Origin of the sequence: Streptomyces sp. KLMMK (genome assembly GCF_036961605.1) — a bacterium.
GTDB classification, from domain to species: Bacteria; Actinomycetota; Actinomycetes; order Streptomycetales; family Streptomycetaceae; genus Streptomyces; species Streptomyces telluris.
In genome coordinates this window covers 1-47113 of the sequence record NZ_JBAMDC010000027.1, presented here as the reverse complement: position 1 = coordinate 47113, position 47113 = coordinate 1, and the positions used below count along the sequence as shown (strand labels likewise).

Here is a 47113-nt window from a genome sequence, read left to right as displayed (position 1 = left end):
TGCCGGGCGCGGCGGCGGAGCTCGACACGGTGGCCCGGCTCTGGCAGCGGGAGTCCCGCCTGCTTCCCCTGGCCCTGTGGCTCGACGCCGACGACGAGGCGCGAACCGACGGCGACGTGCACGCCGCAGGGGAAGCGGCCGGCCGGCTCGGCCGCTTCCTGGAGCGCGTCGGCGGACCGTGCCTGGTGGCGACCAGGGAGACCCGGCCCGACGTACCGGCCCCCACCGCGGTGGTGGAGGTCGTCCCGCCGCCGGCGGCGGAGCGGGCCGCGGCGTGGCGCACGCTGCTGCCCCCGGCGGATGCGGACCGGCTGGCCGGGCAGTTCGCCCTGGACCTGCCCTCGATCCACGAGATCGGGGCCGCCGCGGGCGGCGACCCGGACGCCGCCTGGCGGGACTGCCTGGTGCGCACCCGCCCCCGCCTCGGCGGGCTGGCGCAGCGCCTGGAGCCGGGGGCCGGCTGGGAGGACATCGTGCTGCCCGCGCAGGAGGCGGAGCTGCTGCGGCAGATCGCGGCCCAGGTGGCCCAGCGCGACACGGTCTACCGGAGCTGGGGCTTCGCGCAGCGGACCGGCCGCGGGCTGGGGATCAGCGCGCTGTTCACCGGGCCCAGCGGCACGGGCAAGACGATGGCGGCCGAGGTGCTCGCCCGGCACCTGGGCCTCGACCTGTTCCGGGTGGACCTCTCCGCGGCGGTCAGCAAGTACATCGGGGAGACGGAGAAGAACCTGCGCCGGCTCTTCGACGCCGCCGAGCCGGGCGGCACCATCCTCTTCTTCGACGAGGCCGACGCCCTCTTCGGCAAGCGCAGCGAGGTCAAGGACTCCCACGACCGGTACGCCAACATCGAGGTCGGCTACCTGCTGCAGCGCATGGAGTCCTACCGGGGCCTCGCAATCCTGGCCACCAACCAGCGGCGCGCGCTGGACACGGCGTTCCTGCGGCGGCTGCGCTTCATCGTGCCCTTCGAATTCCCCGGCCCCGCCGAGCGCCGCCGGATGTGGGAGCGTGCCTTCCCGGACGCCGCGCCGGTCGACGCCCTCGACACGGGCCGGCTGGCCGAACTCCCGCTCAGCGGCGGGATGATCCGCAACATCGCGCTCAACGCGGCCTTCAGCGCCGCCTCGGCGGGCACCCCCATCGGCATGCCCGCCGTGCTGGCCGCGGCCCGCGCCGAACTGCGCAAGGCCGACATGCCGCTGCCCGCGGCGGACTTCTCCTGGGACGGTCAGCCGGAGGTGACCCCGTGAAGGTCGAACTGTCCATCGGACGGCTGGTGCTGGAAGGCGTCCCCGGCCACCGGGCCGCCGCCCTGAGCCGGGCGCTGGAGACGGAACTCGGCGCCCTGCTCACTGCTGCACCGCCTCGCGGGCAGGGAGACCTCCACCTGCGCCGCGCCGTGACGGCGCCGGTACCCGCCACCGCCGACCCCACCGCCCTCGGCCGGCGCATCGCCCACGCCGTCCACGGGGTCCTCGGGACTCCCGGCACCGCTCCGGTGGCCAGGGCCGCGGCCGCGCACCGGGGGACGCCCCGATGACGCCCCCTCTCGCCCTGCGCGGCGGCTTCGTCTTCCTCGACCCCGAGCAGGGCCGCGTCCTGCGGGTGACGCCTTTCCAGTACAACCCCGACACTCTCACCCGCAGCCTGCAACCGCGCAGCGCCGGAGCCGGGGGCGGCGACCGGCTGGAGGCGCTGCGGCTCAGCGGCCCGCCGCAGGAGACGTTCAAGTTCGACGCGGAGTTCGACGCCGCCGACCGGACCGACAAGGGCGGCCGGCCCGACCCGGCGGCCGGCACCGGGCTCTTCGCGGTGCTCTCCGCGCTGGAGAGCGCCATCCACCCCACGGGGGCCCAGCTGCGCGAGACGGACCGGCTGTCGTCCATGGGGATGATCGAGATCGCCCCGGTGGAGTCGCCGCTGGCCGTCCTCGTGCTCGGACGGCGCAGGGTCGTACCGGTGCGGATCACGGAGATGTCCGTCACGGAGGAGGCGTACGACAGCGCCCTCCAGCCGGTGCGGGCCAAGGTGTCCCTGTCCGTGCGCACCCTGACCACCGACGACGTGGGCTTCGACCACCGGGCCGGGGCGCTCTACCTCCGCTACCACCAGGGCAAGGAGAGCTTCGCCGCCCTCGACGCGTTCGGCTCCGACGCCGTCGGCCTGACCGGGATCTGAGCGCGGGGAGCCGAGGAGACGCCGATGTTCGAGTCCACCAGCCGCTACCACGGCCTCCCGACCGCCACCTGGACCGGCCCGGACGGGCGGGCCGTCGCCTACGTCCGGCGCCGCTTCCCGCCGCACCCCGAGGACTTGGTGACCGTCCGCGAGGAAGCGGTGGGGGTGGGCGAGCGGCTCGACGCGTTCGCCGCGCGACACCTGGGCGACCCCGGGCAGGACTGGCGGATCGCCGACGCCCACCGGGTGCTGCGCCCGGACGACCTCACCGCGGTGCCGGGACGGCGGCTGCGGATCACCCTGCCCGCGGGGATGCCGGGCGCGTACGCGGCAGGGGGCGCCCCGGGATGACCCGCAGTCTGCAACTGATGCTGCTCACGGGGAAGTACGTGCCCACACCGGCGCCTCCGTCGCTCATCGACGCCCTGCGCTCCGTGCAGGTCACGGTCGCGAGCGAGGGGGCGAGCGGCTTCCAGCTGACGTTCGCGCTGGGCAAGCGGTCGGCCGTGACGCGGGAGATGCTTCCCCTGGGGATGCTGGACCCGGAGACCCGCATCATCGTGATGGTCGTCGTCGGCGGCATGCCGCACGTGCTGATGGACGGCCTGATTACCCGTCAGGATCAGGCGTGCGGGGCGACTCCGGGGAGCTCCACGCTCACGGTGACGGGGCAGGACATCTCGATCGTCATGGACCAGAAGACGGAGAAGAGGTCCTACCCGGCCCGGGTGTCCTCCCTGCAGGTCATGGAGCTGTGTGCGGCCTATGCACGGTACGGGATCGTGCCGCTGGCCGTTCCTCCCCTGATCCAGAACATCCCGAACCCGCTCAAGACGTCGCCCTTGCAGCACGCCACGGACCTGGCCTACCTCAAGGAGCTGGCGGAGCGCGTCGGCTACGTCTTCTACATCGATTCCGGCCCGCTCCCGGGGGCCAACATCGCCTACTGGGGTCCGGAAGTACGGGTGGGTGTGCCGCAGCCCGCGCTCACCGTGGACTCGGACGCCGCGACCAACGTCGAGTCACTGAGCTTCGGCTACGACGGCACCGGCCGCACCGCCTACACGATCGGCGTCACGGAGCCCATCAGCAAGCAGGTGATCCCGGTTCCGCTCCCCGACGCCAGCCCGCTCCGGCCGCCCCTCGCCGTACGCCCGGCACCGGCGTTCAAGGAGGAGCCACTGCTAGGCCTGACGGGCCGTTCGCTCCCGGAGATCCTGTTGCTGGGTCTCGGCAAGAGCGCCCGGTCCAGCGACGTCGTCACCGGCCAGGGCCGGCTGGACGTCCTGCGCTACGGGCACGTCCTGAGCGCCCGGCGGCTGGTGGGAGTCCGCGGCGCAGGTCTGACCTACGACGGCCTGTGGTACGTGCGCAGCGTCACGCACGAGATCAAGCGCGGCGAATACAAGCAGAGCTTCAGCCTCGCCCGCGAGGGCCTCGTCTCGAACACACCGGTGGTGATCCCATGACAGCCTCGACCACGAAGCGGTTCCACGGCCTGCACCAGGGCGTGGTCGTCTCCAACGTGGATCCGCTCCAGGAAGGCCGGCTGCTGGTGCGGGTCCCCGAGGTGCTCGGCAACGAGCCCGGCATCTGGGCCTCGCCGCTCTCGCCCGTGGCGGGCGTCGCCAGCGGCATGTACGTCGTACCGCTGGTCAACTCGGGCGTGTGGGTGCAGTTCCTGAACGGCGACCCCCACCGGGCGGTGTGGGTGGGGTTCTGGCGCGGCGGCGCGTCGGACGTGCCCCCGGCGGCCCGCACCACCCCGCCGGGGACCCCGCAGATCGTGCTGGCGACCCCCGGGCAGAAGGCCCTGGTGATCAGCGACGCGCCGCCGCCGATGGGCGGCGTCACCCTGCAGTTCCTGGGCGAGGCCGGGCCCTCCATCAAGATCACCGCACTGGGCATCGAGCTCTCCTGCGGGCCCGGGCTGGCCAGCATCAAGCTGGAGGGGCCGGTCGTGAGCATCAACGGCACCTCGCTGCAGGTCGTGGGGTGAGGGCGGGTCATGCCCGGACTGGTCCTGCACGCCGGAGCCGTCATGATGTGCGCCCACCCGCCGGGCGTCGTGACCCTGCCCGCTCCCACCCAGCTGAAGGTGCTGGTCGGCCTTCAGCCGGTCGCCACCGTCGCGGACGTCTTCGTGGTCGGGGGCTGCGCCCTCACCTCCACGCCTCCGTTCTGCACCACGGTGCGCTGGTTCCAGTTCTCCGCCCGTGTGCTGGCCGGCGGGCGGCCCGTCCTCGTACAGCCGACGCCGCCCCCGAGCCCGGGACCCGCCACCGGGGTGCCCGCCCCCGGCCCGCCGGTGGTCCAGGCCATGCAGATCAAGGTGAGAGCGAGCTGAGCGGCCCGTGGACATCGACTTCCCCTACCGCATCGACGAGCGCGGCCGCACCGCGGAGACCGGCCACCCCGACCACGTCCGCGACATGGTCGAGATCGTGCTCTTCACCACCCCCGGCGAGCGCGTCAACCGCCCCGACTTCGGCTGCGGGCTGCTCGACCTGGTCTTCGCCCCCAACGGCCCCGAGCTCGCGGCCACCGTGGAGCTGACCGCCCAGGCCGCACTGGAGCGCTGGCTCGGCGACCTGCTCTCCGTCGAGACCCTCGCCGTCACCGCCGAGGAGTCGGTCCTCACCGTCTCGCTGAGCTACCGGCTCGCCGCCACGGGACAACGCCACAGCATCGTCGTCGACGGGGGGACCGCGGCATGAACCCCCAGGGCCCGCCGGTCTGCGACGACGAGCGGCGCCGCGCCTCCGTGCGCCGGGCCGGGCTGGCCGGCATCGACGCGGTGACCGTCGACGCCGACCAGCGCGGCCTCACCGTCACGCTGTTCGGCACCGTGCCCCCCGGCATCAACCGGCACAGCTTCCGCATCGAAGGCGGCCGGCGGGTCACCGGCATCCGGGTCGTCGGCGCCACGGTCCACGGCTGCGCCGACGCGGATCCCGCCACCGACGTGCACCTCGCCCTCGACCGGCGCGGCGACACCTCCACCTACCGCCTGCTCGCCCTCGGTGACGCCTTCGACTCCCGTTACGCCGCGTACGAGTTCGGCTTCCGGCAGCACTGCCCCACCGGCCTGGACTGCCGTCCCGCCGGCCCCCCGCCCCCGCCCCCGGCCCGGCCGGCGCCGGCCATCGACTACCTGACCAAGGACTACGCCGGCTTCCGGCGCCTGCTCCTGGACCGGCTCGCCCTGACCATGCCGGACTGGGCCGAGCGGCACGTGCCGGACCTCGGCATCACCCTGGTCGAGATCCTCGCCCACGTCGGGGACCGGCTCAGCTACCAGCAGGACGCCGTCGCCGCCGAGGCGTACCTGGACACCGCCCGGCTGCGGACCTCCGTCCGTCGGCACGCCCGCCTGGTCGACTACCCCATGCACGATGGCTGCGCCGCCAGGACCTTCGTCTGCGTGGAGACCGACACGGACCTGAACGACACCGACCCCGGAGAATTCGCCTTCGCCGTGCTGCCTCCCGGGCGGCTCCCGGACGCGGAGCCGGTGATCACAGGTGACGTCCTGCGGGCCCAGGGCCAGGTCTGCTTCCGGCCGCTGGAGGACCGCAGGATCCGGCTCCGTGCGGCCCATAGCCGCATCGAGCTGTGGGCCTGGGGAAACGAGCAGTGCCACCTGCCCGTAGGGGCGACCGAAGCCACGTTGTGTGACGGAGAGTTGAAGGAAGGGCGCGCCCACAGGGTTCTGGATCTCCACCCCGGTGACGTTCTGATCCTGGAGGAGGAGCGCGGCCCCGCCACCGGCGCCCGGGCCGACGCCGACCCCACCCACCGGCAGGCCGTCCGCCTCACACGCGTCACACCACGCATCGACACCGTCGAAGAGGTTTCCGTCGTCGATGTCGCCTGGGACCCCGAGGACGCCCTGACGTTCCCGCTGTACTTGGCTGTCCGAGGTAGAACCCAATCCCTGGCCGTGGCCCGCGGCAACGCCGTCCTCGTCGAGCACGGCCTGGACAACACCTGGGGAGCGGGCGCGGCGAGCGCAACGGGCGCAAGGGGGACGACGGGCGCAACGGGCTCCGCGGCACCGGTGTTCACCGCGCCCGGCCACTGGGCCGGCGGGAAACCCTTCGCCCCGGCCCTGCCCGACACCGGCATCACCTGGTCCGCCCCCTTCCCCGATCCGGCCCACGTCGCCGCCGCGCAGGCGCGGCAGCTCACGCTCCTGCCGGAACGCGCGCGCGACAGGATCCGCAACCTGCTGGACGCCGAGAACGCCGCGGGGAAGGCCGCGGGGAACGCTGCCGGGGGCAGTGAGGGGGGTTACGAGGAGCCCGGATACGGGAGTGACAGCGGGGACGAGGCCGGTGCAGATTCCACGGGTTACGGCGGGGGCGGCGCCGCTGCCGGGAGCGCCGAGGCAGGTGCCACCGAAGGCGGGGTCACGACCGTCGGCGACGACGCGCACGCACTGAGGATCCTCTTCGGGGAGGAGACCCTACGGGCGGTCGGCTTCTACGGGGACCGCAGGCGTGCCCTGTCCACCCTCCTCTCCCGCTTCGAGTACCTCCTGGACACCAAACTCCGCCGCCTGGGCGCGCTGGTGCAGCAGGCCCGCTCCGGATACGTCCTTCCCGAGGAAGACGTCGACGGGGAACTCGCCCAGAGCTGGGGGCCGGACGCCCGGAACGTCCTCCCCGGCTCCCCGCTCCTCCACGGGCCGGCCGCCCGCGCCCTGCGGACCGACCCGCGCGCCGCGCTGCCCCGACTGCTCCTCCAGCCGGTGGCTCCCGCGGGAGGGAAGGAACCCGGGCACGGCAAGCAGCGGGAGTCCGCGGCGGACCGTACGACGCAGTCCGGCCGAACGACGCAGTCCGACCGCACACAGGCCGCGCACTCCGCCCCTTGGACGCCCTGCCGCGACCTGCTGAGCTGCGGCCCGCGCACCCGGCACGTCGTGGCCGAGACCGACGACCAGGGCATCGTCACCCTGCGGTTCGGCGACGGCCGGGCGGGCTGCCTGCCCGTCCCCGGCACGAAGCTGCGGGCCGAGTACAGCGTCGGTAACGGCCGCACGGGGAACGTCGGCCCCGGGGCGATCAACCGGGTCGCCTTCCGCACCCTCCGGCCCGGCGGCATCACCCGCGTCCGCAACCCCTTGCCCGCCACCGGCGGCACCGACCCCGAACCCGTGACCGACGTCCGCCGCGCCGCGCCCCGCGAACCCTTCCGCAGGCTTCTGCGCGCCATCACCGCCGACGACTACGCCGCCCTGGCCCAGCAGCAGCCCGGCATCCAGCGCGCGGCCGCGGCCCTGCGCTGGAACGGCAGCTGGTACGAGGCCGACGTCGCCCTGGATGCCCAGGGCACCGCGGACGTGCCCCGGGACCTGCTCGACGGCGTCCGGCAGGCCCTGCACCGCTACCGCCGCATCGGCCACGACGTCGTCACCAGTCAGGCCGTACAAGTGCCCCTCGACGTCGCCCTGACGGTGCGGGTGGACCCTCATCACGTCGCCGGACACGTCAAGCAGGCCCTGCTGAGCGCGCTGAGGCCCGGCCCCCTGCCCGGCGGCGGACGGGGCTTCTTCGACCCCGACGCCATGTCGTTCGGCACCCCGGTGCCCGCCAGCCGGCTGATCGCGTCGGTGGTCGCCGTCCCCGGCGTGCGGCACGCCGAAGTGACCCGCCTGCGCCGACTGCACGGCACCGGCCCCGCCGTCCCGGACGACGGGGTGCTGTGGATGCGGCCACTGGAGATCGCCCGGCTCGACGACGACGCCGCCCGGCCGGAGAACGGCCGGCTGGACCTCACCCTCGAAGGAGGACGATGAGCAGCCCGACCTGCCGCTGCGGCTGCCGCACCGCCACCCGCCCGGCCGGTCCGGCGCGCATCTGGAACCGGCCCGGACTGCCCGAACTGTCCTGCCGCGCAGGCACCCACGGACAGTTCCTGGACGCCATGCTCGCCCGGCTGTCGGGCGAGGACCACCGGCAACTCGCCCGCCTCACCCACCGGGAGACCGACGACCCCTCCGTCGCTCTGCTGGACGCCTGGGCCGTCATCGGCGACATCCTCACCTTCTACCAGGAACGCATCACCAACGAGGGCTACCTCGGCACGGCCACCGAACAGGAGTCCCTGACCCGGCTCGGCAGACTCGTCGGCCACTGCCCGCGCCCCGCCCTGGGCGCCGGCACCTTCCTCGCCTACACCCTCGACCCCGGCGGCCGCGCCACGATCCCGGCCGGGTCACAGGTCAAGAGCACGCCTTTGCCGGGCGCTCTCCCACAGACCTTCGAAACCTCGGAGGACCTCCACGCCCGCGCCGAATGGAACCAACTGCCCGTCCGCCGGACGGAGCCGCCCGACCTCAGCGCCGTGCGCCTGAGGACGGTGCGGGCGCTGGATCTCTCCGGGATCCATGCGGGCCTGCGGCCCGGGGACCGGATGTTGTTCTCCTTCCCCACCCTCAACGAGCCGGAGCCCGAAGAGCCCGCAGGCTTCGTCGTCCGCACCATCCACGACAGCAAGGCCGACCCGGAGCACCAGCGCACGACCGTCTACTTCGCTTCGGTCACGCCCGAGGACGAATACGCCGATGCCGCCGAGGCACTCGATAGGGCCGTCGAAGAGGCGATGGGCGAGCAGCCCCCCGGCGACGCGGTCGAGACGTTTCCGCGGACAGTGCTCCGCCCGATCCTGGAAGCGGGCTCCCAACGGGAGTCGCGCTTCTTCGCCGAGCTCTTCGACCCGCTCAACCGGCTCGACGAGCACCTCGCCATCGCCAGGAAGAAGGGCGACCGGGCGATCGTGGAGCTGCTCGACCCGGTGGCGGCCGCGGCAAGAGCGCTCCGGGTCGCGGCGGCCCGGGCGACCGACTCTCCGGAACTGAAGGCCCTGATCCACCTCGGTGAACCGCCGCCAGGGAGGAATGGCGGCGGGACCGGGCTCGTCGGCCCGGGCGAGAACACGGCTGACGCAGGCGGAGGAGAGGACGGCGAAGGAGGAGATCAGGGAGCGACAGCCGGCGAGAGCGAGCGCAAGCGCCTGAGAGGCCAGGTACTGCTCGGCCTCACCCCCGTCCTCGCGGCCCTGGCACGGCCCCCTTCCCGTCCCCCCGCCAGCCGGCGCGACCTGACCACGCCCATCGCCGACCTGTACGGGACAGGCTCCGATGCCCTGCTCAGGCTGCTGGCCGCCACCCGTCCCCAACTCGCCGGACAGCTCTACCAGGCCATGGGGACGGCGTCCGTGACCCCGGTCGAAGAACTCCGGGGGATCCAGTGGCTCCGGGTCAAGGCGACTCCCTACGGCGCGACCATCAGCAAGAAGCTGGACGCCCCGGCGCCCGTCAAGCCCGCCATCGAGGTGGACGACGAACACCGGAACCAGCTCACTCTCGACGCTGTCTACGACGCGATCCTTCCCGGTACGCCGATCGTTCTGGAAAAGGGAGGGGGCGTCCCCCCGCTCGTGCGCACGGTGGAGACCGTGACCCAGTGCGCCATGCGCGAGGCCCCGGACCTGGCTTTGCCGGTAACCCGTCTCACCCTGACGGAGGAGCTGCCCGCAACGGGCTACACGGGCACGGAGCGCGAGCGCATCACCGTATGGGCTGCCGGAGAGCCACTGTCCCCCGCCGAAGTCCCTGTCACCTCCGACGTCAGGGGCAGTGAGATCACCCTGGATGAGACCCGCGAGGGCCTCGCCCCGGGACGCTGGCTCGTCGTCTCCGGCGAACGCACCGACGTCCCCTACACCACCGGCGTGCGCGGCACGGAGCTCGTCATGCTCGGCGGAGTGCGCCAGCAGACCGATCTCGAACGCCCGGGCGACCGGCTGCACACCACGCTCGTCCTGACCACCGAACTCGCCTACAGCTACCGGCGGGAGACCGTCGTCATCCAGGGCAACGTCGTCCCCGCCACGGTCGGCGAGAGTGTGGGGGAGGTGATCGGCAGCGGCGACGCCGCACAGCCCGGGCAGACCTTCGCCCTGCGCCGCACGCCCCTGACCTGGCTGCCCGCGGCGACGCCCACCGGCGCCGGCGGCACGCTGACCGTCCGCGTCGGCGGCGTCACCTGGCACGAGACGGACGACCTCACCGAACTCGGCCCCGCCGACCGCGGATACCGGCTGCGCACCGGCCCGGCAGGTGAGGCCGCAGTCACCTTCGGCGACGGTATGCACGGCGCGCGGCTGCACACCGGGACGGAGAACGTCACCGCCGAGTACCGCGTCGGCGGGGGCAGCGGCGGAAACCTGCCCACCGGCCAGGTCAACCAGGTCGTCAGCAGGCCGCTGGGCGTCAGCGCCGTCACCAACCCGGTCCCGGCGACCGGGGGCACGGACGCGGACGGGCCGGGCGACACCCGCAGCCGCGTGCCCCTGCGGATGCGTGCCCTGGACCGGATCGTGTCGTTGCGCGACCACGAGGACTTCGCCCGCGCCTACGCGGGCATCGGCAAAGCCTCCGCCCAGTACTGCCAGGACATCCGGCGCCGTGTCGTCCAGGTCACCGTCGCGACCGTCGGCGACACCCCCGTCGGGCCCGCCTCGCCGCTTCTCACCTCCCTCGAAGCCGCACTGAACCGTTACGGGGACCCGGCGCTGCCGGTCGTGGTGGCCCTGCGCGAGCGGGTTCTCCTCGTCGTCTCCGCAAACATCCGCGTCCTGCCCGATCACCGGTGGGACGACGTCGAACCCGCCGTCCGACGAGCCCTGCACGACGCCCTCGGCTTCGCGCGCGCCGAACTCGCGCAGCCCGTCCACCTCAGCACCGCCATCGCCGCCGCCCAGGCCGTCCCGGGCGTCGACCACGTCGACGTGGACGTCTTCGGAGGCATCCCGGACGACATCGACACGGTCGGGCTGACGGGGCTCGCCGAACAGCTCACCCGGGCGGCGCCTTGCGTCCCGGCCAGCCGTGCCGAGTACCGGGAGCTCCCCGCCCGCATCTTCCAGGGCGACACCCTCACCTCCGTCGCCCTGCGCTACGGACTGAGCCTCGACCGCCTCGTAGCCCTCAACCCCGGTGCCGTGCCCAGCGACGATCTCGCGCAGAGCGGGACCAAGCTCATCGTCGGCCGTGGCCTGCGCGCCGCCCAGCTCGTCGTCCTCGACCCCGCGGTGCCCGAAACCCTCGTCCTGCGGAGGATCCCGTGAACCCGGACCGGCTCTACGCACTCCTCCCCGCCGTCCACCGCAGGATGGACGAGCGGAACGGCGGGCAACTGCGCGCACTGCTGTCCGTCATCGCCGAACAGGCCGCGGTCGTCGAGGCCGACATCGAGCGCATGTACGACGACTGGTTCGTCGAGACGTGCGCCGAGTGGGTCGTCCCCTACCTCGGAGCCCTCATCGGCTACGCCCTCCCGCCCGGCGCGGCCGCCGCCCTCACCGAGCGGACGGAGGGCCGCGACCAGCTCCTCGCCCACGCCGTGCCGCGCCGCGAAGTCGCCGACACCGTCGCCAACCGCCGCCGCAAGGGAACGCTTGCCCTGCTGGAGGACCTCGCCGCCGACGTCGCCGGCTGGCCCGCGCGCGCCGTCGAACACCGGCGGCTGCTCGCCCTCACCCAGCCGGTCCGCCGCCTGACCGCCGATGACCACGGCACCGCACGCCGGCTGCGCCGCGGCGGGTTGGCCGACCTCCGCCGGACCGAGCCGCTCAACCGGGCCGACGGCCCCTTCGACGAGCTCGCGCACACGGCCGAGATGCCGCGCGCCTGTGGGACCCGCCGGGCCGGGTGGTACAACATCCCCGGACTCGGGCTCCACGTCTGGCGGTTGCGGGCCCACTCCCAGACCCGCGCGCCCGCCTTCTGCCTGGACCGGGCCGCGTACCGCTTCACGTTCAGCGTGCTGGGCAACGACACCCAGCTGTTCACCCTTCCGGTGCCCGAGCCGTCGCCCTGCCACATCGCGGGTGAGCTCAACGTCCCGGCACCCATCGGGCGGCGGTCCCTCACCGAGCGCCTCCACGACTACTACGGGCCCGGCAAGAGCCTGTGCGTGTGGGAGGGAGAGGGTGACGGGCCGCCGGTGGCGCTGGAGCGGATCATCTCCGCCGACCTGTCCGGCTGGGACTACCGGACGCCGGAGGGGAAGGTCGCCGTCGACCCCGTCCTCGGCCGGATCGCCTTCCCTGCCCGGCAGGCCCCCGAGCAGGGCGTCCGGGTCACCTACCACCACGGGGCCGCGAGCGACCTGGGGGGAGGCGAGTACCCGCGCCCGTACGCGGTGGTGCCCGAGGGGGAGGTCCCGCCCTACCGCGTCGGCCCGGGCGAGCCGTTCGCCCGGATCACGGACGCCGTCGAGCAGTGGCGTGCCGACCACGACCAGTGGCGCGCGGACTACGAGCGGTGGCGCTCCGCGTCGGGGCGGAAGCAGGACATCCCGATCGGGAAGCAGCAGGGCGGAGAGCCGCAGCAGCAGGATGACGGACCCCGCCAGGATGACGGACCCCGTCAGGACGCCGGCCCGCACCTGGGCCGCTACCGGATCGTGCAGCGGACCGCCCCGCCGCGCGACCCCGGGCCGCGGCCCTCGGACGTCATCGAGATCAGCGGCAACGACGTGCACCAGGACGTTCTCGACCTCTCCCTCCACCGGGGCGACCGGCTCGTCCTGCGGGCCGCCGACGGCGCGCGCCCCGTCCTCCGTCTCCTCGACTGGTCGGGAGGCCGCCCGGACGCCCTCCGCATCACCGGCACCGGCACGGGGGAGGGGCCCCCGCCCTCCGTCACCCTGGACGGCCTGATGGTCACCGGGCGCTGCATTCAGATCCGCGGCGACGTGGGCGACCTCCTCGTCCGGCACTGCACCCTCGTGCCGGGCTGGGACCTCGACGAGCGGTGCGGCCCGCGGGAGCCCGAGGAGCCGAGCCTGGAGCTCGTCGACACCCCCGCCGACGTCCGTGTCGAGCACAGCGTGCTCGGAACCGTCGTCGTCCGCCGGAACGAGCCGGCCGACGAGCTCCAGCGGATCCACCTCTCCGACAGCGCCCTCGACGCCACGGCGCGGACCTCCGCCGCCCTGACCGGCCCCGAGGACCGTCACGCCCTCGCCGTGCTCACCGCCCACCGCACCACCGTCATCGGCACCGTGCACGTCCACTCCGCCGACCTGGTGGAGAACTGCCTGTTCGACGGGGACGTCCGGGTGACGCACGGGGTGGCCGGCTGTGTCCGCTTCTGCTGGCTGCCGCCCGGCTCCCGCACCCCGCGCCGCTTCCACTGCGAACCCGAGCACTCCGGCACCGCCGAGGCCACGCCGCTGTGCTTCACCAGCACCCGCTACGGCACCCCCGGATACCTCCAGCTCGCCGACCGCTGCCCGGACGCGATCCGCCGCGGCGCGGACGACGGATCCGAACCCGGCGCGTTGCACGACCTCTTCCAGCCGCAGCGAGAGGACAATTTGCGCACGCGCCTCGCCGAGTACGCCCCCGCCGGCTGCGACCCGGCCCTCGTCTTCGTCACCTGACCCTCACCGACCCGACCCCACGCGGTTCACCCAGGGAGCCCGAACACCCATGCAAGGCGACTTCTCCCGCGTCACGTTCGACAAGGACCGGCGGTTCTCCGCCGTCCTGGCCCAGCAAGGACGCGTCCAGCTCGACGCCGACCTCAACGAGCAGACCGCCATCCTGATGCACTACATGCGCACCCTCGTCACCGACCTCTTCGGCCCGGCGGTCTATCCCGCGGGCATCACAGGGAATGAGGCCGGGGGCTTCAAGGTCGCGTTCGAGAACGGCACCTTCTCCGTGACGAGAGGGCGCATGTACGTCGACGGCATCTTGTGCGAGTGCGGGCCGGGGACCAACTACCAGAATCAGCCCGACGGTTTCCCCGACCCGGACCGGACTCCGGACTTTTCGGCGTCGTTCGTGGTCTACCTCAGGGTCTGGGAAAGACTGGTCACCGCGGCCCAGGAGCCGTCCCTGCGGGAGGTCGCCCTGGGCCTGCACGGCCCCGACACGAGTGCGCGATCCCGCGTCGTCTGGCAGCTCGACTGGTTGCCGGCCGAGGAAAGCCTCCTCCGCCACGATACGAACCCTCTCGTCGTGCTCAAAGCCAGGCTCGACGAACGATTGAAGCCCCGCGGGACGCTCGCCGCCAAGGTCGCGCGTCCCGAGGAGGGAACCGACCCGTGCGACCTGCCGCCGGAGTCGGGCTTCCGCGGCCCGGAGAACCAGCTCTACCGGGTGGAGATCCACCAGGGCGGCCCGGCGGGCAAAGCGACCTTCAAATGGTCGAGGGAGAACGCCTCAGTGGTCCTCCCCGTCCGATCGGCCGCCGGCGCCACGCTGGAACTGGAGTCCCTGGGCCGGGACGGGCGGCTCGGTGTGGAGGCGGGGGACATCGTCGAGATCGTCGACGACGCCACGGTCTGCCGCGCCGCCGCGGACGAGATTTCCAAGGAGTCCACCAGCCTGTACCGCGTCGTGGAGGCCGACCACACCGCCCGGCAGGTCGTCCTGCACGACGACCCCTCCCAGGACCGCCACCAGCCGGGCCTCGGCGCCGACCCGGCCCTGCACCCCGTACTGCGCCGGTGGGACCACCGTCCGGAGCCTGCGAAGCCGAAGAAGAAGCAGGAGAAGGCCGAGGACCAGCCGCACGCGGGCCGGTACACGCTCCTCGTCGACCAGGGCCGCTGGATCGACCTCGAGGACGGCGTTCAGGTCCACTTCGGAAAGGACAAAGAAGGCGAGAAGCCGCAGCAGTACCGGACCGGTGACTACTGGTTGATCCCGGCACGGGTGGTCACCGGTGAAACGGAGTGGCCGAAGGACGATCAAGGGGAGTGGAGCCAGAAGGAGCCGCACGGCGTCGACTATCACTACGCCCCGCTGGCACTGGTGATCAGGGACAGGGGCGAGGGCAGGACCAAGGACCGGGTGAACGATCTCCGCACGCCTCTCCGGCAACCGCCCCCGCACCCCATGGGCACCGTCGACCCCGACCAGTAGGCCGCGGCGCCCTGGGCGAGCGAGCCCGGGCCCGTTTCGGCTCACATCCGGATGGCCGCCGGAGGCGGCGGCACGGCATGCTGCCTCCACCGGCACGGACTCACCCCCGCATCCGCCGAGTCGCTCGCCCGCGTTCGCCCTCGGCGGGCACGTGGTGGCCTTCGCGTCGTACGCCGCGAACCTCGTGCCCGGTGATAGCAACGGGGTCACGGACGTCTTCGTACGGCACATGAGCTGAGCCGAACCGAACTGAGCCGAATGGATCCGAGCCGCCGGCTTGCGCAGGCGCCTCACCGCGACCGTCATGGTCAGGTAAAAATGTCATCATTCTATGAGAATCGGAACCCTCCGCATCGCCCACCTCATCTCTTCAGGCGCCACAGAAACGACGAGGGCCCGCGCGAGCCCCCGGCACCGGAGTGAGGTCCGTCCGATGACATACAGCCCGCCGACCACCAACCAGACCCGGCGGGGACGTCCGGCCCGCACCAAGCGCTGGATCGTCGCCGCGGCTTCCGTCGTCACCCTCGGCCTGGTCGCCTGGCCGGTCATGTCCTACTTCGAGATCCCGCCGTTCACGGACAAGGGGGACCCGATCTCCTTCGGCCAGGGGGCGGCGGACGGGAAGAACGGCGACCAGGCGCCGGGCTCGAAGGCCCTGATGCCCCTGGGGCCGGACGCCGGCTTCAAGGTCTCCGGCACCGTCCCCGAGGACGGGTCCAAGGTCGCCGTGACGACGTACGAGGGCAAGAAGTCCGGCTTCAAGGGCAAGGTCTGGGTCTGGGCCCCCAAGGAGTACGACGACCCGAAGTACGCCAAGAGCGGCTTCCCGGTGCTGATAGCCCTGCCCGGCGGGTCGGGCTTCCCCAACAACTACTGGATGGGCTCGGACCTCAAGCTCCAGGCCTCCATATCCAAGTGGGCGAAGGAGGGCAAGAGCCTGCCCTTCATCATCGCGATGCCGGTGCTGAACCCGGAGAACCACGACAAGGACCCCAAGGACCCGAAGCTCGGCCAGTACTGGGACGGCAGTGACATCCCGGGCCAGCCGAAGATGGGCACCTGGCTCACCGAGGACGTCCCGCAGCTGATCAAGGAGAACTTCCGGACCATCAAGTCCCGCGACGGCTGGGCCTTCATGGGCTCGTCCACCGGGGCCTCCGCGGGCCTGAAGTCCGTGCTGCAGAAGCCGGACAAGTTCAAGGCCGTCATCGCCTCCGGCCCCGACATCGTCCCCGATTCGCGCCTGTGGGCCGGCCACGCGAAGGAGAAGGCGGACAACAGCTCCGACGTCCTGGCCCAGCGGCTCATGGCGAGCAAGGGCCCGGACGTCTACCTGGCCTTCCAGGTCGGCTCCAGTGAGCCGGTCAAGCCGCCGATCGACCGCTTTGTCGACAAGTACGGCAACAAGGGACCGGTCAAGACGAAGTACCACGTGATCCAGGGCGGGGAGCACAATGCCGCCAGCTATGTGCCCAACATGGAGACCGGGGGCCTCATCCAGTGGATCAGTGAGCACATGCAGGGCCCCACGTCCTGACGCCCTGGAGACCCTCGGTATCCGTGCCGGCCCGGCTCAGCGGAGAGTCACCTTCAGGATGCGGCCGGAAGCCTCCACCACGAACAGGGCCTTCTGGGCGCTGTGTTCGCCGAAGCCGCGGGCCACCCGGACGCTGCTGGGCATGTGCAGCCCGCTCGCCAGGACGCAGGAGCGGCCGGTGTCCGGGTCCACCCGGATGAGCTGACCGTCGCGGAAGGACGCGACGACCAGGCTCCCGTCGGCGTAGGTGAGGTCGTCGAGGAACTTCATGTCCAGGAGGTTCCTGCTGAGGTGCGTGACCGTCGTACGGCGCGCCGGGTCGTTCAGCGGGATGCGGTAGACCGGGGAGGAGGTGTCGGTGATGGCGCTCGCGTACAGCTGGTCGCCGGCGATCTCCAGGCCGTTGGCGCCGAAGACGTCCGCGGCCCGGGTCCACTCCTCGTCCTTCGTGCCGCCCGGGCCCTCGACGTGATAGGCGGCCGCTGGACCCTGCTGATCGTGCGTGAGCTCCTGCTCGGGCCGAGGCGCTACACCGACCTCGTCGCCGGCCTGCCCGGCATCGGCCCCAATGTGCTGGCCGAGCGGCTGCGCGAGCTGCGCGAGGCGGGCCTCGTGAACCGGTCCCGGATGCCGCCCCCGGCCGCGTCGACGGTGTACGAACTGACCGCGCTCGGCGAGGCGATGCGGCCGGTGGTCGACGAGCTCACCCGCTGGGGCCTGCGGTTCCTCGGTGCGCCGCGGCCCGGCGAGCGCTTTCGGCTCGGCTGGCTGCTCGGCTGCGTGCGTGCCGGCTTCAGGCCCGAACTCGCCCGCGGCCTGCACGAGACGTACGAGTTCCGCGTCGACGGCGATGTGTTCCACCTCCGTGTGGACGACGGCACGCTCGACATCCGGCACGGCTCGGCCGGGGAAGCCGCGTGCGTGGTCAGCACGGATCTGACGACGTTCATCGCCGTCGGCGCCAGGCTGCTGGCCGTCGAGGACGCGCTGGAGCGGGGGATCGCCCAAGTGGAGGGCGGGCTCGACGCCGTCGCCCGCGCGGTCTCGATCCTCGGCGCCCACCTCGAAGCCACCCACGGCCGGTACGGCATCATCGGAGCAGTCGGAGCCGCTTTCCGGCCGGACGCGGCCGGCGGCGTCCACGAGACCTACGAGTTCCGCATCGGCGACTTCCTCTTCCACGCACGGGTCGACGAGGGAACCGTGGAGATGGGCCAGGGCCCCGCCCCCGACGCCGCCGCGACGCTCGTCACCGACCTCGCCACCCTGCTCCAGCTCGGCGCGGGCGCCCTGACCCTGGAGGACGCCTTCGCCGGCGGCTCGGCGACGGCCTCGGGCGACCCGGAGGCGGGCCTGCGCATGGCGGCGGTCTTCGGCGTGACCCCGGCCGGTCACGGATAGAACCAGCAGAGGCCACGATGTCCATCGCGAACACGAGCCCGGCCTTCACCTCCTGCGTGTGAGGACTCGCTGCGGGTGAGACCGGTCGTCCTGCCGCCCGGCGGCAGGACGACGCCCGTCGTCGGCGCGGGGCAGGACCGCGTAGGTCAGGGCCAGGCCGGCCGCGGTCATCAGGGCTCCGGCCAGGCCGGTCCAGCGCAGGGCGCCCGCGGCGACCATCGCCCCGCCCAGGGCGGATCCGGCGGCCGCGCCGAGGTTGAAGGCGCCCGCGTTGACGGCGACGGCCAGGGTGGGCGCGGTCCCCGCGTGCCGCAGGATCAGTCCTTGCAGCGGAGCGATGGTGGCCGTGGCGAGCAGCCCGAGCCCGAGGACCGCGAGCACGGCGGTGGGCTGCCACAGGACGGCGAACGGCACGAGGGCCAGCACGCCGGTCAGGCCGCCGAACACCCCGCGCACGGTCGTGGACAGGGACTTGTCCGTCAGCTTTCCGGCAGCCAGGTTGCCCAGGACGCTGCCCGCGCCGTAGGCGAGGAGGAGCCCGGAGACGGCGGCCGGGGAGAAGTCCGCGATCCGGGAGAGGAGCGGCGTGAGGTAGGTGAAGACGGTGGTCACGCCCGAAAAGCCGACGGCAGTGGCGGCGATGGCCAGCAGCACCGGCTTGCGGGTGACCACGCGCAGCTCGTCCCGTACGCGCGTGGCGGTTGCCGGCTGCTCGGGCAGGACGGCGGCGAGCGCCGCGGTCGCGGCCAGGGCGAGCGCGGTCAACGCCCAGAAGGGGGCGCGCCATCCGGCGCCCTGCCCCAGCAGGGAACCCAGCGGCACGCCGAGCAGGGTGGCCACGGCGAAGCCGGAGGCGACGGTGGCGACGGCCGTTCCGGTCCTCTCCGGAGGGACCATGCCGGTCGTGACCACCATCGCCACCGCCAGGAACGCGGCGTGGCTGAGGGAGGAGAGCACGCGCCCGGTGAGCAGCATGCCGAAGGCGGGCGCCAGGGCGCAGACCGCGCTGCCCGCCGCGAACAGCAGCATCAGTCCCACGGCCAGCCGTTTGCGGGGCACCCGGGACGTCAGCACGGTCACCACGGGTCCGCCGATCACCACGCCCAGGGCGTAGACGGTCACGGACTGCCCGGCCGTCCCCTCCGAGATCCCGAGATCCGCCCCGACCTGCGGCAGCATGCCCGCGACCAGGTATTCCGCCGTGCCGACGACGAAGACGCTCGTGCTCAGGGCGGCGAGGGGGAGGAAGGTCTTGTTCATGCCGCGGACGCTAAACTCTGACATCTGTGTCAGAGTCAAGCTGCCGGGCCCGCCCCGCGCGGCGGTTACGGGGGAACGGCATGAGGATCGGCGAACTGTCCCGGAGGACCGGGGTCCATGAGCGGCTGCTGCGCTACTACGAGGCGCAGGGCCTGCTCCACCCCGACCGCCTCCCCAGCGGCTACCGGGAATACGCCGAAGGGGACGTCGCCGCCGTGCGCCGCATCCGCAGCCTGCTCGCCGCCGGTCTGAACACCGCCACCATCGCCGCGATCCTGCCCTGTCTGCGGGACGAGGGCGAACGGCTCGTTCCCACCTGCTCGGACCTGGTCGCGGACCTCTTCCGGGAGCGCGACAGGATCACGCGCGCCATCACGGACCTGCAGAGCTCCCGGGCCGCGCTCGACGACGTCATCACCGCGGCCCCGGCCGAGGTGGCCGACCGGGCGCTCGCCACGCTGGAGATGCCCGTGCCTGCGTGACGGACCGTCAGCCGGGCGCGGTCGCGCTGCCGGAGGCGAACCGGGCGGGCCCGGCGCATCAGCTGACGTGCCGACCGCCGGCACCCGCTGGGCTGAACGTGTTCCCTGTCCCGCCGGGGCTGGACCGCGCGGGTGAAGGTACCGGCCGTGACGTTCGGCGGGGGTGTCCCGCGCGGTACGGCTGCCGCAATCGGCACGGTCACGGGCCGTGGCGGACGGCGGGGCGACCCGGAGTGGGAACAGGTGGCGCGATGACAGGCTTCACGCGGGGATGGCGGGCACGGGCGGGCGTCGCGGTCGCCGTGATCACCGCGTTGACGGCGGCGTCCGCGGGTCCCGCGGCGGCGGTGCGCGAGCGCGGGCCCGGAGCCGCCATCGAGGCGGTGATGAGGAAGCCCGGGTACGAGCACGCGCGGTGGGGCCTGCTGGAGGTCGACGAGAAGGGGCGCACCGTCCGGTCGGAGAACGCCGGAGAATTCTTCATCCCCGGCTCCGCGGCCAAGCTGTTCAGCGTCTCGGCCACCTGGCGGACCATCGGCGGCGACCACCGGTTCACCACGCCCGTGCTGGCCGTCGGGCACCGCAACCATGCGGCGCTGGACGGCCACCTCGTGCTCGTCGGCCAGGGCGACCTCAGCCTGGGCGGCCGGACGGGCCCGGGCGGCACCATGGAGTACACCGACATCGACCACACGTACGCCAACGACGTCCCCGGCGCGACGCTGACCCCGCAGAACCCGCTGGCGGGGATCGACGAACTGGCCCGTCAGGTACGGCACTCGGGCATCACGGAGGTCAAGGGGGACGTCGTCGTCGACTCCCGGCTCTTCACCTCGTCCGAGAACCTGGACCCGGGGCCGGCCCCGCTCATCGTCAACGACAACCTGATCGACCTGCTCACCACCCCGACGTCCGCCGGTCAGCCCGCCCGGCTGGACTGGCGCCCGCACGTCGCGCCGTACCAGGTCGACTCGCAGGTGCGCACCGTCGCGGCGGGCGGCACCACCGACATCTCCGTCACCGCCTCGCCGGACGGCACGCACATCACCCTGACCGGGACGATCGCCGCCGGGGCGAAGCCCGTCCTGAGGGTGTCCCCGGTGCGCAACCCCGACGCCTTCGGACGGACCGCCCTCATCGAGGCGCTCGGCCGTGCGGGCGTCACCGTCCACGCGCACGCGACCGGCCCCAACCCGGTCGCCCTCCTGCGACAGGACCGGCACGCCGCGGAGCGCGTGGCGGCATACGTGTCGCCTCCGTACGCCGAGTACGCCAAGGTCATCCTCAAGGTCAGCCACAACCTCGGGGCGAACCTGGGCATCTGCCTGATGGCCGTGCACACCGGGAGCCGCAGCTGCGACGACGGCTTCCGGCCGCTCGCCGAGTTCGTCCGCAAGGCCGGGGTCGACCCGCGGCAGCTGCAGCTGCTGGACGGGCGCGGCGGCAACCCCGTGGACCGCATCGTCCCGACGGCCTTCCCGCGCCTGCTGAGGTACTGGGAGCGCACCCCCGAGGCGGCCCGGTTCCGCAAGGCCCTGCCGATCCTGGGCGTCGACGGCTCGCTCGCCGGCTCCTGCACCCGCGCGGCCACCTGCCCGGCCCACGGCAAGGTCTTCGCCAAGCCCGGCACGGTCGCGGGCTTCGACGCCGTCAACAACCGGCTGGCCGTGGCCGGCGAGACCCTGGCCGGATACTTCGACGCCGGCCACGGCCGGCGCCACACCTTCTTCATCGGCGTCAACGGCGCCTCCGCACCGGACATCAAGGGTCTCCTCGCCGTCATGGACGACATCAACCACATCGCGGCCCTCCTCCAGCAACAGGCGGCCGCCCGCGAGCACGGGCCGCGGCACGGTCAGCGGCACGGGCACTGAGGGCCGGGTACCTCCGCGAGCGGGCGGCGTGTCCCGGGCGAGGCGTGAGAAATCGTCAGCCCCGGCCGTCGCCCGGCTCGGATGTCGATCTCCGAGACTCCTTCAGAATTCTCTCCTGCATCAGGAGTCACAGCCCAAAGCCGGACCAACCGGAGTGGAGCTTCTGAAAGACGCCACTTGTTTGACTCGTGTTTGACCCGTGAACTCTGGCGCATTTATGCAAGGTTCAGGGGACGGGCATTGGCTAGTGTGGGCGGTGGTGCTCGGGGTGGGAGTGATTCGCGTAACTGTCCCTGTGATGCGGTCGGACGGGGCAGGTGCGGCGGTCACGTATCAGGAGGGGCATGATGGCGTCAGAGAGACCGGGGCATTTCCCTGATGAACGCGGCGGAGCCACTGTTCGCCGGACCGTGGTCGTCCCGCTGGACATAGGGACCGGCCGGCCCGTGGAAGCGACCGTCACCTCTTTCGACGCTCTTTCCCACAACGGCGAGCACGTACTGATCAGCATGGGGACACCGGGCGACATCCCCTTGGTCCGCGTCCATTCCGAGTGCCTGACCGGCGACGTCTTCGGCTCGTTGCGCTGCGACTGCGGCCCGCAGTTGCGCGAGGCCCAGCGCCGCATACACGAACGCGGCGGAGCGCTCGTCTATCTCCGGCAGGAGGGGCGCGGTATCGGTCTCTACAACAAGATCGACACCTATGCGTTGCAGGACACCGGCATGGACACCTTCGAGGCGAACACCGCGCTCGGGTTCGCTCCCGACGCCCGCGACTATGCGGTGGCGGCGCAAATGCTCCAGGCGGCCGGCATCCATCGGATCGATCTCTTGACGAACAACTCCGACAAGTCGGAACAGCTGCGCCGGAACGGCATCGAAGTCGTCCACGAAATACCCACCGAGACCTATGCCAACCCCCACAACATCCGGTATCTCGCGGCGAAATCCACGATCACCCGGCACGGGCTCACCCTCGATGCCGACCGGGACGTCAAGGAAGCGCTGTCGTGACCGGAACCACGGAGGGGGCGCAGGAATGATCAGCCAGGACCTGGTCGAGCAGCTGATGCGGTACGGGACGTCCACGGTCGGCATCATCACCGCGACCGGGCCGAGCGGCGTGAACCTCATGTCCGCGGAGTGGACCTACCTCGTGGCCCGGCGGCCACCGCACTTCGCCGTCGGCTGCCAGATCAAGAACCACACCACGGGACTCATCCTGGAACGGCGCGAGTTCGGCCTGACCCTCTGCGACGCGTCCATGGCCTCCCTGGCGAACTTCGCCGGCACCTTCACGGGCGCCGAGATAGACAAGAGCTCGGCGTCCGGCCTGCGGCTGCGCGAGCCCGTCGTGACCGGCACACCGACCGTCGAGGGCGGCACGCTCAGCGCCGAGTGCCGCGTCCGGTCGGTGGTGGACCTCCCCGACTACGCGCTGATCGTCGGAGAGGCCGTCTGGATGGCGGTCGATCCGGCGCGCAACGCCACCCCGCTGGTCAAACACGGGGGCATGTACGAGCTCGGCGAGCGCATCCTCAGCCGGGAGGTGACCGGCTCCGCCACCGCGTTCCCCGACGGCACCGTGCGCCTGTGCGCCTCCGCGCAGGGCGTCGACGATCCGGAACAGCCGGTGCCGTGGACCGTCACCCTGTCCCCGGGCACCGGCGGCCAGGACGTCCCCGTCGGCACCGTGCGCGACGGCGAGGACCTGGACGTCGTCATCGAGCTGCCACGAGCCCCCCTACCGGGCGACGCACTGATCGTCGCCCGCCCCGACTGCCGGCCCGTACGCGTCGCGCTGCCGACGACGTGACCGGTGGACCCAGGATCAGACAACACGCCGGAGGGAGGTGAGTGCTATGCGCAAGGTCGTCCGCCGCTACATGAACTCCACCAAGTGACCCGGAGTAACCGCCGCACGGCGATGAAAGGCCCGGAAGCCCTCACCGGGGCTTCCGGGCCCCTCAACCGACGAACGCCGGGAGAAGTACACACTCATGAAGCTGACTCAGCGCGCTGCCAGGGTGATGTGGGTCGAGGGCCATGGGCTTCTCGTGACCGACGTCCGCGGCGGAATCCACCTGCTGGACGAGGACTTCGATCTTGTCCGCTCCGGCCGTCATCCCGAGTCCGTCGCCCCCGTCTACGCGGTGACCACCTCGGGCGACTTCGCCTACACCAAGGACGCCCGCGGCACGGTGACCCAGTGGAGCCTGCATTCGCTGCACCCGGTCAACTCGCTCGACGCGCAGCACCTGCGGGGCGACGGCGAGTACCTGGAGGGCGAGGAACCCTCCACCCTCATCAACCGCGGGATCTGCGTCTGGCAGGACAAGCTCTACGTCAACAACGGCTACATGGAGATCGCGGTCATCGACGCGCGGACCTTCGACCTCATCGAGGTGCGGCCCTCCATCACCGACCACTTCCTCGAGTGGTTCTGCACCGAGCGGCCCGGTGAGCAGTGCGTCGCCGACAAGCACGGCAACCTCTACATCGGTGACCTCGCGGCCTTCGACTTCCCGGTCCATGTGCGGCTGGACGACAAGCTCAACCTGCACCGGGTCCGCTACGACCGCCGTCACGACCGGTACTGGGTGACGCAGGACGCCGGCGAGGACGAAGCCCTGTACGTCAGCAACGGGGTGGTGGTCATCGGCCCGGACGGGCGGATGCTGCACAACTTCAAGTTCGCGGCCGACGACGTCGAGGCCCTGGAGTTCGACGACACCTTCTCGTTCGCCTTCTGCGCGGGTTTCGAAGGCGAGATCACCGTCTTCGACAACCGGGAGAGCGAGCCGCGCATCGTGCGGACCATCGCACCGTTCCGCCACCAGATCACCGACATGACGATCACCTCCCGCGGCCACCTGGTGGTGCTCACCCAGGACGGGCAGATGGAGCGGGTCTCCCCGGAGGGCGAGCGCCTGGCCCGCCTCGACTTCGACAGCCGGTGCGTGTGGGACATCCAGCCGGACCCGCTCACCGAGGACGGCTACCTCGTCGCGACGGACACCGGGGTGCTCGCCATCGAGCTGACGGACGTCGAAGCCTCCCACCCGAACGCACGGGTCACCCGGCGGTGGGACCTCGGCCTGGGCTTCGTCCGCCGCGTCCGGCCCCTCGCGGACGGCACGTTCCTCGGCGTCACCCGGTCGGGAAGTCTCTTCCGCCACGACCGGGACGGAGGATTCCGCTGGCAGGTCCCCTTCGCACCGCACCTGCACGACCTCGGCCCCGACGCCGACGGCGAGCGGGTGCTGGTGGCGGCCAACGAAGGCGCCTTCGAACACGACGCGCGCACCGGCGAGCGGCTGCGCACGCTGGACGTGGCCGGGCTGGTGGCGTGGACCTGTTCCTACGGGCCGGCCGGAGAGCTGCTGTTCGCCACCCGCAACGGAGTCCTCTTCTGTTTCGAGCCGTCCGGCGAGCAACGCTGGCGGGTGGAGCTCGGCGGCTACTGCAAGCGGATGCAGCGCTACGAGGACACGGTCCTGGTGACCGGTGGCGACTTCGCCGTCAAGTCCGTCGACGTCGCCACCGGCAAGGTGACGGGCCACTGGTCCGACACGCTGGAGAACACCGTCGAGAACGCGACGGTCATCGGCGACCGCGTGTACGCCACGTCCTACGGCCTGCAGTTGGCGGTGTACGAGACGAGCTCGCCCGAAGTGCTGGGCGTCATCGAGCCCTTCCAGGACTTCCCCAAGGCCTTGGCCAGTCGCACCGGCCGCGAGGGCTCGCCGCGCAACCTGCTGCTGGTGGGAGGGCGCGGCGGCTTTCTCCAGATCCGGGACGTCACCGAGGAGGGGCCCCTGCTGCTGCGCACGGTCCATCTGCCTGCCGGATACGGGAAGTGAGACGGTAGTCGGGTGAGTCTGCAGACCGAGCCGAGCCCGTGGCGGGATCCCCGGTTCCGGGTGTTCGCGGCGGGGAATCTGGCCAACAACCTCGGCGAAGGCATGTACGGCTTCGCCCTGCCCCTGCTGGTGCTGAGCTATACGGGCTCCCTCGCGACGATGGCCCTGCTGGTCGCGGTGTCGCCCCTGGTGATCACCGTCGCGGGCCCGTTCCTGGGCCACGTGGTGGATCGTTACGGCTCACGCGTCCTGGTGGTGCCCGGGCTGCTGCTGCAGCTCGCCGCCGCACTGGCGCTCAACGTCGCCCTGCTGGGCGGACCCGTGCCCGTGTGGAGCCTGTACGTGGCGGAGGCGCTCGTGCAGATCGGGGCCGTCTCCTACCGGGCCGGCTGGCTCGCGGGGATCCCCGCCATGTTCCCGGACAACACCGGGCGGTCCCGGGGATCGCTGACCGTGCTGTTCCAGACGAGTCTGATCCTCGGGCCGGCACTGGCCTCCCTGCTCGTCGTCCCCCTGGGCTACACCGGGCTGCTCTGGCTCAACAGCGCGACGTTCCTGGCCCCGCTCGTCGTCTGGTTCCTCGGGGTGAACCCGGTGGCCGGCCAGAAGCAGTACCGGTCGGCCCCGGTCTCCTTCGCCGAATCGCTGCGTGCCGGGCTGCGCATCTTCTCCCGCGGGGAGAAGATGGGCACGCTGATGCTCCTGATGGTGCCCGCGAGCTTCACGTTCTCGACCGGCACCACGGCGCTCTTCGTCTTCCTCGCCCGCGACGCACTGGACGCGTCGCCGAGCTCCATCGGCGTCGCCCTGGCAGTGGCCAACGTCGGCGGGCTGACGGGGGCGCTGATCACGGCCGAGATCCCCCGGTGGAAGATCCGCACCGTCACCGTGCTGGGTCTGGCCAGCGCCGGCGGGGCCCTGCTGCTCATCGCCTCCGGCGCGGGCCTCGTGGCGGCGACGGCGGCCCTGACCCTCTTCTTCGTCTGTGAGAACGTCATCTCGGTGGCCACGGAGATGGAGATGTTCAGCTCCGTACCGCCCGAGCTGATCGGACGGGCCACCGGAATGTGGCGGCTGGCAACCGGACTTCCGACCGCCGCCGCCCCCTCGGTGATCGCGTTCCTCGGCGGGTTCCTCGGACCCCGGGCGATCTTCGTCGTTCTCGCCGCGGTCGCGGTCGTACCGCTGGCATGGTTGCTCAGCCACCGCTCGGCGCTGCGCTACGAGAGCCCGGCTTCCGGGGCCCCCGCAGAGCCTGCGGCGCCCGATGCGCTCGGCGGGGCCGCCCCCGGGACTGCCCGGGAGACCACCCCGCGCGACGGATCGCCCGCCGGGAGCGACAACTCGACGTGACGCGTGGGTGAATGCCCATACTGCGCCGCCCCCAGCACTGACGGGAGCGGCGCTTCAGCTGTCCCGTCAGCTGCTCGTCCTGACGCACGTCCGGTCGTTCGACGGGAGTTCGCCCGTGGTCAGGTAGGCGTTGACCTCCCGGTCCACGCAGGCGTTGCCGTACTCGAGGTAGACCCCGTGCTGGTTGGCGCCCTTGAGGGTGATGAGCTTGGAGCCGGGCAGCATGCCGTGCAGCGCGCGCCCGCCCTCGTAGTCGGTACGCGTGTCGCCGGTGGCGGCCACGATCAGCGCCGGGGCGTCGTGCCGCACCCGAGTGGGCTCCTCGCGCGGGCGGTCCCAGAAGGCGCACGGGCCGATGTTGTTCGTGAGCGGGCCGAAGAGCGGGTGGGCGGCGCGGCTGCGCTCGATGTCACGCCAGTAGGCCCCGGGGTCGCGCGGGGCGGCGCCGTCCCCGCAGAGGATGGCCGTCTGCGCGCTTCCGTACTGCGAATTCTTGCTGGTCAGCATCTCCTGCAGGGTCTTTCTGAACTCGGGGGAGAGCGGGGCCGGTCGGTTGTCCGCCGCCTTGGCCAGCGTGGAGACCTGGTCACCGAACTCCGCTCGCGCACTGTCGGTGTCCGACGAGAGCGCGCCGAAGATCAGGGTCGGCACCTGGGTGTCGTCGAGCCGGAAGGAGCCGGCGTCCGTGCCGAGGGTCAGCCCGCGCGCGGATGCCTTGACGACGCGGTCGACTGTGGCGAGCACCTGGGCGCGGGTGCGCCCGAGGCCGTACGTCCCGTGCTTCTTCGCCGCCCAGGCTGCCCAGTCGGCGAGCGCCTGCTCGTTCTCCTTCTCGACGCCCCGCAGCAGCCGGGGGTTGTAGCGGCGCGGGTCGATCGCCCCGTCGAGGACCATCCGGTCGTAGCGGCCGGGGAACAACTGGGTGTAGACGGTGCCCAGGTAGGTGCCGTACGAGTAGCCCAGGTAGGAGATCCTGCGCTCGCCGAGCGCGCCCCTGATGACGTCCATGTCGCGGGCCGTGTTGCGCGTGCTGATGTGCGGGAGCAGGGAGGCGTTCGCGGCGCGGCACTTCGCGGCCAGGTCCTTGTGCAGGGCGACCTGCCGGTCGAAGCTCTCCCGGCCGAGGCCGGCCGAGTAGATGGAGTGGCCCACCGGCCAGTGGCAGTCGAGCGGGGTGCTGCGGCCGACGGAGCGCGGATCCATGCCGATGATGTCGTAGCGTGCCCCGACGTCCTTCATGGCCTTGCGCATCTCCGGCGGGTCGCCGAGGGCGGGTCCGCCGGGACCGCCGAAGTTGATCAGCAGGGGGCCGACCCGGTGGCGGGTGTCGGTGGCCTTGAGCCGGGATATCGCGACGGTGATCGTACGGCCCCGGGGGTCGGCGTAGTCGAGCGGTACGGTCACGTCCGCACACTGCGCGCCGGCCTTCTCCAGGTCACGGCCTGTGGTGTCGTCGGGTCCCTTGATGCAGCTGCGCCAGTCGAGACGCTGCTGGTAGTAGCGGTCGAGGCCGGCCTCGGGCGGGGCCGCGGCGGGCTGCGCCGCGGGGGCCGTGCGCGCGGAGGCGAAGGCCGCCGGGGCCGCGGTGAGGCAGGCGGTGAGGGCGAGGCCGGCGGCCGAGGCGCGGCGCGCGGCGACGGAGCGGAGGATGGTCACGGGGTCTCCTCGGAACGGTCGGTCCGGTCGGTCCGGTCGGTGCTGTCGGGGTGACCGGTGCGGTCGGCGGCACAGAACGCGGTGTTCACGACGGCAAGGAAGTCCTCTTCCGCCCGGTCGGTACCGGGCACCTGGTTGAGGGCGAGGGCCACGCTCCGGCCACCGGGGCCGACCGCGCCCAGCGCCCGGTGCCCGCCGGGCACCGTGCCGCCGTGCCCCCACCACCAGCCGCCGCACTCCAGGGGAGAGGCGATCAGGCCCAGTCCGTAGCGGGCGCCGGGCCACAGCCGGTCCGGGTCGGCGGGGACGGTGCGCTTCATCTCGCCGAGCCACCGCGCGGGCAGCAGCTCGCCGCCGGACAGCGCACCGAGGAACCGGCCGACGTCGGAGGGCGTCGAGATCAGCGCGCCGCCCGCGCCGCCGAAGGACACGTTCCACTCGGTGCCGTCGATCCGGGGCGACGGCGTGCCGTCCGGAGCGTCGGGCCCGGTGAAGTAACTGCGCGAGTGCGGGCCCCGGATGCGCGTCTCGTCGCCCGGCCAGTACGTGGTGCGCAGGCCGAGCGGCTTGAGGATCCGGCGGGTCACCTCCGCCTCCACGCCGCGTCCGGTGACCTTCTCGACGATGAGCCCGGCGATGAGGTAGTTGGTCGTCGAGTAGTGCCACTTCTTGTCCGGGCGGGGCTGCTCGAGCGCGGTCGCGATCAGCTCGCGGGGCTCGAAGTGGCGGTAGCGCCACTCCTCCACGGGCCGGTCCACGAGGGCTTCGGAGTGGTCGGGGAGTCCGCTGGTGTGCTGGAGCAACTGGCGCACGGTGATCCTGCGGCCGTCGTGGCCGTTGCCCCGGATCAGCCCCGGCAGGTAGCGCTCGACCGGGGCGTCCAGCCCGATCCGGCCCTCGGCGGCGAGCTGCACGACGACCGTGGCGGTGAAGGTCTTGCTGACGCTGCCGATCCGCAGCCGGTCCTGCGCGTTCATCGGGCGGCCGGTGCCCAGGTCGGCCACGCCACCGGCGATGTTCCACTTGCCGCATGTGCCGTCGTCCACTTCGGCGGCAGCGCCCGGTATGCCGTGGCGGCGCGTGAGGGTGTCCAGGGAGGCGGCCACCGCGCTGCGTGCGGTGTCGCATCCGGGGGAGGACGCGGGGCGGGCCACCGCCCCCGCCGCGGTGGCCGAGGGGGTGGCGAGGCCCGCCAGAGCGATCGCCGCCACGGCGAACGCTGCGGTACGAGGCCCTCGTAAGCGGCCTCGTGAGCGACTGCCTAAGTGACTTCCCGAGCGACGTTCCGGACGACTTGCTGCGGTGGCACCGCTCTCGCTCTGCCGTACACGTGTCATACAACAAAAGCTAGGGACGCACCCGCCCGGGATCACTCCGGCAGGCCCCCGTATCCCTTCGGGGGTCTGCTCCACTACCGGCTTCCGGCGGGTTGCACGAGGTCGAAGGGGGCCGGGGGACGGCCCTCCCAGATCCGGCGGGAGGCTTCTTCCGGATACGGTACGGTCCTCGATTCGGTGTCCAGGACGCGCGTCAGCCGCTGATCGGGGCGGTAGGCGGGCCATCCGGCGTCGCCGGTGGTGACGAAGCGGACCCACGCCTGCTGGAGTTCGCGCGATACCGCGACGGCCTCGGGGCCGGGCCGGTTGCCGAGAAGTCCCCTGCCGGCGGGGCTGTCCGGTGTGCCGAACGCCAAGGGGACGTCGAGGCTGTGGCAGGCGCCCAGGGCCCCTCCGAAGGCAGGGGAGGGCAGTTGCAGATCGAACACGAAGGAGGTGCCGCCGGCCGCCGCGTTCGCCTCGGCCAGCTGCAGCGAAGGCATCCGGAACAGGGCGTCGGAGTACACCGCTTCCAGCAGCTCCTCCGGGGTGGCCTGCGGGTGGGCGGCCCGGTAGGCCTCCGCGCCGTCCGGCGCCGGGGCGAACAGGTCCAGAGCGGTACGGGCATCCTCCTCGGTGAAGCTGCCCAGCCGTCCGCTCAAGACGCTGAACAGCCGGAATTCGTCGCGGGTATGGCCGACGAGGAGCTCGGCTCCGCCCGCGCGGCCGCCGGTGAGCGCGGGCCAGGGAGTTTCGGGAAGGACCTCACCGTCCACGACGGGGCATATGGCGACACCGGTCCGGGCCAGCCGTCCCCAGCGCGGGCGGTGACCGGACAGGCCGGCGCTGAGGGAGGTGAGTTCACCGGCCAGGCGCCGGGGCTCGACGCCGGCGAGTGCGGCGGCGGTGGGCGCCGTGCCGAGCCGGTCCGCGAGCGCGGCGGCGACCTGTCCGGCCAGGGCGGGGGTGCAGTAGTTGCCCGGCACCGAGTGGGCGACGGCCCGCCGGAACAGTCCGCGGGACGGCTCCATCGTGAGCAGGGCGGCGATCGACCCCGCCCCGGCGGACTGCCCGGCGACGGTGACACGGCCGGGGTCCCCGCCGAAGGAGGCGATGTTCCGCTGCACCCACTGCAAGGCGGCGATCTGGTCGAGGAATCCGCGGTTGGCCGGTGCGCCTTCGAGGAGCGCGAAGCCCTCGGCGCCGATCCGGTAGTTGATGCTCACCACGACGAGCCCCGCCCCCGTCAGCACCGCCGGGTCGTACATCGGGTCGCTCGATGCCCCCGCGATGTAGGCACCCCCGTGGATCCACACCAGCACCGGCAGCCCCGCCGCGCCCGGATCCGGGGTACTGACGTTGAGCGTCAGCCAGTCCGTGCCTTCCCCCGGATCCGTCCGCACCGGGCCGGACTGCGGTGCCGCGGGCCCGAACTCCGCCGCCGGCCTGGTCCCTTCCCAGGGCCGGGGCGGGACGGGCGCGGCGAACCGGAGCGCTCCCACCGGCGGCCGGGCGTAGGGGATGCCGCGGAACACCGCGTGTCCCTGTCGCCAACGCCCCTCCAGCATGCCGTCAGTGGTACGCACGCTCGGCTGTGCAGGCATGTCGCTTCCTTCCTCCCCGGGGGCCTCCTGGCGCTACCGGCCGAAGGCTGTTCACGGGAATCGAGTAGGGCGGGACCGGCCGGTCAGGCCACGGTGGGCTCCTGAGCTTGCAGGGCCTGCGTCACCGCCTTCCGGATTCCGCCGGTCGTCCGGGGCACCTGTGGCGCCAAGCGGCCGACCACGCGGCTCAGCCAGTCCACGTCGGCGAGCCGGTGCACCTCGCCCGCGGCGGCGGTCTGCCCCAGCAGCTCCTCCAGGATCGCGACCTCGGTGATCCCGTACCAGCGGCTGTGCCGGTCGAAGTACACCTCCGGTTCTCGTACGGGTGGCGCAGCGTCATGATCAGGTGGCCCCCGCCGTGCCCCTTGAGGCCCGGCAGGCCGCCGAGCAACCCCAGCGCTGTGAAGTTGCCTCGCGACGGATATCCGCGCCCCAGGGTCACGCGCATCCCCGGCATGATCCTGGACCACGGGATCAACTCGCCCTCCGAGGCGGGCGCGTGCCGATGGAGCCCCTCCGGGTGGAACTCCACCCAGGACCCGTCCGGTCGCCGGGAGTCTCCCACCGCCCAGCGGCCGTCGGTCAGTTCCAGGGACCCAGAGCCGTGTTGATGTCGCTCATCGGCTCATTGGATCACATGCCCCGCAAAACGGGCCTGAACGGGGCGGCCGCCGGACCCATGGTTACGGATTCGGCCGCGCGTGTGACGCGGTGAACTCGCCGTGCATGTCGCGCCGGTAGCGGTAGGACAAGGCCGCCTGAACGAAGTGCCGGAACAGGGCTTCCGAGGAGGCCACGGCCGGGTCCGGGTCGGTTCGTCCAGCGTCGGTGTACCGCCCCGGCATGTCGGGCAGGTGGGTTTCGGGGTGCCATTGGATGCCCATGACAGGGGCTCCCGAGCGGGTCTCGAAGGCCTCGACCGACGACGAGCCGTCCGCCGAGGTCCGGGCGGCGACGGCCAGGATGTCGTCGGGAAGCCGTCGCACCTCGGTGTCCTGCGCGGCCTGTGTGCTCTGCCGGAAGGATCCGGGGGCGGCTTCGGAGGCTGCCGCCCAGTGGGTGCTGGTCACCGGGGCGCCGGACAGCGCATCCGCTGCGTCCGGCCGAGCGGAGGCGAAGGCGTCCGCAAGCCGGGTGCCGGAGACGACGTCGACCGGGTGCCGCAAGCCCCACACGTTGTTCTTGTCGGTGTGAAGGGAACGCTCTGCTGCCGGCAGTGTTTCCACGGCCCCTCCGTAAGCCTCCAGCAACCGCCAGGAGCCCGCGCACACCGCGATGACCGGCATGCCGAGGTTCTTCGCTTGTTCGATCAGGGCCAGTTCGTAGGCGGCCCGGCTGCGGTGCTCCTCCCGCACGTGCTTCTTGGTCCTGGGTGCGTCGGCGGAGTTGTGCCCGGCGTCTTCGGGCGTGCCCCGCTCGCTGGCGATCTGGGTGTCATTGGCGGACGGCGCCCCGGGGATCAGAAGGGCGTCCACCCCCTGTAAGTGGGCACGGACTTGGGAGGCCCCGGCCGGACGGGGCGGGGTAACGGCCCCCGATGCCGCCGCCCCGGGCGGCAGCGTCCGGCCCTCCACCTGCACGTCACCCGCCAGGCCCGACATCGCGGACACGGCCTTCATGTCGTATCCGGTGTGCGCCGAACCGCGGCCGTCGGTCCGGTACGGCACCCCGACGACCACCTTCCCCGGTGTACGGGCCGGCGCGGCCCCGCCGCCCTGCGTGCCGGCCGCGGCCGCCGTCGCACGGTTCCCCAGCGTCTGCTGGAGCGTGGTGAGACGGGCGGCCAGGGCCGGTTCCGGTGGCCATTGCGCGGCGGGGGAGGGTTCGGCCGGCTGTGCCTCTTCCGTGCGCTGGGTGCGGTGCACGTGCGTCTCCTCTCCCGCCGGGGCCACCGGACGCGGTGCCCGAGCCTGCCATGCTCGCCCGGAGCCGCGCCGCCCGTCTACAGGCCCTATCCGGCCTGCGAACCCGGCCGGGCGGCCGTCAGGGCCACGGGTGGCCGAGCGCCTCGGCGGACTCGCGGCTGCCGCCCCTGACGTGCGCGTAGCCCTTCGGATCCGCCGTCGAGAGGCGGTGCAGCGCCGCGGCGGCCTGCTGCTCCGCCGGTGTGCCGTCGTCCTGGAGTTCCCAGACGAACTGCAGGTAGTGCCCGTCCTCGTCCTGGCGCCCGGCGGCGATCCCCGGCCGGAACGTGAACGACACGGCGATCGTGTCGGGCTCGCCGAAGTCGGTGCCGGCCCAGTCCAGGCGGGCGTCCCACCTGGCGAGGACGTCCGGCCGGTCACGGAGCCCCGTGGCGATGAGCCGCGCGGCGTTCCGGGCGGGCCAGGCCCAGGAGCGGTCGGTCTCCGCACGTGCGATCTCGGCGTCGTAGGCGGCCGCGTCGAAGCGGTACTCGGGGAGTTCGGGTGCGGGCCGCCCGGAGGGCAGGGTGCGCGGGCGGCGCCAGTCGCGCCACACCACCTGGTCCCCGTCGCGGCAGATGGTGACGTGGAGCGCGCCGCAGCAGCCCTCGGTGCAGTACGCCTCGGCGAGCTGCACTTCGCGGGGCTCGGCCGTGGCCCGCAGGCGGCCGGTGTCGAGCAGGTACTCGGGGGAGTGGGCGGGGCCACGGTCGAAGACCTCGGGCACCAGGGGACGGCCGTCGATCAGAACCCGCGTCTCGACGCACTCCGGTACCGCCGGGTCGCGTACGACGACCTCGATACGGAGCCGGCCCGGAGCCGCCGGGCGGGTGAAGGGCTGCCGTGCGGCGCGGCGTATCCACTGGATCCGGCGGCGTTCGGCAGGGCTGGTGAGGCCGGGGTCGGTGAGGCCGGGGCCGGCGCCGGGTACGGCGGCCCACGCGGGAGCCGTCAGTACGGACTCCAGACTCTCCAGGAGCGCTTCGCGCTGTCCGGGGCGCCAGCCGAGGAGAACGGACGGCCCGCTGTGCAGGTCGAGGGCGACGGAGAGCAGGATCGCGTAGTGGTCGAGGCCGGGAGGCAACCGGGAGGCGCGGGTGACGAAGGCCTCGTACGCGGCCGCGGCCCGGTCGTAGGCGAGGATCTCGTGCCGGTAGTCGTTCGCCCGCGCCATCCTGACCAGGAGGCGTCCTGCCTGGGCCAGAGTGGGGGCGTCCACGGGATCGTTGCTGATGATGTCGTCGAGCACGACGGCCTCCGCGATTCTGCGGGCGGTTTCGGACCCCACGGCACGGGGGTCGAGGGGGACGGCGAGCAGCCCGTCGCGGGCCGCCTGGTCGTCGCGGGCGAGCAGGGCGTCGACCAGGCGGCGCAGCTCCCGGCCCTCGGTGCAGCGGCTCAGCCACACGAGGGCGCCGGTCGGGCAGTCGATGGCGGTGAGGGCCGCGATGACGGGGCGGGCGAAGCTCCGGAACAGGCCGAGGACCTTGAGGCAGGCAACGTCCTCCGGCTCACCGAGGCGTGCCAGGAGGTCGATTCCGACGCTCACGGCCGGTGCGCTCGTGCCCGTACGGACCAGGCGGCGGCCGAGGGCGCGGGCTGCCGCTGCGTCTTCGAGGGGAAGCCCGGCGAGGGCGTTGCGGACATCGGCGACTTGTGCGCCCAGGTCGTGGAGGCGACGGTGCACTTCGTCGGCGGCCCGGAGCGTGTCGGGGTCGCTCAGCAGCGGGGCGACGGCACCCGTGGCGGCGGCTCGGGCTCCGGCCCGGTCGAGGTTGCCGCGCTGCTGGGTCGCAGCCGGTGCTGCTGAGGGCGAAGCAGGGGCCGGACCCGGATCAGGGGCCGGCAGGCGGTAGCCGCGCCGGGGAGGGCGGCCGTCGGGCTCTGCGTCCCGCAGGCGCAGGGCGTAGGCGTACAGGGAGGTCCGAGGGGTGAGCGCGGCGCGCTCTTCCTGCGGGCTCACCAGGCGGGGTGGGACTCGATTCCGTAGGTCATGCGGAGGATCCTGCCAGGCCCGCAGCGCCTCCCGCCAGGGATTTTCCCGGGACGGGCGACGACCTCGTGCGCTGCGGCGGACATCGCCGAGCCGCCCGTCACGTGCAGGCCGACCGGCCGCGGGATGCCGGTCACCGTCTACGCCCCGGCCTGGGCGTCCGCCTCCCCGGGCCTCTCGGCGTCGTCCACCTCGCCCCACACGACGTTGGCGGTGCGCACGGTCTGCCAGCAGGGGGAGCAGAGATCCAGCCAACGCGGCCCGTGCGCGTCGGAGTTGACGACGACCGCGCACCGGGCGGGCTGCCCGCAGCCGAGGCACAGGTGCCGTCCCTCGCGCGCGCGGAGGCGCAGGTCCGACTCGTCCGCGTCGGCGGGGGCGCTCGCGAGCAGTGTGGGCTCGGCGGCGATGAGGTGGAGCAGCCCTGTGGCGGTCGCGGCGTTCACCCGGCGACCGTACGGCACACACGCCTCACGACGCCATCCTTCACCTTCCTGGTCTACGCGGTGATCACGGCCGCCTCGGCGGTGGGGCTGGGGAAGTGGATGCAGGAGGCGAAGTCCGCGCCTGCGCCCGCAGCCGCTCCCGTATCCAGGCCCCTGTTGCCCCTATTGCCTCTGTTCCCACCGTTCCTACGCGTTCCGGCCATCCGCTGGACACGGAGAGGTGATGTCCCCCATGCGTCCGACCTCGCACAGGACTGGTTCGACGCCCGCACGCGGCCGTCCTGGCCGTGGTGGAGGCGATGAAGCACCGCCTCCCCATGGCGGTGGCCTCGGGCGGGGCCCGCCGCCTTCGTCACGCGCGACGACGTCGAACGCGGCAAGCCCGCCCCGGACATCTTCCTGGCCGCGGCCGAGGCGCTCGGGGCGCACCCCTCGCGCTGCCTGGTCCACGAGGACAGCGACGAGGGCATCGTCGCGGCGCACGCGGCGGGCGTGCCGGTGATCGACGTGAGGCCGTTCACGCGTCGCTGACCCGCACGGACGGAGCCGCCGTCTGCCCGGCCTGCTGGGCCGGGATGCGGCGCACGCATTCGATGAGGTAGTCGCCGCTGTCCGGGTCGAGCGTGACGCCGTGGGCCTCGCTGTGGAAGCCGGGGAAGCGCCGGTCGAAGGATTCCAGGGCCTTGAGGTAGCGCAGCAGCGGCCCGTCCTGCGCGCCGGTGCTCTCGCCGGGCATGAGGACGGGGATGCCGGGCGGGGTGACGGTCACCATGGCGGCGGCCACCCGGTCCGCCGCCTCGGCCAGCCGCACCCGCTCGGTGCCGCCGCGGATGAGGCGCTGGTAGCAGTGCTGGGGCGGGGTGACGGGCTCGGGCAGGTCCTGGAAGGCGGTGTCGAGCAGTTCGACCAGGTCCGTCTCGCGCAGGTGGTCGTGCATCTCCTGGCACAGGCCGCGCAGGGTCCCTCCGGTGTAGCGCTGCGGGTGCGCCTCCACCAGCTCCGGCAGGACGCGCTCCAGCGGCGCGTCCTCGTCGTAGAGCGTCTTGAAGTCCATCAGGGCGTCCATGAGCGTGCCCCACTTGCCCTTGGTGATCCCCATGGAGAACAGGATGAGCGTGGTGTAGCTGTCGGTCTTCTCCACCACGATGCTCCTGGTGGCCAGGTAGGCGGTGAGGACGCGGGCCGGGATGCCCCAGTCGGACATCCGACCCGAGGCGTCGATGCCCGGGCAGGTGAGGGTGACCTTGACGGGGTCGAGGAGGCAGTAGCCCTCGGTCAGGCCGGGGAAGCCGTGCCAGTCGGCGCCGGGTTCCAGCTGCCAGCAGGAAGGCTCGCTGCGCAGCAGTCCGGCGGGGGCGTCGGCGAAGGGCACCTGCTCGCCGGTGGCGGGGTCGGTGACCGTCTCGGGCTGCCAGACGCCGAAGAACCAGCCGGGCCGGTCGCCTGCGGCCGCGATGCGCCGGCCGATGCGGACGACCGTCTGGCGGAAGCGGACGGCCTCGGCCACCGCCTCGTCGATCAGCCAGCGGCCCTGCGGCCCGTCCATCATCGCGGCGGCCACGTCCAGGGAGGCGATCATCGGGTACAGCGGCGAGGTGGTGCCGTGCATCATGAACGCCTCGTTGAAGCGCTCGTGCTCCACCGGCGCCCGCGGTGCGGGCTTGACGTGCACCATCGCGGACTGCGACAGCGCGGCCAGGAGCTTGTGCGTGGACTGGGTGGAGAAGACGGTGGGCCGCTCGGGCTCGGGGAAGGTGTCGGGGCCCACCGCCATGCCGTAGCGCCCCGCGTAGAGGGGATGGAACCGGGCGTAGGCGAACCAGGCCTCGTCGAAGTGGAGCCGGGGCGTGCTCGGTGCGAGGGCGCGGGCGACCTGGAGCGTGTCGTAACACAGGCCGTCGTACGTGGAGTTGGTGAGCACCGCGTACTGGGCGTCGGGGGAGACCGCCCCCGGGGTCAGCGGGTTGCGGGCGATCCGGGAGGCGACCGACTGCGCCCGGACCTCGGCGGGCGGCAGCGGGCCCGCCAGCCCGTACCCGTTGCGCGTGGGCACCAGATAGACCGGCCGCGCGCCCGACAGGACCAGGCCGTGCAGGACCGACTTGTGGCAGTTGCGGTCCACCAGCGCGATCTCGTCGCGCGTGACGCTGAAGTGCCCGACCATGCGGTCGCACGTCGAGTCGCCGTGCAGGACGAAGTAGGTGCGGTCGGCGCCGAAGATACGGGCGGCGTTGCGCTCCGCCGCGCCGACCGGGCCGGTGTGCTCGAAGAGCGAACCGAGCTCCTCGACCGAGATCGACAGGTCGCTGCGCAGCAGCCGTTCCCCGAAGTGGTCGTAGAAGGCCCGGCCGACGGGGGACTTGAGGAAGGCGACGCCGCCGGAGTGGGCCGGGGTGTGCCAGGAGTACTCGTGCGTGTCGTCGAACGCGCGCAGCGCCTTGAAGAACGGCGGCAGCAGGTCCTCCTGGTAGCCGCGGGCGGCCCGTGCGATCCGTCCGGCGATGAAGGACGCGGTGTCCTCCAGCGGCCAGATGTAGCCGACGACGGTCTCCGCCACCCACAGGGGCAGGTGGTCGAGGTCCTCGCCGGCCGTGATCAGGAAGACCGGCAGGTCCTGGAAGCGGCGGCCCACTTGGCGCAGCACACCGGCGCCACCGGGCTCGTCGCCTTCCTTGTTGAGCTCCTTGCCGTCCTCCCCGCCGGCTCCGGGAAGCCCCCAGTCGACGACGGCGGCGGCCAGTCCGGCCTCGGTGCGCAGCACCGCCCGGGCGCCGTCGCTCGTGGAGGCCCGGCGCACCTCGTAACCGGCCGCCTCCAACTCCTTCTGGATCCTGCGGAGTTGCTCGGCTCCGGTGCCCCCGTCCCCGGAGTTCTCCCGTACTGCGAACAGAACCGTCCCGTCTGCCATGGCGCCCCCTGATGCTCTGCTGCGATGTCTGCTGCGGTGTGCGAGAGGCAATCGCATGAATACGGGCAGCGGCGCCGCGACCGGGCCGAAACCACCCCGACGAGGGAAAGGGCGACAGCCCCGGCCGGATGTCCCGCTCCGGTAGCGTGCGCTGGTACCCATGGCACGTGGGGCCCGCCGGGGCTCCGGGGAAGGGCGAACGATGAATGCGGCTCCGGATCCGGCCCAGGCAGGCGGTTTGAAGCGGCGGCTGGGCGTCTTCGACGCGGTGGTCATCGGCCTGGGGTCCATGCTCGGGGCGGGGATCTTCGCCGCGCCCGGGCCGGCCGCCGGCGCCGCCGGATCGGCTCTGCTGCCCGCCCTGGCCCTGGCCGCGCTGGTGGCCTACTGCAACGCCACCTCCTCGGCCCGGCTGGCCGCCCGCTACCCGGCCTCGGGCGGGACCTACGTCTACGGCCGCGAGCGCCTCGGCGACTTCTGGGGCTACCTGGCCGGCTGGGGCTTCGTCGTGGGCAAGACCGCCTCCTGCGCGGCCATGGCCCTGACCGTAGGGACATACGCCTGGCCGGGCCGGGCCCACGCGGTCGCGGTGGCGGCCGTGGTGGTGCTGACGGCGGTGAATTACGCCGGAGTGCAGAAGTCCGCCCGGGTGACCCGGGCGATCGTCGCCGTCGTCCTGGCGGTCCTGGCGGCGGTGGTCGCCGTGTGCCTGACCGGCGGAACGGCAGAAGCCGGCCGTCTGCACCTCGGCGCGGACGCCGGCGCGGGCGGGGTGCTCCAGGCGGCCGGGCTGCTGTTCTTCGCGTTCGCCGGGTACGCCCGCATCGCGACCCTCGGCGAGGAGGTCCGCGACCCCGCCCGCACCATCCCCCGTGCGATCCCGCTCGCCCTGGGCATCACCCTCGTGGTGTACGCGGCCGTCACCGCCGCGACGCTGTCCGTCCTCGGCCCCGGCGGGCTCGCCGAGGCCACCGCACCACTGGCGGAGGCCGCGCGCCTGTCCGGCGCCCCCGCCCTCGTGCCCGCCGTGCGCGCCGGTGCGGCCGTCGCCGCCCTCGGCTCCCTGCTCGCCCTGATCCTGGGCGTCTCCCGTACCACCCTCGCCATGGCCCGCGACCGCCACCTGCCCCACGCCCTGGCCGCCGTCCACCCCCGCTTCGCAGTCCCGCACCGCGCCGAACTCGCCGTCGGGGCGGTCGTCGCGGTGCTCGCCGCGACGGTGGACGTACGGGACGCGATCGGCTTCTCCTCCTTCGCCGTCCTGGCGTACTACGCCGTCGCCAACGCCGCCGCGTGGACCCTCACCCCGGAGGAGGGGCGCCCGCCGAGGCCGGTCCCGGTCATCGGGCTGACCGGCTGCGCGGCCCTGGCGTTCGCCCTGCCCGTGACGTCGGTCGCGGCCGGAGCCGCGGTCCTGGCGGCGGGGGCGGCCGCCTACGGCCTCCGCAAGCTCGTCTCCCGCGCCTGACGGCAGGCGGTGGCCCGTCGCTCGACCCGAACGGGTTTGCGGATGGCGGAGTCGGTGAACTCCCCGCAATGCTCGGGCCGTTGGTGCCAGACTTCCGGTCGCAGGCCCGGATGACGAGTCCCGGCCGGGCGGAGAACGGGGGATCACTGTGAAACGTCGCGTCAGAACACGCTTGGCGGCACGGAAGGACGTGCTCCTGGCCCGCTTCGTGAAACTTCCGGTCGTATGGAAGGTCGTGGTCATCGCCGGGCTCGCCGTGTGCGGATACTTCTCCGCGAAGTTCATCCTCGCCGTGGTCCTCGGCCTTCTCCTGACCGTTTTCGCCATCGCTGCGATCCTGTTCATGCCCTTCCTGCTCATCGGGGGCCTCGCGGGCGGCGGCAGAAGCGGCCGCAGGAAGTCGGCGCGGCACAGCTATGAGAAGTGGTGCGAGGAGAACGACGGGCGCGGCCGCTACCACTCGGACAGCGGCGTGCCGTTCTGACCGGCGGGCGCCCGTGCCTTCACGAGGCCCGGCGCCTTCACGAGGCCCGGCGACTTCTCGCCCAGGCAGTCGACGACCCGGGTTGCCCGGCCCCGGGGGCCGACGGCGTGGACGGTGTGTCAGCCGTCCGGCTCGGTCGCGGTGCGGTCAGTGCGTGGAAGTCGCCGGTGTCGCTTTGAGCGTGAGGGCTCCCGGAATGGCGGCGAAGGCGGTGCCGAGCTCGGCGGCGAGGGCGTTTCGTCCCGGGCCGCCCGGGAGGGACACCCACGTATCCATCGCGTAGTGACAGGCGGCGACGAGGAAGTCGAGGGCCAGGCGCAGGCGCAGGTCGTCGCGGGGGTCTTCGACGCGGAGCCGGCGCCGGAGGGTCTCGGCCGCGCTGCGGGCGGTGCGGTCGCAGAAGTGCAGGCCGTGGGCGTCCATGGACGGCGTCTCGGCGGCCAGGCGGCGGCTGAGGCGGACGCGTCGCGTCCATCCCTCGTCGGTCATCCGCTCCAGCGCTGCGAACACCGATGCCTGCAGCATCTCCAGGACCGTTTCGCCGCCCGGTTCACCCGGTTCCCGCGGTGCGCCTGGTTCGCGGGTCTCCAGGTCGTCGAGGAACGCCGCCCACAGATCCTGGGTCGGCGCCATCGCCACGTCTTCCTTGCTGGCGAAGTTGCGGAAGAACGTGCGCTTGGAGACCTCGACCGCGTCGCACAGCTCGTCCAGCGTCGCCCCGTCGAAGCCCCGTTCCGTGAACAGCTCCAGGGCGGTGTCGATCAGCGCCTGGCGGGTGCGCAGCTTCTTGCGCTCGCGCAGCGGGAGGCGCTCTGCGGGCGCAGACGCGGCCGCGGGTGCGCCCGCAGGTGCGTCGGGAGCGCCGGATGCGTCAGGTGTGCCAGGTGCGCCGGTGGTTGCCATCACGGCCAGTGTAGCGAGGGCGCTAATGCCACCTGTAGGTTAATGCCACTGAGTGGCACAATCGCATCGGTGCAGTCGATCCCAAAGCCGATCCCGAAGCCGATCCCAAGCCCGACCCCGAAGCCGAACCCGAAAGGCCTGACCCTCCATGCGCGCACTCCTCGTCGATCCCGCCGCCCCCGGCCGCCTGCGCCTGGGCGAGGCACCGGACCCCGAACCCGCCCCGCACCAGGCGCTCGTCCGCGTCGCCGCGACCTCGCTCAACTTCGGCGAGGTCCAGCACGCCCTGGCGGAGGCGCCCGCCGGAGCCGTACTCGGCTGGGACGCCGCCGGTGTCGTCGAACGCGCCGCGGCCGACGGCTCCGGCCCCGCCGCCGGCACTCCCGTGGTCACGCTCGCCCCCGACGGCGCCTGGGCGGAACTGCGCGCGGTCGACACCGATCTCATCGGCACCGTCCCCGCCGGCACCGACCTCGGCGCCGTCAGCACCGTCCCCGTCGCCGGCGCCAGCGCTCTGCGCGCCCTGCAGCGACTCGGCCCGATCCTCGGCAAGCGCGTCCTGGTCACCGGCGCCACCGGGGGAGTCGGCCGGTACGCGGTCCAGCTCGCCCGCCGCGGCGGAGCGCACGTCATCGCCTCCACCGGCGACCCCCGCACGCACGGCGACAGCCTGCGCGCCCTCGGCGCACACGAGATCGTGACCGGCCCCGAAGCCCTCGCCGAACCCGTCCACGGAGTCATCGACATGGTCGGCGGACGCCACCTGGTCGAGGGCTACGCCCGCCTCGCCGAACACGGCACCCTCGTCTCGGTGGGCCGCGCCGCACAAGCCCCCGACACCTTCCCGCCCAGCGCCTTCTCCGGCGCCCCCACCGGGCACGACCGTTCGCTGACCAGCTTCTTCCTGCTGCGCTGCACCGGACTCGGCCCCGACCTGACCCTCCTGGCCGGCCTCGTCGCCTCCGGAGAACTCGAACCCCGGATCGCCTGGCGCGGCCCGTGGGACGCGGCCGCCGACGCCGTCGGCCTGCTCCTCGAACGCCGCCTGCACGGCAAGGCGGTCATAGACCTCGCCTGACCCCTCCGCCCGGGCCGGGGCCCGGCCGGTGACGGTGCCTAAGATCGCCGGATGGACATCTCCCGGCTCCCCGCAGAGGCGCGTCGGCGGCGCAGCGCCGAGATACGTGAATTCCTGCGCTCGCGCCGGTCCCGCCTGACTCCCGAGGACGTGGGAATGCCGTCCGGCGGCGGGCGCCGCACCCCCGGCCTGCGCCGCGAGGAAGTCGCGGTGCTCGCCGGGGTCGGGGTGTCCTGGTACACGTGGCTGGAACAGGGCCGCGAGATCAACGTGTCGGCCGACGTGCTGGACGCCGTCGCGCGCGTGCTGCGCTTCGACGCCGCCGAGCGGGAACACCTGTACCTGCTCGCCGGCCTCAACCCGCCCCAGGCGCCCGCGTCCGACCGGGAGGTTCCCTCCGGGCTCCGGCGCGTGATCGACGGCTGGCTGCCCAGGCCCGCCTACGTCATCGACCGGCACTGGAACCTGGTCGTGATCAACCGCGCCGCCCGCGTGGTGTTCGGCTACGACGAGGGCGTCCACAACTGTCTGGTGAACTTCTTCACCAACGCGCGCCACCGCACGGTGCTGCACCGCTGGGAGGACGCGGCGCGGGCGATCGTCGGCCAGTTCCGGGCGGACGCCGCCCGCTACCCGGACGATCCCGAGTTCGGCCGGCTCGCCGCCGGCATGTGCGCCGCGAGCCCCGCGTTCGCCGCCATCTGGGCGGAGCACCCCGTCGGCAGCGCCGCCCACGGCATCAAGGTGCTCGTCCTCCCGGAGACGGGGCAGCTGACCTTCGAATACACCACGCTGCCGCTGTCCGACCTGCCCGGTCACCGGCTGCTGCTGTACACGCCCGCACCGGACACGGACACCGGCTCACGGCTGGAGGCCCTGCTGTCCACGCCGGAGGCGCTCGCAGGCTGATCTCCCGGCATCACCGCGCTCCGCCTGACGCGGCCTCAGGGTGGTGGTGCCGGACCCAGGCTCAGCCGACCCTTCCGGCCCGGACCGTCCCGCTCGAAGATCGTCGGCATGAAGCGATTCACGAACAGGACGGTCCTGATCACGGGCGGCACCAGCGGCATGGGCTTCGCCACCGCACAGCGGCTCCTCGACGAGGGCGCGTACGTCGTCATCACCGGGCGCGACCAGGCGCGCCTCGACGCCGCCGTCGCCCGGCTCGGCGCCGTGCCGGAGCGCATCCTCGCCGTCCGCGCGGACGTGGCCTCGCAGGCCGACCTCGACCACCTCATGCGCCGGACGGAGACCTGGCGCGGCCATCTCGACGCGGTCTTCGCCAACGCGGGCGTCGGGGTGTTCAAGCCGAGCGCCGAGATCACCGAGGCCGACTTCGACCACGTCGTCGACGTCAATTTCAAGGGCGTCTTCTTCACCGTCCACAAGGCGCTGCCGCTGCTGCGGGACGGCGGTGCCGTCGTCGTCAACGCCTCCTGGACCCTGCACCGCGGACTGTCCGTGGCGTCCGTCTACTCCGCCAGCAAGGCCGCCGTCCACAACCTGGCCCGTACCCTGGGCGCGGATCTCGCCCCGCGCGGCATCCGGGTCAACTCCGTGAGCCCCGGCTACATCGACACCGAGATGTACCGGGAGGCGACCCCCACACCCGATGCCGAGGCGCGCAGCGTCGCGGAGGTCCCCCTGGGTTCCCTCGGCCACCCCGGCGACGTCGCGGCGGCCGTGGCGTTCCTCGCTTCGGACGACGCCGCGTACATCACCGGCCAGGACCTCGTCATCGACGGCGGACTCGTCGGTTCCGTGCCAGCGGCGATCCAGGGGTGACGCGTGGGACACGAGACGTTCCCGTGTCCCGGAGGGCGATCTCGTCGGCGATGACGTCGCCCAGCCGCCGGACCCCTTCGCGGATGCGCTCCGGCGGCGGGTAGCAGAACGAAAGGCGCATGTTCGCCCGGCCGCTGCCGTCGGCGAAGAAGCCGGCACCGGGTACGTAGGCGACGCGGGCGCCGGTCGCCCGCGGCAGCATGGCCTTCGCGTCCAGCCCGTCGGGCAGCGTGGCCCAGACGAAGAAGCCTCCGGCCGGGGCTGTCCAGGTCACACCCGGGGGCATGTACGCGGTGAGGGCGCCGAGCATCGCGTCGCGGCGTTCGCGGTACATCTCCCGGAAGACCTTGATCTGGTCCGGCCAGGGCTCGGTGCGCAGGTAGCGGTCGACGGCGAGCTGCGTGAAGGGGGACTGGGACAGGACCGCGGACTCGGCCGCCAGGACCAGCTTGTCCCGGACGGCGGCGGGCGCGAGGGCCCAGCCGACGCGCAGCCCCGCGGCGAAGGTCTTGGAGAACGAACCGAGGTAGACCACGTCGTGGCGGCGAGCCGCGTCGGCACGCAGGGCGCGCACCGGCTCGCCGTCGTAGCGCAGCAGCCCGTACGGGTTGTCCTCCAGGATCAGCACCCCGGCGCGGCGGCAGACTTCGAGGACCTGGTGCCGCCGCGCGGCCGAGAGGGTCACTCCGGCGGGATTCTGGAACGTCGGCACCGTGTAGAAGAGCTTGGGGGCGCGCCCCTGGGCGTGCAGACGGGCGAACGTGTCGGCCAGGGCCTCGGGGACGACTCCGTCGCCGTCCATCGGGACGTGGGCGATACGGGCCTGGTACGCGGCGAAGGTGTTGATCGCCGTCACGTAGGTGGGAGCCTCGGTGACCACGGTGTCGCCCGGGTCGAGGAAGATCTTGGCGACCAGGTCCAGGGCCTGCTGCGAGCCGCTGGTGACGACCACGTCGTCCGGTGCGGCGGTGATGCCTTCGAGGGCCATGACGTCGCAGATGCTCTCGCGTAACGACCCGACGCCTTGCGCGGAGCCGTACTGGAGGGCGACCGTCCCCTGCTGCAGAACGAGGTCGGCCATCACCGCGCTGACGGTCTCCAGGGGCAGCGCCGCGACGTTCGGCATCCCGCCGGCCAGGGAGACCACCTCCGGGCGGGCCGCCACGGCGAACAGGGCCCGCACCTCGGAGGCAATCATTCCGTCCGTGCGGGCGGCGTAGCGGCTCCGCCAGGGGTCGAGCGCGGGACGTTTCTCCGGCGAGCCAGGTGAATCAGGTGAATCGGGTGAATCTGATGGTTCATCGGACTGCGACTGCATCGGCCGTCTCCCTCACCGCACCGTGACCTCGGAATGGACCCGAGGGTAGTGAGGCGGGCGGGTGACATCTTCCTTCCGTCACCCGCCCGGGTGACGGAAGGAAGAAGGCGAAACCGTGGCGGCTGGTGGCTACTTCGGCTGCTGCGGCACCGCCACGGACGCCTGTACGTGGTGCAGGTGCACCACGACGTCGAAGGCGCGTCCGAGAGCGAGCGGCGGCGTCGGGTCGTTGGGGTACCGCCCGGGGACGACGAACGTGGGGCGCTCGGTGTTCAGCCAGCTCTTGACGGCCGGGTTGCGGCCGGCCGCGCGCAGGTCGACGTAGAAGTCGCGGTGGCGCACCTGGCCGAGGGTGTACTCGTTGCTGCCGGGCGCGGCCGGTCCGACGCTGTAGGTTCCCGGCTCGCCCGTCGCCGTCTTGGCGCGGTAGTCGCCGCCGTAGAAGGAGGTGCCGACGGCGAGGTAGTCGCGGCCCGCGAGCTCGCGCAGGTCCGCACCCATCGTGACCGGGTAGTACTCGGGCACCGCGGACTCGTAGGAGACGTGCCCGTTGTGGGCCGAGACCACGATCCGCTCGCCGGTCTGCCGCTGCCACCACACGGCGGTCTCCGCCATGGTCCGGTCGCGGTGGCGGCTGGCGGCCTTCGCCTGGGCCGGGTCGCTCCAGTCCACGGTGTACTCCGTGGCCATGTGCGAGATGATCCGGGCCTCCTGCAGCACCCAGGGGTCCTGCTTCCCGGCCTTGGACAGCAGCTGGTAGGCGGCCTCCGCGTCCTTGGCGATCGCCTTCCGCTCCGCGAGCGGCAGGGCGTTGTACGCGGCCATGCGCGCGGCCACGCCGGTGGGCAGGGCGCGCAGTGCGGCGTAGTGACGGCGGAGTCCGGGCGCGAGGGCGGGCTCGTTGCCCTCCGCCCAGGTGAGGATGCGCTCGTACTGTTCCGGGTCGGCGTCGGAGAAGTCCATGCCCACGACCCGGATCTTGTGCGAGCCGGAGCGGTTGTACTCCCGCATCCAGTCGAAGAGCTGGGCGAGTTCCTCCGTGTTGAGCAGGGAGTACCCGTCCTGGAACTCCTCCCGCATGATCTGCCGGACGTCGCCCTTGCCGGTGAGGAGGTACGTGTTCAGCCGCGTGGCCGCCGACCAGCTGATCTCCATGGCGTAGGCGGAGAAGCCCTCGCGCCGGACCAGCTGCCTGAACAGCCGGTCCTTCACCGTGAACACCTCCTTCGAGCCGTGCGAGGCCTCGCCGAGGCCGACGATGGACGCACCGCGGGTCATCGAGGCGAACGCGGCCAGGTCGCCCGCCGGCCCGCCGGGCTCGGCGGTGCGCAGCGGGTGGGCGTACC

General features: G+C 72.6%; 39 protein-coding genes. 26 read left to right on the top strand and 13 right to left on the bottom strand.

Annotation, left to right across the window (positions count from 1 at the left end):
• The 13 genes from V7793_RS08140 to V7793_RS08080 form a co-directional block, all read left to right on the top strand.
• On the top strand, positions 1-1250 hold a 1250-nt coding region (locus V7793_RS08140; RefSeq protein WP_336003716.1), incomplete at its 5' end, for an ATP-binding protein.
• Positions 1247-1540 carry a hypothetical protein gene (locus V7793_RS08135; RefSeq protein ID WP_336003714.1) on the top strand — a complete coding sequence of 98 codons (294 nt, stop codon included), beginning with the start codon at positions 1247-1249 and terminating at the stop codon, positions 1538-1540. The genes V7793_RS08140 and V7793_RS08135, both read left to right, overlap by 4 nt.
• Entirely contained in the window at positions 1537-2178 is a 642-nt protein-coding gene (locus tag V7793_RS08130) for a hypothetical protein (RefSeq protein ID WP_336003713.1), read from the top strand. The genes V7793_RS08135 and V7793_RS08130 overlap by 4 nt, the downstream gene beginning before the upstream one ends.
• Positions 2179-2202: 24 nt before the next feature.
• The gene (locus V7793_RS08125; protein ID WP_336003711.1) at positions 2203-2529 is read left to right on the top strand and encodes a LysM domain-containing protein; all 327 of its coding nucleotides are present in this window, start codon (positions 2203-2205) and stop codon (positions 2527-2529) included.
• Positions 2526-3647, top strand: coding sequence for a hypothetical protein (locus tag V7793_RS08120; protein WP_336003710.1), 1122 nt, complete (start codon positions 2526-2528; stop codon positions 3645-3647). Before V7793_RS08125 ends, V7793_RS08120 begins: the two co-directional genes overlap by 4 nt.
• On the top strand, positions 3644-4177 hold the full coding sequence (locus V7793_RS08115) for a phage baseplate assembly protein V (RefSeq protein ID WP_336003709.1): 534 nt from the start codon (positions 3644-3646) through the stop codon (positions 4175-4177). Before V7793_RS08120 ends, V7793_RS08115 begins: the two co-directional genes overlap by 4 nt.
• Before the next feature lie 9 nt (positions 4178-4186).
• The gene (locus V7793_RS08110) at positions 4187-4525 is read left to right on the top strand and encodes a hypothetical protein (RefSeq protein ID WP_336003708.1); all 339 of its coding nucleotides are present in this window, start codon (positions 4187-4189) and stop codon (positions 4523-4525) included.
• Positions 4526-4532: 7 nt separating this feature from the next.
• Positions 4533-4895, top strand: a complete 363-nt coding sequence (locus V7793_RS08105; RefSeq protein WP_336003706.1) for a GPW/gp25 family protein — start codon at positions 4533-4535, stop codon at positions 4893-4895.
• Positions 4892-7981: a putative baseplate assembly protein gene (locus V7793_RS08100; RefSeq protein WP_336003704.1), complete on the top strand. Its 3090-nt coding sequence runs from the start codon at positions 4892-4894 to the stop codon at positions 7979-7981. Before V7793_RS08105 ends, V7793_RS08100 begins: the two co-directional genes overlap by 4 nt.
• Entirely contained in the window at positions 7978-11316 is a 3339-nt protein-coding gene (locus V7793_RS08095; protein WP_336003702.1) for a putative baseplate assembly protein, read from the top strand. Before V7793_RS08100 ends, V7793_RS08095 begins: the two co-directional genes overlap by 4 nt.
• Positions 11313-13637, top strand: a complete 2325-nt coding sequence (locus V7793_RS08090) for a hypothetical protein (protein ID WP_336003700.1) — start codon at positions 11313-11315, stop codon at positions 13635-13637. Before V7793_RS08095 ends, V7793_RS08090 begins: the two co-directional genes overlap by 4 nt.
• Before the next feature lie 49 nt (positions 13638-13686).
• Complete coding sequence (locus tag V7793_RS08085; protein WP_336003699.1) at positions 13687-15129, top strand: DUF6519 domain-containing protein; 1443 nt, start codon at positions 13687-13689, stop codon at positions 15127-15129.
• Between the two features lie 433 nt (positions 15130-15562).
• The gene (locus V7793_RS08080) at positions 15563-16669 is read left to right on the top strand and encodes an alpha/beta hydrolase (RefSeq protein WP_336003697.1); all 1107 of its coding nucleotides are present in this window, start codon (positions 15563-15565) and stop codon (positions 16667-16669) included.
• Between the two features lie 36 nt (positions 16670-16705).
• Here the strand turns inward: V7793_RS08080 and V7793_RS08075 are convergent, their stop codons facing one another.
• Positions 16706-16939 carry a hypothetical protein gene (locus V7793_RS08075; protein ID WP_336003695.1) on the bottom strand — a complete coding sequence of 78 codons (234 nt, stop codon included), beginning with the start codon at positions 16937-16939 and terminating at the stop codon, positions 16706-16708.
• 21 nt (positions 16940-16960) lie between these two features.
• Between V7793_RS08075 and V7793_RS08070 the strand changes: the two genes are divergently transcribed.
• Entirely contained in the window at positions 16961-18070 is a 1110-nt protein-coding gene (locus tag V7793_RS08070) for a winged helix-turn-helix transcriptional regulator (RefSeq protein WP_336003693.1), read from the top strand.
• Between the two features lie 45 nt (positions 18071-18115).
• Here V7793_RS08070 and V7793_RS08065 read toward each other — a convergent pair whose 3' ends face one another.
• Positions 18116-19330, bottom strand: a complete 1215-nt coding sequence (locus V7793_RS08065; RefSeq protein ID WP_336003691.1) for an MFS transporter — start codon at positions 19328-19330, stop codon at positions 18116-18118.
• Between the two features lie 80 nt (positions 19331-19410).
• On the opposite strand from V7793_RS08065, the gene V7793_RS08060 reads away from it, so the two are divergent.
• The 6 genes from V7793_RS08060 (at position 19411) to V7793_RS08035 (ending at position 26904) form a co-directional block, all read left to right on the top strand.
• Positions 19411-19812: a MerR family transcriptional regulator gene (locus V7793_RS08060; RefSeq protein ID WP_336003689.1), complete on the top strand. Its 402-nt coding sequence runs from the start codon at positions 19411-19413 to the stop codon at positions 19810-19812.
• Between the two features lie 251 nt (positions 19813-20063).
• Positions 20064-21686 carry a D-alanyl-D-alanine carboxypeptidase/D-alanyl-D-alanine endopeptidase gene (gene dacB / locus V7793_RS08055; RefSeq protein WP_336003688.1) on the top strand — a complete coding sequence of 541 codons (1623 nt, stop codon included), beginning with the start codon at positions 20064-20066 and terminating at the stop codon, positions 21684-21686.
• A gap of 347 nt (positions 21687-22033) precedes the next feature.
• Positions 22034-22702 (top strand): GTP cyclohydrolase II, encoded by a 669-nt coding sequence (locus tag V7793_RS08050; protein ID WP_443057865.1) that lies wholly within the window; start codon positions 22034-22036, stop codon positions 22700-22702.
• Positions 22703-22727: 25 nt separating this feature from the next.
• Positions 22728-23504, top strand: coding sequence for a flavin reductase family protein (locus tag V7793_RS08045; protein WP_336003684.1), 777 nt, complete (start codon positions 22728-22730; stop codon positions 23502-23504).
• Positions 23505-23688: 184 nt separating this feature from the next.
• Positions 23689-25551, top strand: coding sequence for an outer membrane protein assembly factor BamB family protein (locus tag V7793_RS08040; RefSeq protein ID WP_336003683.1), 1863 nt, complete (start codon positions 23689-23691; stop codon positions 25549-25551).
• A 12-nt stretch (positions 25552-25563) separates the two neighbouring features.
• Positions 25564-26904, top strand: coding sequence for an MFS transporter (locus V7793_RS08035; RefSeq protein WP_336003681.1), 1341 nt, complete (start codon positions 25564-25566; stop codon positions 26902-26904).
• Positions 26905-26970: 66 nt separating this feature from the next.
• Here the strand turns inward: V7793_RS08035 and V7793_RS08030 are convergent, their stop codons facing one another.
• The 7 genes from V7793_RS08030 to V7793_RS08000 all read right to left on the bottom strand — a co-directional run bounded on the left by V7793_RS08030 (position 26971) and on the right by V7793_RS08000 (position 35823).
• Positions 26971-28560 (bottom strand): alpha/beta hydrolase, encoded by a 1590-nt coding sequence (locus tag V7793_RS08030; protein ID WP_336003680.1) that lies wholly within the window; start codon positions 28558-28560, stop codon positions 26971-26973.
• Positions 28557-29771 carry a serine hydrolase domain-containing protein gene (locus V7793_RS08025; RefSeq protein ID WP_443057864.1) on the bottom strand — a complete coding sequence of 405 codons (1215 nt, stop codon included), beginning with the start codon at positions 29769-29771 and terminating at the stop codon, positions 28557-28559. Before V7793_RS08025 ends, V7793_RS08030 begins: the two co-directional genes overlap by 4 nt.
• A gap of 200 nt (positions 29772-29971) precedes the next feature.
• Positions 29972-31480: a carboxylesterase/lipase family protein gene (locus V7793_RS08020; protein ID WP_336003678.1), complete on the bottom strand. Its 1509-nt coding sequence runs from the start codon at positions 31478-31480 to the stop codon at positions 29972-29974.
• Positions 31481-31563: 83 nt separating this feature from the next.
• A complete protein-coding gene (locus V7793_RS08015; RefSeq protein WP_336003677.1) occupies positions 31564-31788 on the bottom strand; it encodes a hypothetical protein in 225 nt (74 codons plus the stop codon).
• A gap of 375 nt (positions 31789-32163) precedes the next feature.
• Positions 32164-33345: a gamma-glutamyl-gamma-aminobutyrate hydrolase family protein gene (locus tag V7793_RS08010; protein ID WP_336003675.1), complete on the bottom strand. Its 1182-nt coding sequence runs from the start codon at positions 33343-33345 to the stop codon at positions 32164-32166.
• A gap of 118 nt (positions 33346-33463) precedes the next feature.
• Positions 33464-35347 (bottom strand): hypothetical protein, encoded by a 1884-nt coding sequence (locus tag V7793_RS08005; RefSeq protein ID WP_336003673.1) that lies wholly within the window; start codon positions 35345-35347, stop codon positions 33464-33466.
• 170 nt (positions 35348-35517) lie between these two features.
• Complete coding sequence (locus V7793_RS08000) at positions 35518-35823, bottom strand: hypothetical protein (RefSeq protein WP_336003672.1); 306 nt, start codon at positions 35821-35823, stop codon at positions 35518-35520.
• A 393-nt stretch (positions 35824-36216) separates the two neighbouring features.
• Here V7793_RS08000 and V7793_RS07995 point away from each other — a divergent pair, with 393 nt between their 5' ends.
• A complete protein-coding gene (locus V7793_RS07995; RefSeq protein ID WP_336003718.1) occupies positions 36217-36354 on the top strand; it encodes an HAD hydrolase-like protein in 138 nt (45 codons plus the stop codon).
• Here the strand turns inward: V7793_RS07995 and V7793_RS07990 are convergent.
• Positions 36341-38731 (bottom strand): Orn/Lys/Arg decarboxylase N-terminal domain-containing protein, encoded by a 2391-nt coding sequence (locus V7793_RS07990; RefSeq protein ID WP_336003671.1) that lies wholly within the window; start codon positions 38729-38731, stop codon positions 36341-36343. The genes V7793_RS07995 and V7793_RS07990 overlap by 14 nt on opposite strands.
• 202 nt (positions 38732-38933) lie before the next feature.
• On the opposite strand from V7793_RS07990, the gene V7793_RS07985 reads away from it, so the two are divergent.
• Both V7793_RS07985 and V7793_RS07980 read left to right on the top strand, forming a co-directional pair.
• A complete protein-coding gene (locus V7793_RS07985; protein WP_336003668.1) occupies positions 38934-40199 on the top strand; it encodes an APC family permease in 1266 nt (421 codons plus the stop codon).
• Between the two features lie 172 nt (positions 40200-40371).
• Positions 40372-40683, top strand: coding sequence for a hypothetical protein (locus V7793_RS07980; RefSeq protein ID WP_336003666.1), 312 nt, complete (start codon positions 40372-40374; stop codon positions 40681-40683).
• 147 nt (positions 40684-40830) lie between these two features.
• Here the strand turns inward: V7793_RS07980 and V7793_RS07975 are convergent, their stop codons facing one another.
• A complete protein-coding gene (locus V7793_RS07975; RefSeq protein WP_336003664.1) occupies positions 40831-41586 on the bottom strand; it encodes a TetR/AcrR family transcriptional regulator in 756 nt (251 codons plus the stop codon).
• A 148-nt stretch (positions 41587-41734) separates the two neighbouring features.
• On the opposite strand from V7793_RS07975, the gene V7793_RS07970 reads away from it, so the two are divergent.
• From V7793_RS07970 to V7793_RS07960, 3 genes are all read left to right on the top strand, one after another.
• The gene (locus V7793_RS07970; protein WP_336003662.1) at positions 41735-42664 is read left to right on the top strand and encodes a zinc-binding dehydrogenase; all 930 of its coding nucleotides are present in this window, start codon (positions 41735-41737) and stop codon (positions 42662-42664) included.
• Positions 42665-42715: 51 nt separating this feature from the next.
• On the top strand, positions 42716-43573 hold the full coding sequence (locus tag V7793_RS07965; protein ID WP_336003660.1) for a helix-turn-helix transcriptional regulator: 858 nt from the start codon (positions 42716-42718) through the stop codon (positions 43571-43573).
• A 108-nt stretch (positions 43574-43681) separates the two neighbouring features.
• Positions 43682-44449: an SDR family NAD(P)-dependent oxidoreductase gene (locus V7793_RS07960; RefSeq protein WP_336003658.1), complete on the top strand. Its 768-nt coding sequence runs from the start codon at positions 43682-43684 to the stop codon at positions 44447-44449.
• Here the strand turns inward: V7793_RS07960 and V7793_RS07955 are convergent.
• Together V7793_RS07955 and V7793_RS07950 are read right to left on the bottom strand one after the other, a co-directional pair.
• Entirely contained in the window at positions 44400-45647 is a 1248-nt protein-coding gene (locus tag V7793_RS07955; RefSeq protein ID WP_336003657.1) for an aminotransferase-like domain-containing protein, read from the bottom strand. The genes V7793_RS07960 and V7793_RS07955 overlap by 50 nt on opposite strands.
• A gap of 249 nt (positions 45648-45896) precedes the next feature.
• On the bottom strand, positions 45897-47113 hold a 1217-nt coding region (locus tag V7793_RS07950; RefSeq protein WP_336003655.1), incomplete at its 5' end, for an erythromycin esterase family protein.

Excerpts from the sequence above, each read along its gene's own strand:
- V7793_RS07970 (WP_336003662.1), top strand. The coding sequence starts at position 41,735 with ATGCGCGCACTCCTCGTCGATCCCGCCGCCCCCGGCCGCCTGCGCCTG.
- V7793_RS08040 (WP_336003683.1), top strand. The coding sequence starts at position 23,689 with ATGAAGCTGACTCAGCGCGCTGCCAGGGTGATGTGGGTCGAGGGCCAT.
- V7793_RS07960 (WP_336003658.1), top strand. The coding sequence starts at position 43,682 with ATGAAGCGATTCACGAACAGGACGGTCCTGATCACGGGCGGCACCAGC.
- V7793_RS08075 (WP_336003695.1), bottom strand. The coding sequence starts at position 16,939 with ATGAAGTTCCTCGACGACCTCACCTACGCCGACGGGAGCCTGGTCGTC.
- V7793_RS08115 (WP_336003709.1), top strand. The coding sequence starts at position 3,644 with ATGACAGCCTCGACCACGAAGCGGTTCCACGGCCTGCACCAGGGCGTG.
- V7793_RS07975 (WP_336003664.1), bottom strand. The coding sequence starts at position 41,586 with ATGGCAACCACCGGCGCACCTGGCACACCTGACGCATCCGGCGCTCCC.
- V7793_RS08110 (WP_336003708.1), top strand. The coding sequence starts at position 4,187 with ATGCCCGGACTGGTCCTGCACGCCGGAGCCGTCATGATGTGCGCCCAC.
- dacB (WP_336003688.1), top strand. The coding sequence starts at position 20,064 with ATGACAGGCTTCACGCGGGGATGGCGGGCACGGGCGGGCGTCGCGGTC.
- V7793_RS08060 (WP_336003689.1), top strand. The coding sequence starts at position 19,411 with ATGAGGATCGGCGAACTGTCCCGGAGGACCGGGGTCCATGAGCGGCTG.
- V7793_RS08120 (WP_336003710.1), top strand. The coding sequence starts at position 2,526 with ATGACCCGCAGTCTGCAACTGATGCTGCTCACGGGGAAGTACGTGCCC.
- V7793_RS08125 (WP_336003711.1), top strand. The coding sequence starts at position 2,203 with ATGTTCGAGTCCACCAGCCGCTACCACGGCCTCCCGACCGCCACCTGG.
- V7793_RS07965 (WP_336003660.1), top strand. The coding sequence starts at position 42,716 with ATGGACATCTCCCGGCTCCCCGCAGAGGCGCGTCGGCGGCGCAGCGCC.
- V7793_RS08020 (WP_336003678.1), bottom strand. The coding sequence starts at position 31,480 with ATGCCTGCACAGCCGAGCGTGCGTACCACTGACGGCATGCTGGAGGGG.
- V7793_RS07955 (WP_336003657.1), bottom strand. The coding sequence starts at position 45,647 with ATGATTGCCTCCGAGGTGCGGGCCCTGTTCGCCGTGGCGGCCCGCCCG.
- V7793_RS08080 (WP_336003697.1), top strand. The coding sequence starts at position 15,563 with ATGACATACAGCCCGCCGACCACCAACCAGACCCGGCGGGGACGTCCG.
- V7793_RS08100 (WP_336003704.1), top strand. The coding sequence starts at position 4,892 with ATGAACCCCCAGGGCCCGCCGGTCTGCGACGACGAGCGGCGCCGCGCC.
- V7793_RS07990 (WP_336003671.1), bottom strand. The coding sequence starts at position 38,731 with ATGGCAGACGGGACGGTTCTGTTCGCAGTACGGGAGAACTCCGGGGAC.
- V7793_RS08045 (WP_336003684.1), top strand. The coding sequence starts at position 22,728 with ATGATCAGCCAGGACCTGGTCGAGCAGCTGATGCGGTACGGGACGTCC.
- V7793_RS08065 (WP_336003691.1), bottom strand. The coding sequence starts at position 19,330 with ATGAACAAGACCTTCCTCCCCCTCGCCGCCCTGAGCACGAGCGTCTTC.
- V7793_RS08130 (WP_336003713.1), top strand. The coding sequence starts at position 1,537 with ATGACGCCCCCTCTCGCCCTGCGCGGCGGCTTCGTCTTCCTCGACCCC.
- V7793_RS08095 (WP_336003702.1), top strand. The coding sequence starts at position 7,978 with ATGAGCAGCCCGACCTGCCGCTGCGGCTGCCGCACCGCCACCCGCCCG.
- V7793_RS07985 (WP_336003668.1), top strand. The coding sequence starts at position 38,934 with ATGAATGCGGCTCCGGATCCGGCCCAGGCAGGCGGTTTGAAGCGGCGG.
- V7793_RS08050 (WP_443057865.1), top strand. The coding sequence starts at position 22,034 with ATGGCGTCAGAGAGACCGGGGCATTTCCCTGATGAACGCGGCGGAGCC.
- V7793_RS08085 (WP_336003699.1), top strand. The coding sequence starts at position 13,687 with ATGCAAGGCGACTTCTCCCGCGTCACGTTCGACAAGGACCGGCGGTTC.